Raw genomic sequence first — 54,057 nt, 5'->3', positions numbered from 1 at the left:
GCAGCCGGTCATGTCCTAATTCATGCGCGCAAACAAATCGCTGCCATTCCAAAGACAGCTCATTATGAATGACGATGAACCTTCTACGCAGCTTGCGGTAATATAACCCCTTGGTCCCCCTGCCGAGGTTCATAAATCGGACATGGATACCTAGAGCCCGGCATAGCTCAAACGGACAGTTAGTTTTATATTTTTTAATTAGTTGATGGACCAGTTCATCCATTTTCTTCACCTGCAGCATAGGTATTGGTTAAGGGCATTAATCATCCGATTTGTCTGGTTTGGAGGTTGGCTTTCGTTTGTTCATCTGCTTGGCTTCCCAGAACAAGCCTGTCAGCACGTCTTTTATCCGTTGTCTGTCTTCTTTGTTAAGCGGAATCCCGTCAAACATCAGCTCTCCGTCATCTTCCAGCATCTTTTTGAAATCGCGTTTGTCCTTACTGGTCGCCCATTCGGGTATTCCTTCAGCCATCTGCTCATACTCCTGTAAGTATCCTGCACGCTCCATAAGCTCCTCATAGGAGGCATTCATGGCTTCTGCCAGTCTGCGCAAGGTTGCCGGCTTGGGTACGCCGCGTAGACCGTTCTCGATGCGTGAGATCTGTGAACCACTGATTCCGGCGGCCACAGCCAGTTGGCTAAGGGTGAGACCTTTTCTCTCGCGCAGCCGTTTCATATATAATCCAAAATCTTGTTCCATCTCGAACACTCCTTATTTTGCAAATACCGTTAATATGACTATAAATCAATTTTGACAAAAGGTAAATATATCATCAATAAATTGCCAAAAGGTAAGAGAATGAAGATAACCGGGCGTTATTGGATAATAACAGGTGGAAAATGGCTGAAAATCAGATTTTACGAAAAGGAAGATTAAGGAGTATATTATATAAAAAATACGAACGATATACGAACAGTATCCATTTTATCACATTAATGATCATCACTGAATGAGTTTTTTGAACCACACCAAATAAAGGAGGGATAATAAAGAAATTGATTTTAAATTGAACTGGATTGGCTAAAACCCTATTTGACGGCGATTTCACGTTCTAATGAAAGGGATGAGAAAATGAGACAGGACGACATTGCACAGTTGGAAAAGCTGCTGCCGCTTGCGGACAAATACGGGCTTGCATATATTGTGGCGTTGATATTGATGATTGTAGTTATTGTGCTGCTTCGAGCAATCGCAAAAGGGAATTTGGTGCCGCGCGAGCTGCTGGATAAGGCTGAGGAGGATCGTGACCGCCTGCAGGCGATTCTGGATAAAGAGCGCTCAGAATTCATGCAGCCGACGCTGGAGGTGCTAAAGAAATGGAAAAACGAACAAACTAAAGACGAGGATTAAGGCCGCCAAACTTCACCGGCTGGGTATCTATTTCAGCTCTGACATGGGGATAATAAGAGGGAAATCCAGGCATTGGACAAGCCCTGAGCTGCGAACCAAAAACACTCGATGAGCCGCAACGCAGGCATATTCGCCATCATTGAACGTCCGATAAGTAAAAATTTCGGATATTTAGCAAGGAATTTATTGGTTTTCATACGTATTTTAATTCTTCTCAGGTACAAACATTGCCGAAATGTAAGCCCTATCTTTTGCATTTCATATGTATTTTAGAACGATACCAGCTATTTTCTCGATAATTTAATAAAAATGTGAAAAAATATACCTGAATAAATAATCATTTTGATGTATAATCTTAAAAGACTCTGGTGCTTCACCGTGAAAGAAGTTGAAGATTTTCGATCCGTTTTATTGTATGATATGAGGAAAGCTTGAAACATGACTTGTGATGAGACATTGATACGGAAGAAGGATGGGGGGAACAGCATGACCGAACTTACGACTACCGCAGGCAAAGTCAACTCCAATAACCTGCTGCGGCGAGACGTACGGTTCCTGGGAAACATTTTGGGCGAAGTCTTGGTACATCAAGGCGGCAATGAACTGCTGGAGATCGTGGAGAAGATTCGTGAGACCAGTAAATCGTTGCGCTCTGTGTTTTTGCCTGAACTGCACAGCGAATTTAAGGAATTAATCAATTCCCTGGACCCGGAAAACCGGCATCAGGTAATCCGGGCATTCGCCATCTATTTTCAATTGGTGAATATCGCCGAACAAAATCATCGGATTCGCCGGAAAAGAGACTATGAGCGCTCTGCGGGTGAAACCGTTCAGCCTGGTTCTATAGAAAGCGCAATTCAGGAACTGCGGGAACGGGATTTTTCTCCTAAGGAAGTCTGGGAGATTATTAATGGCCTGTCGCTGGAGCTGGTCATGACCGCCCACCCGACGGAAGCAATGCGCCGTGCCATTCTCGATATCCACAAGCGGATCTCAGACGATGTAACGGGACTGGACAATCCGACCTTGACATTCCGGGAACGCGAGCAGCTGCGCGAGAAGCTCCTAAACGAGGTTATCACCTTGTGGCAGACCGACGAACTGCGTGACCGTAAGCCTACGGTGCTTGATGAAGTGCGTAACGGAATGTATTACTTTCATGAGACGATTTTTCATGTGCTGCCGGATGTCTATCAGGAGCTTGAGCGCTGTCTGAGCAAGTATTATCCTGGACAGAATTGGCATGTACCGACTTACCTGCGGTTCGGTTCATGGATCGGCGGCGACCGGGACGGCAACCCTTCGGTTACGGCTTCGGTTACCATTCAGACGCTGCGTATTCAGCGCATTATGGCTATACGGGAATACCAGCAGATCATGCGCCAGCTGATCCAGTATTTGAGCTTTAGCACCAGCATCGTGAATGTCACGCCGGAGCTGCTGGAATCGATTGAGAAAGACCGGGCGGTTGTTCAACTGGAGCGCAGCGATGCATGGCGCAACGATAACGAGCCTTACCGGATCAAACTGAGCTACATGATTACGAAGACGCAGAACGTGCTGGACGACAAGAAAAAAGGTACGCTTGAGCGCTATTCTTCCCCGGAAGAGCTGATTAACGATTTGAACGTTATCGACCGCAGTCTGCGGCATCACTATGCCGATTACGTGGCCGACACTTATATTAAAAAATTGATCCGCCAGGTAGAGTTGTTTGGCTTCCATACGGCGACACTCGATATCCGTCAGCACAGCCAGGAGCATGAGAAGGCAATGACGGAGATTTTGGCCAAAATGGATATCACGCCGGATTACTCCAAGCTGACGGAGAGTGAAAAGATCGAGCTTCTGGAGAAGCTGCTTAACGATCCGCGGCCGCTGACCTCTCCTTATCAGGAGTACAGCGAATCGACGGAAGAATGTCTGGAAGTGTACCGGACCGTTCACGCGGCTCAGGCCGAGTACGGCAAGCAGTGTATCACAAGCTACCTGATCAGTATGGCGGAAGCGGCGAGCGATATTCTGGAGGTTATGGTCTTCGCCAAGGAAGTGGGCTTGTTCCGCCGGGACAAAGACGGCACTGTTGTCTGTACACTGCAGGCGGTTCCGCTGTTCGAAACGATCGATGATCTTCACGCTGCGCCGGAAATCATGCGCACGATCTTCAATCTGCCGATCTATCGCCAGGCGGTAGAGGCCATGAGCAACCTGCAGGAGATCATGCTTGGTTATTCCGACAGCAATAAGGACGGCGGCGTTGTGACCGCCAACTGGGAACTGCGCGTAGCGCTGAAGGAGCTTACGGCCATGGCCGACTCGTACGATGTGAAGCTGAAGTTCTTCCACGGCCGGGGCGGAGCGCTTGGCCGGGGCGGAATGCCGCTGAACCGCAGTATTCTGGCTCAGCCGGCTTCCACCATCGGTGGCGGGATCAAGATCACCGAGCAGGGCGAGGTCATTTCCTCTCGCTATAAGATGAAAGGAATCGCCTACCGCAGTCTGGAGCAGGCGACGTCGGCCCTTGTCATCGCGGCCATTAACGCGAGAACCCCGCACAGTGATCTGTATGAGAATAAATGGGAAGATATTTGCAGAGAAATTTCCGAGATATCGCTGACGAAGTATCAGGATCTGATCTTCCGCGATCCGGATTTCCTGAGCTTCTTTAAAGAGTCGACTCCGCTACCGGAAATCGGCGAGCTCAATATCGGCTCCCGCCCGTCCAAACGGAAGAACAGCGACCGGTTCGAGGATCTGCGCGCGATACCATGGGTATTTGCCTGGACCCAGAGCCGTTACCTGCTGCCTGCTTGGTATGCGGCAGGAACGGGGCTGCAAAGCTTCTATGATAACAAGGAAGAGAATCTTAAGATTCTTCAACATATGTACGAGCACTTCTCCTTCTTCACGAGCCTGGTTGATACGCTGCAAATGGCGCTTGCCAAAGCGGACCTGGTGATCGCCAAGGAATACTCGGAGATGAGCAAGAACGATGAAGCTCGCAAGCGGATTTACGGACAGATTGAGGAAGAATTCCGTTTGACCTCGGAGCTGATTTTGAAGATAACCGGCCAACAGGACATTTTGGACAATGTGCCGGTGATTCAAGAGTCGATCCGGCTGCGCAACCCGTACGTCGATCCGCTCAGCTACCTGCAAGTTCAGCTCTTAACCGAGCTTAGAGCACTGCGGGAGACCGAGCAGGACGATCCGGACCTGCTGCGCGAAGTGCTCCTTACGATCAACGGAATTGCCGCCGGTCTTCGCAATACGGGCTGATACCGCGGCCATTCCCTGATTCGCCTTCGCTAGACACTGCAAGCCCGCCTTCTATCCAGTGGAAGGCGGGCTTTTTGGCGTTTGCCTAAACTTGGAAAACGCCGGAACAACCCTTGATTTTTACCCGTGGTTGAATTACGATTTAAATACTTGTACCGTGAATATGGGAGACTTCGACATACTAAGGGCGGCAAGTTTGGGGGAGTTAACTGGTGGAGAATTTGGAAGGCAGGTTGACAAAGCTTGCCCTGAAGGGCGATCAAAGAGCGTTTGCCGAGCTTGTCGAATTATATAAGGATAAAATCTTTCATCTGGGCTACCGGATGCTGAATAACCGCCATGAGGCGGAGGATATCGTTCAGGAAACATTTTTGCGAGTGTATCGGAACCTGGATCGCTACGATGATAATCAGAAATTCTCAACATGGATATACCGGATTGCGACCAACCTTTGCATCGACCGTCTGCGTAAACGCAGGCCGACCTACTCACTTGACGCCGAGCTTGGCGATCAGGAGGGGACTGATGGCTATTCCCTTATCCCGAGCGATAATGTGACTCCTGAAAGCGAGCTTATTCTTTCCGAAACGCAGAGAACGATTTATGAAGCGATAGACGAGCTGCCGGTCAAATACCGGTCCGTCATGATTCTGAGATATCTTCAGGACCTGTCGCTTCAGGAGATCAGCGAAGTGCTGAATATGCCGGTTACGACAATTAAGACCCGGGTACACCGAGGCCGGGAATTTTTGCGCAAAAAATTGGGCCCAAGATTATAAAGGAACATGCGATTTTTGTGAAACGTTTTATGAATCTGACGCGTATGAAAGTTAAGCAAGCCTTGCGACCCGATTTAAAGGGATATAAATAGCACTATGAAAGGATTGGCTCCTATGGAATGCAAACTGGCCGTCTCTATGATGCATGATTACCTGGACGACGACTTGCCCGAACAGCAGCAGCGGGACTTGAAGGAGCATCTTCTATCCTGTCCGGAATGCCGAGCACAATTTAAGGAACTGGAACAAACGGATATGCTGCTGTTTTCCCTTATGCACCAGAGCCCTGTAGCTTCGGATGAGCTTGTGGGACGCATTATGGGCGCGCTGCCGCCTTCCAAGAAAGAAAGAAGAGTTATTACCTGGATCAGAAGACATCCCGCTCTTACGGCGGCTTCGGTGTTTCTGCTCGTTATGCTGATGAGTTCCGTCACCTTCTTGAAACAGGACGGACAGCTAGTCGTCAAAGGCTCCGATCTCGATCAGGTGGTAATCCAGGGGAATACCGTCATCGTTCCTTCCGGCAAACGCGTCTCCGGTGATCTCACGGTTGAGAACGGCAAGACACAAGTGTACGGGGAAGTGAACGGGAATGTGACCGTCATCGACGGTTCGTTGTACCAGGCCTCGACCGCCCACATTTCAGGGCAAGTCAAAAGCATAGACCAGGCATTAAGCTGGATCTGGTATAAAGTCACCAATATGTTCTCCGATGTCGCTTATCGCTAATAAGGCGGCCGCTGAACATGATGAATTGCCGCGCCTCTTTTTCTCGAAAAAGACGGCGCTTTTTTGATCAGATGAAATCTTGGTTCCAGGCAATCAGCGTACGAGAAACGGATGCCTCCTTCTTAATGGAGGACGGCGCAGCCGTTTCTTCTTGTGTTTTGGACTGGCACTGATAAATTGCGGTTTTTTTAGGCGCATTAAGCACAAACTTGCAACATGGTCGTGAACGTTATAACCTAGATATGTTACACAATTAACAGATAATTTACATAAACCCAGCTAATATGAACTTACGGGGGTTTTTATGCAATGAGTTATTTTACGGACCTTACCTGGAAAGAGTCTATCAAGGATATCATTGATATTCTGATTGTTAGTTATATTATTTATAAAGTGCTCAACATGGTCCGCGGAACCCGTGCAATTCAGCTTTTGAAGGGGATTCTGGTACTGATAGTCATCTGGGCGTTCAGCACGCTGTTTGATCTATATACACTGAAATGGCTCATGAATCAAATGTTTACCTTCGGGGTGCTGGCCGTGTTTATTATCTTTCAGCCGGAGCTGCGGCGCGGTCTGGAACAGCTCGGAAGGGGAAAGTTCTTTGGCAGGACGGCGGAGAACGATGAGGAGGTCAGTAAGTTAATCGGCGAAATTATTAAAGCCGTAAATTATTTAGCACGCAGAAAAATCGGGGCATTAATCGTATTCGAACGGGCTACCGGCCTTAACGAATATAAGGAATCCGGCATTCCGATGAATTCCATGGTGAGCTCCGAGCTGCTTATTAATATTTTCATACCGAATACCCCTTTGCATGACGGAGCGCTCATTATGCAGGGGAACCAAATCGCGGCGGCGGCCTGCTACCTTCCGTTGTCGGAGAATCCTTTTATTAGCAAGGAATTGGGTACCCGGCACAGGGCGGGGATCGGGATTAGCGAAGTAACGGACGCGGTGTCTGTGATCGTCTCGGAGGAGACAGGCCAGATTTCGCTTGCCATCAACGGCCAGGTAGTCAGGGATATCAATGAAGAGTCGCTGATCTCCAAGCTCTATGAAGAGCTGAGGAACCATTCGCCTTTGACGGAAAAGCGAAACGCCTTCTGGAAATGGAGGGGGGGCGGCTCCAATGGATAAGTGGATGAACAACAATAATTTTAACAAGGTGCTTGCGCTGGCTTTAAGTATTATTTTGTGGGCGATGGTGCATACCGATACCACGTCTACCCCGCAGACAACCTCCCGGCTCGAAACCAAGATCATCGAGAATGTCCCGATTCAGGTCACCGGGCTGGATAAAGACAAGTATGTCCTTTCCAGAGATGTGGACAGCGTGAGAATGGAAGTAATGGGCAAGAGCACTGATCTGACTTATGTATTCTCCGACGCCTATAAGGTAACGCTTGATTTAAGCCAGGCGAAGCCGGGAACGAGTGAAATCGCCTTGAAATATTCGGTTCCCCGCGGAGTACAGCTGATATCAATTACACCCGATAAAGTGCATGTACGCATCGAGCAGCGGAATACCAAATCTTTTCCTGTAACGGTTGCAACCAAAGGAGCGCCTGGGGACGGTTACCAGGTGGGAACGCCGGTTGTGGAACCCTCAACAGCCAAAGTCACGCTGACCGCAAGCGAGCTGGATAAAGTGGCGAAAGTGCAGGGGATTATTGAACTGGATGGGGAAAAAGCGACGGTCACGGAGAAAAGAATGAAGCTCTACGCCTACGATAAGAGCGGCAACGAGCTGAAAGACGCTGTGATCGAGCCGGAGGCGGTGTCCGTCGACCTGCCGATTACGCTTCCCTTCAAGAGCGTGCCGCTGAGCATCGGATATACGGGCCGTCTGCCGGACTCGCTTGTGCTTTCAAAAGTAACTTCGGATGTGGACAGTGTTATACTATATGGGCAGGAAGCGGCGCTGGCTTCGGTCACCTCCTATGAGGCTACGATCGATCTGAGCTCCATAAGCTCTGCAGGAACGTCCACCCTCAAATTGGACCTGAAGCCGCCGGAGGGAACCGAAAGCACAGAACCGAAATCCGTCAATGTTACAGTAACAGCCTCCGAGGCCGGCGAGCGTACAATCTCGGGTATTCCTGTAACACTCGAAGGGATTGGCAGGGGAATGACCGCTTCGGTTACAAGTCCTTCAGGGAGTTCTGTCTCGCTGACGCTATATGGGGCAAGCTCGCTGCTGAATCAGTTGGACAAGGGGAATATCAAAGCCGTTGCCGATTTAAGCGGATTGAGCGCAGGGAACCACGTGGTGCCGTTGCAAATCGCGCTCCCTCGCTTTGTAGAGCTGAGTAGTGGTCAAAGACCGTCAGTAACGGTTCAGCTCCATAATCCAGCTTCCTCCGCCTCTCCATCGGCCACGCCGGTGAACGGGTCCGTGGCAACGCCAGAGCCAAGCTCTGAACCCACATCCGGCAGCGGAACTGTTGAAGAGCCGTCGCCGGGCGCAGTAAATGGCAACCCGAGCCCTACGCCGCAGGCAGCTTCTCCCGAAAGCGGTAATGTCGGGGAAGCGGGAAATATTCCGCCAGTGCAGTAATAGCTGTACTTGCCTATAAATGGATGGGTTAACCCATTGTTTCAAGGGTTTACAGAACACTGAGTATTCTGAAATCATATATTATCAATATTAAGCTGATGCAGCATAACAAAAAGGAGAACAGACATGGGAAAGTATTTTGGAACCGACGGTGTGCGTGGAGTCGCCAACCGTGAATTGACGGCGGAGATGGCGTACAGCATCGGTCGCTGCGGAGGATATGTGCTTACCGCCAACGTGGAGAAGCCTAAGGTGGTTATCGGGATGGATACCCGGATTTCCGGCCCTCTGCTTGAATCGGCGCTCGTAGCCGGTATGTTATCGATTGGCGCGGAAGTTATCCGCCTTGGCGTTGTAACAACGCCTGCGGTCGCATATATTACCCGTTTATTAAAAGCGGATGCGGGCGTTATGATTTCAGCGTCCCACAATCCGGTGCAAGATAACGGCATTAAGTTTTTCGGAGGAGACGGCTTTAAGCTGTCGGATGAAACCGAACTGCGCATTGAGGAATTGATGGATGCCGAGAACGATGAGCTTCCGCGGCCCATCGGTTCGGGTCTCGGTACCGTGAGAGAAGACTTTTCTTCCAAATATCTCTATTTGGATTATTTAAAGACCACCATTTCGAACAGCTTCAAGGGACTGAAGGTTGTACTGGACTGCGCGCACGGCGCGGCTTACGAGTTGGCTCCCCGTCTGTTCAGAGAGCTTGGGGCTGAAGTGACTGAAATTGGGGCAGAGCCGAACGGTCTGAACATTAATGACGGCTACGGCTCCACCCACCCTGAGAAGCTGAAGGACGAAGTGCTGCGGCTTGGCGCGGATTTGGGACTTGCCTTCGATGGCGACGCCGACCGCCTGATTGCCATCGACGACAAGGGTGAAGAAGTGGACGGCGACTATATCCTCTGCATTTGCGGTGATGCCATGAATCGCGCAGGCAAGCTGAAGGATGGAACGGTTGTCTCGACGGTAATGAGCAACATCGGCTTTTACAAGGCTGCCGAGAAATTGTCTCTTAACACGGCGAAGACGGCAGTGGGCGACCGCTATGTTATGGAGGAAATGCGCAGCAACGGTTATAATCTGGGAGGCGAGCAGTCGGGCCATGTTATTTTCCTGGATTACAACACGACCGGCGACGGCATTTTGACCGCCATTCAGCTGGCGGATACGCTGCTCTCTTCCGGCAAGAAGCTCAGCGAACAGAAATCGATCATGACCAAATACCCGCAGGTGCTGGTTAATGTGCGTGTTCAGGATAAGAGCAACTATCCGAACAATTCTGCGATTGAGGCAGCTATTACAGAAGTTGAAGGCAAGCTCGGCAGCAATGGGCGGGTTCTTGTTCGCCCTTCGGGTACCGAGCCGCTGATTCGTGTAATGGCCGAGGGTCCGGTGAAGGAAGATTTGGACCAATTCGTTGGACGGATTGTCGAGGTTGTTCAGCGTGAGCTTGTATAAAAGCGTCCCTGTTTTTTTATGATTTCCAGCATCACCTATCCGGCTTTGCGGCATCAATAGTAGAGCAAGGCCGGATTTTTTAATTCATTTGCAAAAGCGCGGTGACGTGCATATAATAGACTATGTTCATTATTCGAGAAGGAAAGCGGGGATCGTGAGGTTAACCACTTAAGCGCCAGAGCTTGAACCTGCGCGGGGGAGAAGGAGCAGCAATTAAGCCATGTTGGAGGCTGTGCTGATCCGGATCACGGCAAACTCAAGCTGACGAGGTGGAGGTGTTCGAAATGTTCGGCGGGGACCTCCCGGTGAAGCGCCAGAGCCGTAAATGGAAACGGAAAACGAACAGGGCAACCGTTCAGACAACGTTTTTGTGGGCGCAATCAAAAGAGAACTTATTAATGGGTATGCATACAAAGGGAACGGAAGCGAATCTGCTCGCGGCAGAGGAGAAGACTGTGCATTTCCAGATTTAAGTTGAAGTGACAGGTTATTTTGTTGAGTAATTTGACAACAGAATATTTGCTTATTCTCAAGCATGCCGCACGGCACGTTTCTTTCCTCATGCTGCCTACATTATAATCCAATGGACGGAGGAAATTATTTATGTGTGGTATCGTGGGATATATCGGCAATCAGAATTCTCAGGGAATCTTGGTAGAGGGCTTGAAAAAGCTGGAGTACCGCGGTTATGATTCGGCGGGTATTGCTGTGTTCACCAAGGATGGTCTGCAGATCGTGAAGTCGCTCGGCCGCTTAGCGAACCTGGAGTCCAAACTGGAACATTATCCGCTTGTCGGCAGCGCCGGCATCGGTCATACACGCTGGGCTACGCATGGCAAGCCATCGGATGCCAATTCCCATCCGCATACGGATGAAAGCCATAAATTCTCGGTTGTTCATAACGGCATTATCGAGAATTATCTTGAGCTGAAGGAAGAACTGATTGCCGAAGGATGCCATTTTTCTTCCGAAACCGATACTGAGGTGATTTCTCACCTGATCGCGCGCGAGTACGAAGGAGATATCGTCAAAGCTGTGCAAAAAGCGATTAAACTCATGCGCGGCGCGTTTGCGCTGGGTGTTCTGACTGAATACGAACCGGATAAACTGGTTGCCGTACGTCAGGCCAGCCCGCTCATTATCGGTCTTGGCGAAGGGGAAAACTTTATCGGCTCTGATATCCCGGCTCTGCTGGAATACACCCGTAACGTATATATTTTGAACGACGGCGAAATGGCCGTTCTGACAAGAGATTCTGTCGAATTAATGACCATTGAGGGTAATTTTATTTCTCGGGAAATGATTACTGTCGATTGGGATGCCGTAACCGCGGAAAAAGGCGGCTTTGAGCATTTCATGCTGAAAGAAATTCACGAGCAGCCTAAAGCTTACCGCGATACGATGCTCGGCCGCATGAATCCGGAAGGAACCAAAGTAATACTGCCGGAGCTGAAGCTCACCAACGAGCAAATCAAGAATATCAGAAATATTCAGATCGTTGCTTGCGGTACCGCGTATAACGCCGGTCTCGTCGGACGCAATCTGATCGAATCGCTGGTACGCATTCCTGTTGAGAACGACATCGCATCGGAATACCGCTACCGTTCGCCGATCGTAACGCCGGAGACGCTGGTTATTGTAGTCAGCCAATCGGGTGAAACGGCGGATACGCTGGCTGCACTGCGCGAAGGTCATGCCAATGGCGCACATGTACTCGCGATCACCAACGTCGTCGGTAGTTCCATTGCCCGCGAAGCGGATGATGTGCTCGTAACCTTGGCTGGACCGGAAATCGCGGTAGCATCGACTAAGGCTTACACTTCCCAAATTATCGCTTTTGCCTTGTTGGCCCTGTACATGGCTGAGGTTCGCGGTACGCAGACTGACGAAGAAATCGCTCATATTTTGGCGGCTATGCAGTCACTGCCGGAGCAGGTGGAATCCATTCTGGAGCAGAAGGATGCCGTTAAGGTATATGCTGAACAAATCGCCAAGCATGATCATTTGTTCTTCCTTGGCCGCGGAGTCGACTATGCCGTTGTCCAAGAAGGCTCGCTGAAGCTGAAAGAAATCTCCTACATTCATTCAGAAGCCTATGCGGCGGGTGAACTGAAGCACGGAACGCTGGCATTGATCGAGGAAGGCATTCCGGTTATCGCTGTGGCGACCCAGGAGTCCGTTCTGGAGAAAACCGTCAGCAACATCAAGGAAGTGAAAGCCCGCGGCGCAGACGTGCTGGCAATCACGCATGAAGAGCATGTCACCGACCTGCTGAAGTCCGTCGACCAGGCCTTTGCCATTCCGAAGACCCTGCCGATGCTGACCCCGGCCTTGTCCGTTGTGGTCCTCCAGCTGCTTGCTTACTACGCATCCCTGGCCCTCGGCCATGATGTTGATAAGCCAAGAAACCTGGCCAAGAGCGTGACGGTGGAGTAAGGGTATTAAAGGATAATTGAGCTTGATTCATTACAATAAAATGTTGTTCTTAACAATAAGTTTTGTTTAATAAAAAATTACAATAAAGATTTGTTCTATAACTAAAACCACAATTTTGACAGCATGAGCCGTCCTGCATTTTAAGGACGGCTTAATTTTTTAAATGGGGTAAAAATGAATTCAATTATAAGATTGATGACGCTCCAGAAGATGATAACTAATAATTATCAAACTGAAAATAACAAATAATAAAAGCTGCCTGATTGGCAGCTTTTATTATTTGAAATCCAAAGTTCTGGTTTCTCACACATACGAATAACGAGTTGAGTTTCAAAGTTGATAATTAATATACAGATTGAACGCAAGGTGGGTCTGCAAAAATAAAATGAATGACCCGAAAAGTCTGACAACAGATTGTTTGGAATCGGGCGAACCTTCCTAGTTTGGACCTCTTGGCGAAATACTTGGAAGACTGTATGGGGAGGAAAGGGGGTGAAAAGAAGGACAGTGATCACCCCAGCCATACCAAAACCCCCTATCTTATACAAAGAAATAATTGTGATAATCAATCCATTTCTGTTCACACAAATTAATTATAATGAATGAGAGGAACCCAGGAATGACAACATAAGGAAGTAGTATACATCTCAGTTTCCAGAGGAGGATATCTTTTATGGCTCACCAGAAGAGAAGGAACAAAGCTGCCTGGAAGTCACGAAAGCAAGAACAGCATCCCCATGGTAAAATCAAATCGCTCAAGGAATTGTCCAGCGAATATGAAGAGAAGCATACTACTTTATAAGGAAGAGAAAGACTGTCGGAGAAATTTGCCGGCAGTCTTTCTTGTTTAAATCATCTATATAAAATGATTTAATGAACTACTGAAATCCAAGAGAACGTTCGAATCGGGTATATAAAGAGTAAGACTACTGATAAGGACGTGAGTGAGATGACGACTTCAACAGCCGAAAGGAAAGCCGTAGAACAAGCCATGAAACAGACTTCCGACAAACGAATGCACGAGCGCTATTTGGCTGTACTTCTACGGTTGGAAGGCCGAACCATTGCCCAAATCCCGAAAACCTTGCACCTAGAGTTGGTTTCTGGAGGCATATCATACGGTTACTTCTGGATAAAATGAAATCAGAATCACCAAGATTTGCAGCAAAACAATTTATAGCTAATGGCTTAGCCCTTTGTTATCAAGGGGTGAAGCCATTAGTCGTTTTTGGGGATTATAACGGACAGTCCGCTATAGGCTGTTTTATGGAAACCGAAATGGAGGTGTTAATTTGTCTAAACTCGTGTGCCGAGTGATTATTCACAAATTGTGGTGACGACTTCGACTTATTCCATCTTGGTTGCCCTACTTGTGTTGACCTCTTTTTTTACTACGATTGCACGCAATTAACTTCTCTCAACTGGCTTCGTTCCCTTGGCATGAATCAGTTAATGCCTGTTCTCGCATGGGTTGGCTTGCCGGAAGGAAGCAGATCAGCGTCACAATAAGAGCAGACGTTATAAATAACACTGATCCCAATATGGAGCTCGATATAGCATGAGCGAAGTGTATCTTTGAAGGTTGATCCGTATGGATAGCTGCATCAAATACGGATATGAGAATAGCCAGTCCCAAAGAGGAACCGCTTTGATGCGCGACATTAATAAGACCCGAAGCTGCACCGGTATCTTGAGGGTCCACATCTGAGAGCCCCAAGGCGGTAAGCGGTTGGAAAACCATGCCGGCGCCAATGCCCATGATCGCTAAGAGGATGAACATTTGCGGGAAAAACTGGGCTTGTACGCCAACGATCCGGCTTATCCAGAGGGTACCCATGATGGCTAATAGCAAACCGGCCATTAGGACTTTCCTATTTCCAAAACGGTGCACTAACCCGGGCATCAAATACATCATCCCGAACTGGGCGCCTGTAAATGGCAGGAAGGCTAAACCTGCTTCCAGTGAGCTAAAACCGAGCACATTTTGCAAATACTGAGGGATAAAGAAGAAGAGTGAAAAATTCCCGCACACGATGAGGAACCTTCCAAGATAAGCCCCAGACCGTTGGCGGTTCGCAAACAATCGGAGCGGGATGATCGGCTCCGTCGCCCGAGCTTCAATAAGAACGAATGCCGCTAACAAAATAATCCCGGCTGCAAGCGAAATCCATGTTTCGGGTTTCCCCCAACCGCGCTCGGCAGCTTGAACAAAGCCGTATACCACCGCGGTCATGCCGATGACGGAGACAATCGCACCCCAAAAATCAAAACGTCCGGTTCTCGTACCTGTTTTCTGGATATACCTCTGTACCAAATACAGCAAAGCAATCCCAATGGGGACATTGATAAACATCCCGACACGCCAAGAGATAAAATCGGTGAAAAATCCACCAAGTAGGAGACCGATACTGCCGCCTCCAGCCGAAACCGCGCTGTATATCGCAATTGCTCTGGAACGTTCCTTGGCCTCGACAAAGCTTGCTGACAGTAATGCTAGCGCGGCAGGCGTTGCTAATGCGGCCGCAAAGCCTTGGAATGCACGGGAAACCAGCAAAAATTCGGCTGTCGGCGCCAAACCAGCAAGCATGGAGGCAAGCGAAAATAATCCAATGCCTATACCAAGCATTCTTCTACGCCCCAGAAGGTCACCTGCCCGGGCACCGAGCAACAAGAAACCGCCGAACGGCAAGATGTAGCCATTTTGGACCCAGGTCAAGCTGGTCGCCGTCATATGCAGCGAACGGCCGATTTGAGGGATTGCCGTTATCATAATGGAGGCGTCAAGCACAATAATCAGTTGACATGCAATAATAATGGTTAAAATCATCCTTTTTGACTGATACATAAGCATGTTCCTTTCCTTTTCATTTGTTTCGTGCTCCTGAACAATATTATGGATGGAATTGGAGGAGGGAAGTAGACCGTTACTGCATAAAACTTGCCTAAAGCTGCAAAATGATGTAGTTTGAAAAAGAAAGGGGGGGAATGGAATTCATGCCGGAACAAAGAGTGGATAACCAAGTTAACTTTGGAAAGAGTGTTTCTATTCATAAGAAAGCATTGGATCAGATCATTGCTATGGCGGATCGGATTACTCTGGCGGAGGGACGGACGTCAACGATAGTTCCGTTTCTTACGATTGTCAGGAGCAGTCGTGAAACGCCGAAAAGTCTGGGTGTGTTGACGCCTTCTTTTTGCCTGATCCTTCGAGGGACTAAGAAGCTTTACCTTGGTCAAGATATCTTCCATTACTCGGCGGGGGATTATTTGACGTCACTCATCGATATGCCGGCTGCCGCCCAAGTCATCGACGCTACGGAAGAATCGCCCTATATCGGTTTACGTGTCGATTTTACGACTCAAGAAATAGCTTCTGTGGTCATGGAGGCGGAAATCAGTACGGAGCCAAAGGAGAAAAGTCGGAGTGCCGGTGTCTTCATCGGAAAATCAGATGCCGCGCTGCTGGACATATTTTTCCGGTTGCTGAAGCTTGTTGATAAGCCTAAAGAAGTTCGATTTCTTTCCGAGTTGATTAAAAGGGAAATGATTTTTAACTTGCTGTCAGGAGATTTTGGACACTTATTTTTGCAAAAGGCGCTCTTTGATCAAAATGCGGAAGGAGTCGGAAAGGCCATTCATTGGATCAAAGAAAACTATGCACGCTCTTTCACCATTGAGGAACTCGCCAAATCCTGCAACATGAGTATCTCTGGGCTGCATCATAAATTCAAAGCCGTCACGACAATGGGGCCCTTGCAGTACCAGAAACAGCTTCGCCTTCTGGAAGCGAGGCGCCTCATGCTGAGTGGTCCGATGGGGGCAACGACAGCCGCTTTGACAGTAGGCTATGAAAGTCCGTCACAGTTCAATCGGGAGTATCGGAGGATCTTTGGTCTACCTCCTCTCCAGGATATGAAATCGTTGCGAAAAACTTCATATGCCGGGGGATTTGAGGATAGTTAAGTGGTGTCGGTCAGCATTAAGGAAATTCATGAATGAAAGCAGCGATTGGCTGGCCTCCGGGGATTCGAACGCGGTGGAGGGTTAAAAATCCCTGTTTTTTTACGGCGAACCCGGGCTTTGTTGTTACGGCAAAGTCAAATCCGGCACGCTTAACCACCTGTAATACTTTTTGATTGAATTTACCAGATGGATAAGCAAAAGCGATTACTGGGTGCCCCAATCTCTTCTCCATCTTTTGTTTAGCTCCCCAAATTTCATCCACAAGTTGTAATGGGGTGTTTTTTGTCAATTCTGTGTGATGCCGGGTATGCGCACCAATTTCAATGCATCCGGATCGTTCCATTTCTTTTATCTGATCCCAATTCAAATGATTAGGAAAACCGATAAAGTCACTGGTGGCAAATATCGTTGCTTTCATTTGAAGCTTTTTTAAAAATGGATACATGATCTTGTAATTATCCAAATAACCATCGTCAAACGTAATCAAAATCGGCTTATCCGGGATCATCTCTCCCGTTTTCCAACTGATTAAATCTTTGAAAGTCATGGTGTGATATCCGGCATTCTTCAAGTGTTCCATTTGTTTATAAAATACCTTTGGGGGAACAAAAAGCGTACTGGATGGATTGATGCCAATCGAATGATACATCAAGATGGGAATTGAATCTGGGTTGACTGGAGGGATCATTTGAATGGATTTACTTTTTGATGGCGATTGTTTTTCCTCAATTCGCGATTGGGGAAGGGGATCCGCTTTTCGTTCGCATCCGGTAATTATCATAATGAGCATCACAAAAATGAGGGGCATGGTGTGCGGTTTAAACATAATATACTCAACCTCCCATGTAGTATCATGTTCATTTCAGAACAAAATAATCTGGGAATTTTATTGATATTATCGTAGTGAATATAAAGTTGCAGAATTTTCGAATAATGAGAGGTGACGCTTCAAATGGATACTGATCAGGAACTAAGTATTGGTCAAGTTGCTGAGCGCACTGGACTGAGCATCTCCTCGCTGCGATTCTACGAGCGCGAAGGCCTGCTGTTGTCCACTCGGGTCGCACGCGACAACGGCGGCCGCCGTCGCTACAGCCCGGCCGATGTAGAGTGGCTCGGCATCTGTACCAAGCTCCGAGCTTCTGGAATGCCGATTGAGCAGATCAGAAGGTTCGCGGAACTGGTCCGTCAGGGCCCTGGAAACGAACACGAACGACTTAAAATCCTCCGCGAACACCAACAACGAGTCGCCGTCAAAGTTACGCACCTGAACGACTGCCTCGAACTCATCAACTGGAAAGTGGACGTCTACGAACAACACCTTGAGCAAGGAACCGCACAGCACCTCTGGACCGCCGGTAAATGAGAAACCATGGCGCTATGCGCTGCCTGCGGTTATCTTCATCTGTTCAGCGCCCAAAATCGGAAGCTATACAATCAAGGACCCAACATGATGACGAAAACCATTGGTTTTAGGACAGTACTTGACCTTAAGTGCACTACAGGTTGTATGGTGGATATGAGAATATCAGTAAGGAGATGAAACACCATGCAGCATCAAAGTTATTCAAAAACTATGCAGCACAGAATTGGTTCCGGATTTGGCAATCGAAGCACCGCCGATGAGGTACTGCACGAAATCGATCTCTCCGGACGTCTGGCTATTGTGACCGGTGGGTACTCGGGCTTAGGATTGGAGACCACACGAGCCCTCGCCCGTGCCGGAGCCCATGTCGTCGTTCCGGCGCGCCGTCCCGCCTCTGCTGAACGGGCGCTCGCTGGCTTGAAAGGTGTTGAGGTGGTTGAGCTTGACCTTTCGGACCTCTCCAGCGTCCGGGCATTTAGCGATCGGTTTCTAGCCAGTGGTCGCAGTATCGAAATTGCTATCCTCAGCGCCGGGATCATGGCCTGCCCGGAGACTAGGGTGGGGCCTGACTGGGAGGCCCAGTTCGCCATCAACCACCTGGGCCATTTTACGCTGATCAACCTGCTGTGGCCAGCACTCGTTGCCGAGGGAGGAGCGCGCGTGGTATCTGTATCCTCAGCTGGCCACCACCTATCGCCGATCCGTTGGGACGACGTGCAGTTCAAGCGCAGTAGTTACGACAGGTTCCCTGCCTACGGGCAATCCAAGACCGCCAACATCCTGTTTGCCGTCGAGCTCGACAGACGTGGTGCGGAGCACGGTGTACGGGCATTCTCGCTGCACCCTGGCGCAATTCTGACGCCGCTGCAGCGTCATCTGACAAAGGAGGATATGGTCACGCTGGGTTGGATTGACGAAAACGGCAAACCGGCCGATCCAACATTCAAGACACCTCAGCAGGGTGCCGCTACCCAGGTGTGGGCGGCCACCTCCCCAAAACTTGCCGGCTTAGGTGGAATCTACTGCGAGGACTGTGACATCGCAGAACCGGCTCCTGACGACGGCACCCCAATCGGAGTTAAGGACTACGCGGTCGATCCTCAGCAAGCCTTGCGCCTATGGGAACTCTCTGCCGAACTGACAGAGACCAATATACCAACCGTCTAATGCTGCATCCGTACGTATACTCGAAACGCGAAAACGCATCCTGACAGAAGCGTAGCCTCCATAATCGTTTTTACGACCTGTCTTTGATGAGACCCGCGGAAAATTGCGGCGGTTGTTTTTGCATCGAAGACGCATATTTCATTCGTTAGCCATATGTGCTTCCTGCAGTAAGAGATAAAGGGGACGCTAGTTGAATAATGCAGCTGCCATTCTAGGACTATTTTTTCACGTCTATAAGGCAGCTGCTTTTTTAACTTTATTTCATCCTCTGATGGTGCCGCGTCAGCGGCATGAGCGTCTATAATAATAATTTATTTTCATTTAACACAAGCAGCAGGTTCGCCGACGATTGAGGCTGAGCGCTACCCTCGGTGAACCGGACGGAACGCCCTTTGGTCCAGAGGAATCATCATACATAATAAAAGAGCCCTATAAGAGGACTCACAGTTCATCACCCAAAAAATAGCGATCTCCACCTGCGTTTTTATAAGCTCTAATAACATTCAACATTGCCTGCTTTTGTTGCTTACTTAATTTAATATCCGTGCTGTACAAACCGGTTCCAGTTAAACGAATTATTGTCTTCTCTGCATTCGCCATTGCTCTAATCATTTTTAAGTCATCACGGTAAACTGTACTTGAATAAACTTCGTGTACAGTATAAAGTGACATGCTTCCTCTAACATAATCATTGATATTATTTATGCTAAATAACTGGTCATCAGCTCTGATTTCGATCCAATTAGTGCCTATTTGATGGGTCCCTATATACTGCACTACAAATTCCAAATCCGACACTTTTCCATTGTCATTAGAGAAGTAAACATAAAAATCGCTCTTACCCTTGTTTTGCTCGGTTGTTTGAGCATAGTAGAACGAAACATCTTGTACCTCGTCCCTTTCTTCAACCAATCCGGATACCGCTTTTGCAATTTCCTCCGGTGATTTTGTAGGTTGCGGTTGATTGCTTTGCTCATTTGAACTACAAGCAGATAAAGACATGACGACAAGAACACAGAATATTAGTTTTTTAATCATCTTAGTTTCAAAGACCCCCCAATCGCAGTACCACTAGCAAAACTAATTGTCCACTCAGAAGCAGGAATTTTGTAGACTATCCAATCATGCTTTTCTACATATCAAGCCTCCCAAGGGATGTTAGCCTACTAATTATATCCAAAAGATAGTTTTTTGGATAGACTAGGAGTATCTTAGTGCCAAAAAACGATCCAAAAACCTGTAATGTGCATATGAGCTGCAGCCGGCGTTGTTCTCTTTGTACCACAGTTTCGCACCTGGGCATAACACGGAAGTATCAGTGTGATTGGCTCCGGGTGGCGGCAATTTATCTAGCGATTTATCCTTGGCGGATATTGCAAGACTTTGTGATGTGTTCTATATCGGGGGAACTAAGATCGGAGCGTTATTTGGGGAAGCAGCAGTGATCCTAAATGATGAGCTGAAAAAAGATTTTCGGTATATGATCAAGCAAAAGGGAGGATTACTGGCCAAGGGGAGATTACTCGGAATCCAGTTTGAAACCTTGTTTGAAGATGGCTTGTACTATGAAATTTCCAGTCATGCCGTAGAAATGGCGATGATGATTCGAGAGGCTTTTGTTGAAAAAGGCTTTTCATTACGATATGATTCCAAAACCAATCAACAGTTTCCCATTTTGCCGGAAGATGTGTTGATGAAATTGGGCACAAAGTATTCTTTTTCCTTCTGGGAAAAAGCCGATACTAATCACAGTGTTGTGAGATTCTGTACCAGTTGGGCTACAAAAAAAGAAAATGTTGAAATGCTGATTAAGGATATTAAGGAATTGGAATAGTTCAATAAAACAGCGACAGTCTAGGACCTTCTCGTCCATAACTGCCGCTGTTTCTATTACTGTAGTTAAGATCAATAGCAAACTCATTTATTTTAATTTGTTCACGAACTTCTCGATTCGATCGAATCCTTCATTAATATTCTCCACGGAAGTAGCATACGACAGTCTCACATAACCTTCGCCCATAGCTCCAAAACAATCTCCGGGAGACACAACGACATGCTGATCCTTCAGAAGCCCGATTGCAAATTCGTCAGAGGTCAGGCCTGTTTCTTTGATATTCATGAATACGTAAAATGCACCTTTCGGCATTAAGCAGGACAAGGTATCGATGCTGTTGATTCGGTCGACCATGATCTTTCTGCGCAGTTTATATTGCTCATTCATGTATGTAAGAGCGTCCTGGGGTCCCGTCAGGGCTTCGATTGCTGCATATTGTGCCGGAGTGTTCACGCAGGACAGCATAAATTCCTGGATTTTTTGCATTTCAGAGATGACAGGCTCCGGACCTAGACAGAATCCGACTCTCCACCCGGTCATGGCATAGGATTTGGATACGGAATCTACGATAATCGTTCGTTCTTTCATGCCGGGAATACGGGCGATATTGAAGAAATCTTCTTCATCATAGATAAGATACTTGTACACCTCGTCAAAAATCACATATAAATCATGCTCGGCGGCTATTCGCGCGATCATTTCTATCGTTGCCCGGTCCGCCACGGCTCCCGTTGGATTGGATGGCGTATTCAATAGGATGGCTTTGGATTTGGGGGTTATCGCTGCTCTTAAACCTTGCTCCGTAAAGTTGAACCCTTCTTCTTCGTACACCGGAACCGTCACCGGAACGGCATGATTCATTTCGATCATTCCATAATAATTGGTATAGCACGGGTCACTGACGATGACCTCATCTCCGGGATTCGTAAGGACCAGAAGGGAGAGGTAAAGCCCCTGCATCCCCCCAACGGTAATCATAATTTCATCAAGCGGATTGTAACTGACTTTATCAAAATTTTGAAAATGCGCGCTTACCGCTTCACGTAGAGGAAGAATACCGGAATTGGGTGTGTAATGCGTATGGCCGCGATCCATGGCTTTTTTGGCGGCGTCAATAATATGCTCTGGAGTATCAAATTCAGGTTCGCCTATTACAAAACTAATTACATTGTCTAATCCTTGGGCCATATCATACATTTTTCTGATTTTAGCCGGTTCGATGCTTGCGATCTTTGATGATAATTCTTTCATTCCTGATCTCCTTCCTCCACCCATTATCTGGGGATTGAAACCGCTCCTTCCACACCTTTTTGCAGGTGACCGTCTAAATATTCGACCCCAATGGAGTTTAAGCCTTCTTTTAGTGCCGCAATCATTTCATCTTTCTTGTCTGGGAGCATACCGCGAACGGGTATTACATTGGAGGTATGGAGACCGAAGAAAAAGGTATGGTCCAGGTTCAGTCCGCTTAACATTTCGATTTCCTCTTCAATATTTTGGCGCAAGGTATTTTCTATAAAAAGCCCTTCTTCTACTTCTTCATCCAGCGGGCTGCCGGGATCCACATGTAAAGTGGCAATAAAGATCAGCTTTGGCTTAACTTCATTTAGCAGTTTGCTGTTTGCTTTTGCATTTTCCCGTGTTTTTTCGCTGCCGGCTCCTCCGATGATAATATTTACACTAAAGTCCATTCCAGCTTCGGTTAAACGCTTTAACTGTACTTTGGCTTCATCCACCGTAAATCCTTTATTAAAATGTTCCACTACCTCGGGCATACCGGATTCCAGGCCGATATTGAGGTCGTTAATCTTTAAGGCTCTTAATTCTTTAAGCTCTTCATCGGTTTTATTTTTAATGTTATTAACGGAGGCATACATCGCTATAGTCTGAACTTGAGGCAGAATTTCATTGATTTTAACCGCAATGGATTTAAGCCGGTCTGCACTCAGGGCAAAAGGGTCGGCATTGACTAAAAATATACGGTTTACTTCAGGATACATTCGTTTGGCTTCCCATAAATCATGCTCAATTTGTTCCAGCGTTTCGACATGAAAAGGCACATCGCTATACATGGTACAGAAGCTGCACTCATTATGGCTGCATCCGACAGTGACTTGCAGTAATAGCGAATTCGCTTCAAAAGGCGGACGGTAAACGGGGCCGGTATACTTCATTTTCTCTTCTCCTTTGTACATAGCACTGATTTCTATAAGTTTACAATTATACGGCTATCTGAGGTAGTACGTACTTTAAAGTGCGTATCTCAAGTGAGTGACAAACAAAATATTAATTGGTAAATTTTAAATCTGGATTTATACTGAAAAAAGAAGTGCAAAAGAACTATAAGAAATCACGAAACAAGTGATTGACCAAAGGCAAACTCGTTCGAAAGGCGGGGGCGCAAAGCCACGGGTCTTCCGTTATAGTAAGCTATAACCAGACAGCCGGGTTGCTCAGAGGCTTGTTTTTTTGCGTGTTCTTACAGCAGAAGAAAGGAATGGTTCAACGAAAATGAGACGAATCTTTTGGAGTGTGCTTGTGGTCTGGATGCTCGTTGCATTAACCGAAATGGAAACAAGGGGGATGGCTGCGAGCGCAGCAGCAGGGCAGAACTACACATGGAAAGACGAGGTGACGAAGTTCAAAGTCGGACCGGTTGATTTTCAAGATCTCAAGGATGCTGATATCGCTGGCCGCTACTTAACCTGGACTATAATTCAAGATCACTATGATTCGATTTATGTTTTAAATTTGGATAACGGAAAGACGGAAAGATTGACTACCGATAAGACCCACAAATATAACCCGGTTCTAGCGGATACCATTCAAGGCCCAATGGTTCTTTGGATTCAGAGTAATGAACTCCATGGAAGTGATATATGGGGATACAATTTGAAAAGTAAGGAAAAAAAGAAACTGGTTGACGGCGGGTCATCCTCGCTAACGGAGCCCGTTGGAAATGGCAATTATCTGGCATGGGTTGATCATTACAAAGTCCAAGTTCTTAATTTGGCAAGCGGTGAGTCGGAGGAGATCGAGGAAGGGAGTAATCCTCAGCTGGGTAAGGGCCGGCTTATCTATCTGTACCGATCCGATGAAATTAGAGCCTATGATTTGGGTTCAAAGAGTGAAGATCATTTTTACGGAGCCAGCTTTCCGCATGATTATTCGTTCAATGGCAAATACATTGTGCTTAAGACCAAGCTTAGGGAAAATCAGGGTTATGTTGAGCTGAACGCAACCACTCCGTCTGAGAAGGGAATCGTGCTGCAAAAAGATTCTCCTTACAAATTGTCAAAAGTATTCACAGGGTTGTCCTATGGCATTTGGGTTGAAAAAGGAGAGGGAGATCAAGCAAAGGTAACAGGTGTAGACCTTTTGCATAAGGAGTCTTTTTCGATACCGCTGGAAGCGACATACAATCATGTACTCGGACTCTCCGGCGATACGCTGATTTATTTAAATAAAGGCGGTTTTATCGTCAAAAGAACCATCATTCCTCCGAGTACCCGTGCAGACCGGAATGCAGAACCGATTCATGTCGTTATGGATGGGGTAGAGGTTCCCCTGCGTACGGCCCCGATTTCGCTTAACAATAGCACCTATGTCGAGTTTCGTTCCCTGTTCGAGCGGATGGGGTTCGGCATTAAATGGGATAACAAAACGCGCCAGATCACGGGCACCAAGGGAAGCCTGGTAATTAAACTGACTATTGACAAGAAAGAAATGGTTGTTAATGGAAAAGTTATCAAAACCGATTCTGCGCCGGTTACTCGGGGCGGTACAACCTATGTCCCTCTTAGGCTTATTGGTGAAGCGGCTGACCGTAAAATTAGCTGGAATAGAGCAAAGCAGACGGTGTACATCAGCCTGAAAGATACAAAGGATACCCTGTATAACGAAGACGGCAGCATGCGGTATCATGGCGGGCTGGTAGACGGTATCCGTGAGGGGTATGGAACGCAATACAACGAAAACGGACGTGTTTTCTATGAAGGGGAATGGAAGAACGATAAAATGGATGGCGAAGGGAAAATGTACTATCTTTTCGCTGACGAACTGTACTTCGAAGGAACGATGAGAAATGGCAAGCAGGTGGAGGGCATCGAATATTATCCCGGCGGAGGACTTCGGTATAAAGGTTCTTACAACGAATCGGGCTTGCATTGGGAGGGGCTAGAGGTGGTTCTGAATCGAAGTACTGGTGAATATCTCGTCGTAGAAATAAGCCAGGGAGGTCGAGAAGGAAAGGCAATCTGGTATTACGCCAATGATGAGGTTAAAATTGAGGGGGATTTTGCGGACGACCGGTTTATCAACGGCACCCTCTATGATCCCGAGGGGAATATGCTGTATCAAGGCGGATTTGACGAATGGGGTGAACCTTTAAAGAATTAAACAATAATAGCAGTCCCGATGAAGTTGTCTGGATCGGGACAACTGCTAAACTTAAAATTATCTCTCTGAGCCAACCCTTCAATCGGGTTGGCTCTTCTAGTCTTTGAATCAATCTTACTGTCAAAGAAATCGTAATCCGTTCACCATCGCTTGAAGATGAGCTTGGTCCGCCCAGAGGATGAAGTATGGATACGTGCTGCCGTTAATGACAACAGGCTGCGGGTATACGGCGATGAACGCCGATTGTTGCCGCAATTCAGGCGCTTGATCCTGGGATGGGAAGATGTAGCAGGCTTCCTGACCCTGCACGCGTCCCGGGACAATTCGCGGCGAAGAGCCGTACGGCATTAGCGGATGATACGCTTCGGAACGGCACAGCTCGTCGAAGGATAAATCGCTGGCCAGAGCGGAGATCTGGAAGAAACCGTCCGCGCCCTCGTACCGGGTCTCGCTTACCGCTCGCCACGCGGCAGGGTAGGGGAAGCTGACGCGGTACACATCGCTGCGGAACTGAGCGTAGTTATCCGCCGGAACGGCTGCGGAGGACCATTGTACGGAGGTGATGGCACCTGTTCCCGAAACAACACGGATCGGTGCGGGATGGCGGATATCGACGATCCAAATCTCGCTGGAGAGACCCGATCCTTCGCAGCCGGACAAGTAGGCGATGGCTTCGCTGTCCGGGGACCAGGTGACGGGAGTAGCAAAGCAATCGGAGACGGCCGGGATTTGCTGGCCTCTGCCTTGCGGACGTTCGGTTCGGATAGTGGAGAAGTAGCCTTTACGTTCGGCAAAATCAGTTGCGCTGTACGCGATAGCGGCGCTATTTGGAGCCCAGGCCGGATAATAATTTTTCGCTAGCGGCCCGCCCGTCAGTTCGGATAGGTTCCCTGTATTGATTTCTGCCACGTAAATAATGGAAATGCTTGCGCCGGGAGAGGTGAAAAGGGCATGGGAGCCGCTTGGCGAGAGCTCGACCTCGTTCTTGGGGCTGAACGTATCATTCGTAATTTGTCGCTGGCCGGTACCGTTGACGCGAATCTCATAAAGCTGATCTGTTCCGGTGTTATCCGGGGCCGCAAATAACAGCTTATCGCCGGAGGGAAACCACTGCACATGCTTGGCGCCGGTTACGGGCAGCGTTCGGCCGAAGAAGGCAGCCAGCTCATAAAGCACGATCCGGTTCTGCTTCGTGTAGGCGATCTGCGCGCTGTCCGGGGACCAGGAGAGGGTGGTATAGGGCTCGAGCTGATCGATCTGCGTCAAGGTTCCCTGCAGCACGTCGAGGATGAAGAGAACCCCTTGCTTCCCGATAAAAGCAATCCGGCGATTGTCCGGCGACCAATAGGGCACGGAATGGGCATCCGCCTGCTGACCTCCAACCGCTGTCGTTCGGCCGCTCCGCGGATCGTACAGCCAGAGATCGTAGGCGCCGCCAGCGTTCGAAACAAAGGCCAGCCTTCCGGCTCCGCCCGGAGGAGCGTAAGGAATGATTAGGTGCATGCCCGCGATGATCAAGTCGGAAGGCAGCCGGTTCGCTTGGCGGATCAGATCCGGTCTTCGGATGCCGCCAGTCGTGACGTTGTATCTGCCGGCAAGTCCATATAAGGAATCCCCGGGTTGCACCACATAATAGGGGACACCCGGCGGGATGATGAGTATTTGATCGATATAGATTGTGTATGGCGGACTCAGCCGGTTGGCTTCGATAATAGCAGCCATAGGCACGCCGTATGATAGGGAAAGGGAGTAAACGGAGTCTCCGGGTTTCACCTGAACGGTTGTCACACCGGACGGAACCGACAGCTGCTGACCGGGGGTGATGAAATCGGGAGACGGAAGATTGTTTGCTGCGATAAGCGCAGCGACAGGGATTTCCCACCTCTTGGCGATTGCCGACACAGATTCGCCGGGTCTAACGGTATAGAACGTCTGCACGGGGACGACCTCCTCCTTAAACCTCTTGTTACCCAGTGTATTCAGCGGATGAATGATGCAGAAGCCGCCGCCTCCTCGTGTTATTTTGTCAAAGCGGGTGATTTATGCTATTATTTGTTTGATCAATCAAACAGATGATGCAATGACCGCATGAGGAGGTTAAGATGACCGAGCCGGATAAACAGCAGAGAATTATCGACGCAGCCTACCAGGTGTTGGCGGAAAAAGGCTACGATGAAGCCTCCACGAAAGAAATCGCCCGCGTTGCAGGAGTGGCGCAGGGGCTGATCGGTTACTATTTTTCCAGCAAGGATTTGCTGTTCGCCGAAGTATTCCGCCGCGAATCGGAGAGATATTGCGAATCGCTGCCGTTCGTGCGAAGCCACAGCGACAGTCCGCTGGACGAGGAGAAAATCAAATCGGTACTGAGCGTCCCGAAATCTAGAGCCGAGGAGAACCCTTCATGGATCAAGCTTCGTTATGAATTGTTCGCCCTGGGATTGAGGAACGAAGCGGTATCCGGCAGCATCAAAGATACCCTTGCAAGCAAACGCGGGCACCTGGCCGAGCTGATCGAGTCCATTGGCAAGCTCCCGGAAGAGCATTCCCGCGCGCTGGCCCCGATCCTGCTGTCTGTCTTCGATGGCCTTGCTTTGCAGCGGCTGTGCGACGAAGGTTTCGATTACGACGGCGCATATGATACCCTAGCCGCTATGATTGCCGCTTATGTTAGCAGTGTTCAAAAATAGAGATGAACGGGCGGCAATTTTTTTTAAAGGTTATTGTTTGATTGATCAAACAAATTTCTGGAGGAGATGAATGATGGACAGGCCACATGGATACCGCAAGGAAACTTTGGCATTATCCCGAAATACGGTGCTGCGGTCGCTCGGACATTTTATTGTAAAGGCCAGGTGGCCGGTCATTATTTTGGGCGTTATCGTGTTTGTCGCTTCTGCTGTTATCGGCGCCGGAACCGTTGGCAAGCTCTCCCTCAGCAGATGGGAAGTGCCGGGCTCCGAATCGTATCAGGCGGGTAAGGCGCTTGAGCAGCGGTTCGGCTCCGGCAGTCCGAATCTGGCGCTGCTCGTCACGGCAAAGCATGGCACGATCGACAGCCCGGACATTCGGGAAGCGGGACTTGCGCTTACCGACGAATTAGCAGGAGAAGAAGCCGTTCAGCAAGCGGCCTCGTACTGGTCCCGCGGCGGAACGCAGACGCTGCGAAGCAAGGATGGAACACAAGCGCTTATTTTGGCGCATTTGAAAGGCACGGTAACGGAAGCGAGGACGGCATTGGCTAGCTTATCCCCAAAATTCACCCGGGAGACTGAGCTTCTCAAGGTCGAGGTGGGCGGGCAGGACGAAATATTCCGGCAGGCAGCGGGGCTCGCCCGTCAGGATTTTGCCCGGGCGGAGATGATCATACTGCCTGGGGTATTTGTCCTGCTGCTGCTGGTATACCGGCGCTTCAGGGCGACGGCTCTGACCATCGGCGTGGGATTGTTCGCGATGGTCGGCACACTGGCCGGATTGGCCGCCGTTGTTCCGTTCACAGAGGTATCGACTTTTGCGCTCAATCTGACCTTGGTCATGGGGCTTGGTCTTGGCATTGATTATTCGCTGTTTATGATCTTCAGGTTCAGGGAAGAGCTCGCGTCGGGGAAGGATGCCCATGCTTCAGCCGTGATTGCGGTGGAGACGGCCGGACGAACCGTTATTTTCAGCGGGATTACGGTCGCTGCTTCCTGTTCGGTGCTGTTTGTCTTTCCCTTCCCATTCCTCCAGTCTTTCGCTTATACCGGCGTAATGGTGGTGCTGTCGGGCATTATCGGTTCGGTGCTCATCCTGCCCGCGTTCTTCGCCGTACTTGGTCCCCGGCTTGCCCGTCGTTCCCAAACGGGAACATCTACGGCCAGCCCCGGATCTTCCCGATCCCGGGGGGACTGGTGGTATAGATGGGCCAAAGCGGTGATGCGCCGTCCCGTACTGTACGGAGGCGCAGCGATGCTTATTTTGCTGCTGCTCGGTTCTCCCGTCCTGGATTTGCGGTTCGGCCTCCCCGATCACCGTGTGCTACCGGCCAATGCTACAAGCCGAATAGTCGAAGACCAGAAGATGGCCGGTTTTCCTGCCGAGGAGACGGATGCAATCCAGGTTGTCGCCTCCGAAGTCAAGGACCCGTCAGCCGTAATGGCGGACATATCGGCTTATGCGGAGCGGTTATCGAAGGTCTCTGGTATTATTCAGGTGGATTCTCTGGCCGGTTCCTACGCCGAGGGGCGCTTGATTACGCCTGCCAATGCGGCCCACGCCCGGTTTGCCGGAGCGGATGGAGGCACCTTTCTAACGGTCATTCCTTACGGATCAGCCATCAGCGCCGATGCTCCCGGTCTGGTAAGGGAAATCCGGGCAATGGCGGCGCCGTTTGAGGTCATGGTAGGGGGATATCCGGGGGATTTGACCGATTTCCGCGAAAAGCTGCTGGAGAGAATCCCGGTTGCGCTTGTCCTCGTCCTCGCCATTACGTTTGTCATCCTGTTCCTGATGACAGGGAGCATTCTGCTGCCGTTGAAAGCGACGCTGCTTAATTTTCTCAGTCTGACTATAATGTTTGGCGCACTTGTCTGGGTGTTCCAGCAGGGGCATTTCTCCAGGTTGCTCGGCTTTACACCGGCCGGCTCCATCGAGCCGAGCATTCCGATTCTGATGTTCTGCATTGCGTATGGCCTGTCCATGGACTATGAGGTGTTCATCCTGTCCCGGATTAAAGAGGAATACGACCGAACCGGCGATCTGGAGGAATCCGTGGCTCGGGGACTTCAGAAGAGCGGGTCTCTGGTTACGACTGCGGCAGTGATTTTGGCTTTTACGTTCGCTGCTTATGGGACAGGTGAGGTTGTGTTTCTAAAAATGCTGGGGGTCGGTATGACACTGGCTGTGCTGATCGACGCCACCCTGATTCGCTCGGTGCTGGTGCCCGCGTTCATGAAGCTGGCAGGCAGGGCCAATTGGTGGGCGCCGCCCGCGCTCCGCCGCTTCTACGAGCGCTATGGCATTTCGGAGGGGTAGGCGGAGGAACGATCCAATGGTTACCCGCGGAACTGTCGGTTCATACCTTCAGTGAGAACCGACATAACCTGCTCGGTCATCTCTTCGGGGGTATACCGGCTTGTTCCCTTGCTCCAGTCCGCCGCCGCCCCGAATATCGCCCAGCTTGTCATTAACGCCAAGGTTTCGGTGGGGAACGGCCGATTGGCCGGGTCAGCAGGGCTTTGCTTCAGCCAATGAAGCAGCAGCGAATATAATTCCTCCTGAACAGTGCGTTCAAACAACGGATTCACGGTATCAATCGGATAACAACGGTTGTTCATCTCTTTGAAATGCTCCAGAACAGTCTGGATCAGGATGCGCAGATGGGTCTGATCCCAATCGGCGTTTGAGGGAAGACTGGTTTCCAGCAGCCGCTGGAATTTTTCCCTTATCATCGTCTCGAGCAAGGCGTATTTATCGGGAAAATGTGTGTAAAACGTTCCGCGGTTAACATCGGCACGGTCCGTAATATCCTGAATCGTGATAGCGGAGAAGCCCTTCTCTCTCATCAATTCCATAAACGCTTGTTTGAGCTGCCGCCGGGACCGCTGGATACGTCTGTCGGGTTTGTTATTGCGCGCTTCCATGAAAATCTCTCCTTTTGTATTCAACAAACAGGGCCATTTGTCGGTTAAACGAAAGAGGGGCAGGATTGTTTATTGAATCGTGGCCTTTATCTTTTTACTATTATACAAACAAATGTTGAATTTTTCCGGAACGGAAAGAAAGGACGGGATGCTGTATGGCTGAAACAGAAACGATGAACGCAATTCGCTATCATGCCCATGGCGGGCCGGAGGTGCTGCAGTATGAGCGGGTAGAGCGTCCGAAGGCCTCCGCGGGCGAGGTGCTGGTTAAGGTCCACGCGGTTGGCATCAATCCAGGGGACTGGCAAATCCGTTCGGGACTTGCCGGCGATGCTTTCCCCCTTCCTTACATCCCCGGCTGGGATGTATCGGGGATCGTTGCAGCGGTTGGACCGGGGGCGGAACGTTTTCGGGAGGGCGAGGCTGTATACGGCATGACCGCGAACAGCGCCGGCTGCGCGGAATATGTGACCGTGCCCGAGTCGCAGCTTGCCCGCAAGCCGGAACCCCTTAGCCATATACAAGCTGCTGCAGTGCCCATGTCGGCGTTCACGGCCTGGCATGCGCTGACGGAGCAGGGACAACTGAAGCCGGGCCAGACGGTGCTGATCAATGGAGCGTCGGGAGGCATAGGACACTTTGCCGTTCAGATTGCCAAGCTGAATGGAGCGAAGGTTATCGGCGTTGCTTCCGGCAGAAATGAAGGCTTTGTTCGGGAACTAGGTGCGGATGAGTTCATCGATTATACCGTGACACCGATCGAACAGCTGCCGCTAGCCGCCGATTTGGTGCTGGACACGGTTGGGGGAGCGGAGGGGGACCGCTTGCTGAATGCGCTAAAGCCGGGCGGAAGCCTGGTGCCGGTCACCTATGGCCAATATTCCGTGGACAGAGTTGCCGAACGGGCAGTCCGTATTCTGCCGGTGCGCCTGCTGCAAATTACGGCGGCAGATCTGGAACGGCTCAGTCAGTTGTTCGACGAAGGACGCTTGCGGGTTGTAATCGATACGGTGGTGCCGCTTAAGGACACCCGCCAAGCCCATGAACGAAGCGAGAGCCGCCGGACGCGGGGGAAGATTGTAATCGAAGTCTGCCAGCAAGCTCAATAATGTGTACCCGGCTGCATCACATATTACGGGATACCCGGCGGAATAATGAGCAAATGATCAATATAGATCGTGTATGGCGGACTCAGCCGGTTGGCTTTAATTCGTAATCGGAATCGCTAAAGATGGCAGCGCTAGACCAGGTGTGTCGTTAAGCAGTACGGGCAGGCAGGACACTTCCACAAATTAGTCGAATACAATGAATGGATTATATTGTAAAATAATGAATTTGTGGAGGTGCCGGTTTGGCTTACATACGATTGATTGTTTTAGTTTTGGCGTTCGAAGTGTTTATATCGGCTCTGGTTGGGCTTGGCATTTATGTCGGGTTTTCCGTATTTCCATACGCTCAGCTGCCGGTAACGGTATCGGGCGCCGCTGCGCAGACGAGCGGGTTCAACGCGACCATCCCGCTCTATATGCCTTCTCTCTCGGATCTGAAAGTTCCCTACACTCAGCTTCAAGCCGGGAAACCGGTATGGGGCATAGCGGCAATTCTGGTGTCGGCGGCGGTGTTGGTGGTCCAAAGCTTTATCAGAGGCATGTACCTTGGCGGTATAAAAGGATGGGTCCAGAGTCAAAGGATGGTCCCGCTGATCCAATGCGGACGCCGGTATTTCAAGGATATGCTGGGATGGTCGGTGTTTCAGCTTGTCTTGTACGCAGTGACATTTTTTCTGGCTGCGGTCTTTTTCCCGTTTGGGATCATTTTGATCGTTGCTTTGCTGTTCTTTTCGCTCACGCCTTATCTGATCGTCCTACAGGACCTCTCTCTCAGTGAAGCCTTTGCCGAGGCACCGGGCCTGTTCCGGCGTTATTTCAGGACGCTGCTGCCGCTTGCTCTGGCCGCCATGCTGTGTACGCTGATCTTCAGTCTGCTGCGCTCTCTCCCCCAGCCTATGGGATATGCGATACCATTGCTCGCTTATGCAGTGGTCGGAACCTTTCTAATCGCCGAGCTTATGGAAAGGCTGGAAGGAAAGCTGCGGGAGGACGGGGAAAAGACTCCGCATTTGCCCTTCGGGGAGGCCGGGGCTGGACGAATATCAACCTATATTACCATCCTGCTCGTGCCGGTGCTGGTCACAGCGGGTGTTCTATCAGCTTCCGGCCGGCACCTCAGCGCGGTTGATTTTGGCGGTAAAAAGCGGCTCGCTGGCATCTCTTACAATACGAATTTCTCTGATGTCTTCTATGCGTCGGAGATGAGCTATACGGCTTACGAATGGCGGACAGGTGATTTTCGCATTGCTATGCGGCTTCCAGACCTGTCTGGCGGGCGGTCCCCAAGAGAATTACGGGGCATAGCCGACATTACTTGGCTGCTAAATGAGGAAATCAGAACCGTAAACGGAACCACGACTAACATTAGTGTGCAGCCGTTCACGCGCAAGAGCCGGCTGATGTACCGGCTTGTCCGGGAGACAGCGCGGGACGGCAGCTTTTACTACTCCAGCTTGAATGGCTCCGTGTCGATCCTTCCGGGAAGGACGCGGTCTAGTGAGCCGCTGTCCGTCCAAATGATGGTAAGCGGGAACGGCAGCAACATATTTATACTGCAATACCCGACACGTTTCGGATCAACAGAGGTATTCCGTGTTTCGGATGACGGGCGGTATCTGATCCCAGGTACAAGTCAGGTCAATCCGATTGATCTTCACGCTTACTGGTTCACTGCGGAACAACGGAAAGAGGATGTCTTTGAGCTGCTTAGCGCCAAAAACAAAAACAGTTTCTTAGCGACCCTTAACCGGGCATACCTGCCGCTCGCAGCAGCTATGCAGGAAGGGGACGGGAGCATGGTCGTCAAAATTTTGGAGACGATGCGGGCGGCCGGAGTACGCGTGAAAGTTCCCGATTGGGATGAGCGGGGGTGGACTGAGTATCTGCAGAGCCGATACGAGAATGCCAGTGTGCAGAGGACGCTGGAGTTTATGACGAAGGCCGGCGTTCAGGGGAGCTACGAGAGCAGGGAACTACCGGAGAAAAGCGACGAGAAAACTGGCGCCTACCGATTCGAGGTGCCGTTTCCGACCGGGACGGTGCCGATTATCTATGAGGAATCCAAGGGGAACGGCAGACTAGTATCCGTCACTATATTCAAATAATCGCCCCCTAACATACTGTTCCTGTTCCCGCATCACCACATAGAGTTACTCAAAATCACCTAAAGGGAGAATGCCGCAGCAAGGACCCATTGATAAAATGGAGGCAGGCGGCCTGCCGAAAACGGATAGGCTGTAAATCTGCGGAAGCCGAGGTGAGGAGCGGATGGCGACAGGAGCCTCTTTCAAGCCTGTTCAAACGTCCCAACTGGAAGGCATCTCCCAAATCAGGCCCAGGGAGCGATTCATCTATTTGGATTTGATCAAGACAATGGCCATTTATCTGGTTTGCTTTTATCATTTCAACAATCTTCCGATTGATATTCTGAACCATCCTTCCTTTTTTACCTATTTAAATTATGGAATCTTAGGCATGGCCAGCGCCGGGGTGCCGCTGTTCTTCATGGTAAACGGAGCGCTGATGCTGAACCGAAGCTATAGTCTCCGCAAGCATGTATACAAAATCCTCATGATCTGCATTCTGACGGTCGTTTGGGGCATTCTTACCCTGGCGGTGCTGATCCCGATTAAAGGCGACAGCTACACAGCGGTTCAGTTCGTCAAAGCCCTGCTCGAATGGAAGCAGTATAGAATATTCCATCTATGGTTCCTCCAGACGCTGGTCTGTCTGTATATCCTGTTCCCCTTGATTAAAGAAGTCTACGATAAAAAAGATAAAGGGCCGCTGTACTTTTTCTTCGGCACGGCTTTTCTGCTCACTTTCGGGAACGTCTTTCTCAGTAATCTCGCCAATACGGCGGAATGGGTAATGAACGTCAATTATTTGGATAAGAATTATAATTTTTTCAATAAATTTAACGTATTCAACGGCTTCTACGCCTTTTCGATCGTATACTTCATCTTGGGCGGCTGGCTGCAGGCCAGGCTGCAAAAGAACCGTTTCCGCAGGCCCAGCAGTCCGGTGCTGACGGGGATCATTCTGACCGCTCTGATTGTGCTGCTCGGATATGGGCTAATCATGAGTCAGTCGAACGGGGTAGTATTCGATACGGTTTTTGACGGGTACGATACCCTAATGACCCTTATCGTTACCGCAGGTCTTTTTATCCTGTCCTCCCGCTACAAACAGGGCAAATCTCCCCGGTTGTCAAAGGGAATGGAGATCATCGGCTCGAATACGCTGGGGATTTATCTCATTCATGTCATTGTCGGCTGGTTTACGCTGCCTTACTATAAACTGCTGCCCTTTAGTACGAATTTGCTTGCCAACCTGATCTATGGAGCGGCCGTAATGATTCTTTCCCTTGGGATTGTACTGCTGCTCAAGAAATTTCCTGTCGTGAAGCTATTATTCCGGCTATGAAATAGATGACGGAAGCATGGAGAGGGGCAGTCATGAGCCTGTTCGGGCAATTTACTCGGAAAGCGGATGAGGAGATACAGCCGTTTTGCGTACGATCCGTACATATTCACGCGGAAGAAAGGGCATGCTGACAGGAGCAGGTACAGCGTTAGTTGCGGAGCGGGATCTATAGCTTTCATATGCAGTGTTTGGCGGAAGGCCCTGAATCTTTAATGCATTCATGCTTTGTTCAAGCCTCCATCCCAGCGCAAGCAAGAGGATGAAGAGGCCAGAACATATCATAACCTTGCGAATGAACATGGAAATCACTCCTTTGTACAAAGGATTCCCTGTAAGATGATCGGGCATACCGTTATTTTCTGCGAGAATCTCTTTACAATCCCCTCTGCGGCCGATATAATTTATATTAATTGTATAATTCGTTAACTAGGAGGAGCCTGCCAATTGCGGGCTCTTTTTGCGTTTTTTCGGGAAAACTGAAGCAGGAGGCGTAGAAAATGACTGTGGAACCGAACAATGAAAGTATTATGGTGTGTGTCCATTACGGACCGCACGGCCAGCGTTTAATTCAAAGAGGAAGTCGATTGTCCCTTCTGCTCGGAGCTCCTTTAACCGTACTTAATGTGGACTCATCCAGGGATTTTGAGTACAACGCGGATAGGGAGCGGTATCTCTCGGCATGGGAGAAGCTGACCAAAGAGGCTGGCGGAGAATTTCTGATCCGTAAATGCCTTGGAAGAAGGACGGCGGATGTCATTGCGGAAACGGCCCGGGAGAGGGGAATCACACAAATCGTTATTGGACAGTCCGGCCGGACCCTGTGGGAAGAGATTACCCAAGGCAGCTTTATTAACGATTTGATTGAGCAGCTTGGTCCGATTGATCTTCATATTGTAGCCGTCCAGCGCTATCCCGATATGCTGGAGGAAACCCATGAGAAGGGGATTACGGCTTTTCTGGTGAAGCAGGGGGAGAGCTACGTGCTTAGTGAGCAGGAAGAGGGAAGCGAGACGATCAAGGGGATATTTTTCCGGGAACTGCACACGGATTTTAATAACGGGCTGTTCAAAACGGTGGCGAATGGCGAACCGCAGTACTTGAGAATTATACAGGGTGAATGGATAAAGCCGCATTAGTTCAAGATTCATAAAAAATAATGTCTGTATAGGGGGAGTGCTCGTCTGTGCTGCATGCTGCCATTTTGATTCCATTTTTGCTGGCTGCCTTGATTCCGCTTGTCAAGCGTCTATCGCGCATTCATCCGGGTTGGGTGGTTCTGCCGATTCCGGCTGCGCTGTTCCTGTATTTTCTAACGGGAATTCCTGACGTACAGGAAGGAAACTATACGCGGGAGAGCATACACTGGATGCCTTCGCTGGGTATCGATATTTCGTTATATCTGGATGGCCTCAGTCTTTTGTTTGCCTTGCTGATTACCGGTATGGGCGCTCTGGTGATCTTGTATTCCATCTATTATCTGAACAAAACGGAAGCGCTCGCCCGCTTTTATATCAATCTGCTTATGTTTATGGGAGCCATGCTGGGAGTGGTTTTGTCTGATAATTTAATGGTGCTCTACGGATTTTGGGAGTTAACCAGCATTACGTCTTTTCTGCTGATCGCTTTCTGGCACCGCCGGGAAAGATCCCGTTACGGTGCGCTGAAGTCGATGCTTATTACCGTCTTTGGCGGGCTGGCGATGTTCGCCGGGTTCAATCTGCTCTATGTAATGAGCGGAACATACAGTATTCGCGAGATGACCGGCCAGGTACCAATGCTGGCCCAGGAGCCGCTTATTATTCCGGCGATGCTGCTGATTTTGCTGGGCGCCTTCACAAAATCGGCGCAATTCCCGTTTCACATCTGGCTGCCCGATGCCATGGAGGCGCCGACTCCGGTCAGCGCCTATCTTCATTCGGCCACGATGGTGAAGGCGGGGCTGTATCTGGTTGCGCGGCTTAGCCCCATTTTCGCCGGACAGAACCTGTGGTTGTGGCTGGTCTCGCTCACGGGTCTAATCACGCTCTTATACGGATCATTCAAAGCGATTAAACAAACCGATTTGAAGGCCATGCTTGCCTATTCCACCGTCAGCCAGCTCGGACTGATTATGTGCCTGCTTGGACTCGGCTCCGCCGCTTCGCTGGCTTCCGGCGCGGAGGAACCGCTGTTTTATGCTTCGGCGACCGCGGCGGCTATTTTCCATCTGATCAATCATGCCGTGTTTAAAGGATCTCTGTTTATGGTTGTAGGCATTGTCGATCATGAAACGAATACAAGAGATCTGCGCAGGCTTGGCGGATTAATGTCCCTGATGCCAATCACGTTCTCCGTAGCGGTGATCGGGGCGTTCTCCATGGCGGGACTGCCTCCCCTTAGCGGCTTCTTAAGCAAAGAAATGTTCTTTACAGCCGTACTGAATATTCGGGAGTTCGATGTTCTGGATGGACACTCGTGGATGATCCTGTTTCCAGCGGTAGCCTGGATCGCGAGCGTGTTCACCTTTGTTTACAGCATGATCCTGGTCTTTAAGACATTTACCGGAAAGCTTAAGGAAGACCAATTGGATAAAATACCGCATGAAGCGCCGCTTGGCCTGCTGGTTTCCCCAGTGGTTCTGGTTTCATTGGCTGTGGTATTCGCCTTCTTTCCAGGACTGCTGTCTTATTCGTTAATCGAACCGGCCATGGCCGCCGTCCATAACGGATTACTGGCGCCAGAGGAAACGTTTAGCGTCTCTATCCATCTCTGGCACGGCTGGACACCGGAGGTCTTCATGACGCTGGGCGTGATTGCCGCAGGCACGCTGCTGTTCAGAGGTTACAGTCAACTACGGATACTGGACCGTGAATGGAACGCGCGGAATTTGCTGAACCGTATGTATGACGGTTCACTTCGATTGCTGGAGGGCGGGTCCCGCCGCTTCACAGATCTGTATATGACCGGCTCAGTCCGGCATTATCTGCTTTATATCTTCAGCTTTTTCATCGTTGCCTTGGGGAGTGTTATGCTCGGAGCGAAGGGCATAACGCTTGGCATGAACCATTATGCTCCGCTGTCTTTCTATGAAATGGCCGTCATTGCTGTTATGGTTCTGGCGGCAGTGGCCGTACCTTTTGCCAAATCGCGTATAAATGCGATCCTGTTCACCGGCGCGGCCGGCTACATGGTGACGCTGCTGTTCGTCATCTTCCGCGCGCCGGATCTTGCTTTAACGCAGATGATTGTAGAGAGTGTTTCCGTCATTCTGTTCCTGCTTTGCTTCAGGCATCTTCCGAAGCTAAGCAAGGGGAAGAGGCCGATAAGCTTTAAATTGCCGAATCTCGTCATTGCCGCCGGCGTCGGCATTACCATGACCCTTATCGCGCTGGCAGCTATGGGAAGCAGTCCGTTTGCTCCTATCTCGGAGTTTTTTCTTAAAGAAAGCTATTCCTTGGCAGGAGGCAAGAATGTGGTCAACGTTATTCTGGTTGACTTCCGGGGCTTCGATACGTTATTTGAAATCATGGTCCTGGGCACTGCATCCCTCGGGATCTATGGCCTGATCAATCTTCGAATGGAACCCGGAAATTCGGCCGGAGTCAGAGCTGCCCTCGGAAGAGCGGCTTATCCTGCCAGGAGCAATGATGTGATCCTGCAGACGATGTCCAAGGTCATCGTGATCATCATTATCACCTTTTCGATCTATCTGTTCTTTGCCGGACACAATCATCCCGGAGGAGGCTTTATCGCAGCGCTTATGGCTTCAGCCGCGCTTATTCTGCTTGCGGTCGCCTTCGGGATGGAAACGGTACGCAGGGCGCTTCCGGTGAACTACCGGATGTTAACGGCAGCGGGACTGTCTATTGCCGTTCTTACCGCAGCGGGCTCGTTCGCTTTCGGAGCTCCTTTTCTAAGCCACTCCTTTGGCCATTTCCATTTGCCGATTATGGGCGATACCGAGCTGGCTACAGCCGTACTGTTTGATCTTGGCGTTTTTTTGGCTGTGGTTGGAGTAACGATGAGCATTATTTTAACAATAGGGGGGGATGAGTGAAATGGAATGGATGATGGCCGTGGCGATCGGGATTTTATTTATGACCGGAGTATATCTGATTCTGTCAAAGAGTCTTCTGCGGATGATATTGGGTACTTCCTTGCTTACCCATGGCGTCCATCTGCTTCTTATGACGATGGCCGGACTTAAGACAGGCGCAGCGCCAGTGCTGGGCAATAAAGCGGAAGCCTATGTGGATCCCTTGCCGCAGGCGCTGATTCTAACCTCAATCGTAATCAGCTTTGGAGTTACCGCCTTTTTCCTCGTCCTTGCTTACCGGGCGCACCAAACACTGGGAACGGATGATATGGACAGCATGAAGGGGGATGAATCATGAGCAACCTGTTGGTATTTCCGATTTTAATCCCTCTGTGCACCGCTGTTTTATTGGTTATCCTGAAGGAGAAGATTCTGCTCCAGCGTATCATCAGTACAGTAAGCGCCCTGTTCAATATCGCGGTTGCAATCGTCCTGGTTTCCCGCATTCGTGCGGACGGAATTCAAACCCTGCATTTGGGAGGATGGGCGCCGCCATACGGCATTGTTTTTGTGGGAGATATGTTTGCCGCTCTGCTTGTGCTGACTGCGGCGGTGACAAGCTTCGGGATTCTTCTCTATTCCTTCGGCAGCATTGAGGCCGAGAGGGAGAAGGCTTATTACTACGTCCTCTTCCATTTTCTGCTTGTTGGCGTATACGGCTCTTTTCTTACAGGGGATATTTTTAATCTGTTTGTCTTTTTTGAGGTCTTGCTAATATCGTCGTATGCCTTGATTTCCCTTGGCGGAACGAGGCTTCAGCTTCGGGAGTCGCTAAAATATCTGCTGATTAATATCGTTTCGTCCACACTCTTCGTAGCGGCTGTGGCTTACCTGTACGCTGCAACCGGCACACTCAATATGGCTCATTTGTCACAGCGTGTTGCCGAGGCGGGACAAGGCGGTGTACTGGGTGTGATTGCTGTTCTATTCCTGATTGTATTCTCTTTAAAAGCCGGATTGTTCCTGTTCTTCTGGCTGCCGGGATCATACAGTGCGCCGCCGTCGGCCGTAAGATCGCTGTTCGGGGCGCTCTTAACTAAAGTGGGGCTCTATGCGGTTCTTCGGACGTTTACCCTGATATTTATTCAAGATCCGGGAGTAACGCATACGTGGATTGCCTGGATGGCAGCGGCTGCCATGATTCTGGGCGGACTGGGAGCGGTCGCTTATAACGATATTCCGCGTATTCTTAACTACAATGTGATCATCAGTGTGGGATTTGTGGCTTTCGGCCTTGCAGCGGCTAACGGGGATGCGCTGAACGGAGCGGTCTTCTATCTGCTTCACGATATGCTGTCCAAGGGATTATTGTTTATACTCGGAGGGATGATGATCACAATAGGGGGGACGGACCGGTTGAAAGACATGGGGGGCCTGATCAAGCGTTACCCCCTGATCGGCTGGATGTTCTTTGTGCTGGCGCTGGCGATTGTGGGGATTCCGCCTTTCAGCGGCTTTGCTGGTAAAGTTCTGCTTATCCGCGGCGGGCTTGATGCCGGCATGCTCACACTATCTCTGATCGGTCTTGGGTCCAGCTTTCTGGTCTTGTACTCGTTAATCAAAATATTCAGATTGGCTTTTTGGGGAGACGAGCCCAAGGGAGAGCGTTCAAGGGTTAATCTGAAGGGTGCGGCCGCCGTCTCGGCGGCACTGCTTGTTCTGGTCATCGTGATGGGTACTCAGGCGGAATGGGTCTATTCCTATGTGTCGAAGGCCGGCGACGTACTGGTCCATCCCGCGCTTTACATCGAAGCCGTAATGAAGGAGTAGATTGAAGATGGCCTTGCAATTTGTACTCAACCTGATGATTGCCTTCCTGTGGATGCTGCTTAATAATGATTGGTCCGGCTCCCGCTTCACGATTGGATTGCTGCTGGGCGCTGCCGTACTGCTGCTGCTGCGGAGGTTTTGGTTCGAGCCCTTCTACCTCAAGCGAGTGTGGGCCATTCTGAAATTGCTTCTGCTGTTCATGCGGGAGTTAACCGTATCCGGCTTTACGGTCATGAGACATATTCTTCGTCCGAAGCTAACCATTCGTCCGGGAATCTTTGCCTATCAGACCAGCCTTACATCGGATTGGGAGATTACCCTTCTCTCATGCCTGATTTGTCTGACACCGGGAACGTTGACCCTCGAAGTATCCGGGAGCGGGCAGACCCTCTATATCCATGCAATGGATATAGAGGACGCGGACCTGCTCTCCGAGCAAATTAGAGGCACATTTGAACAAGCGATCAGGGAGGTGACGCGGTAATGGTTTCAGCCCTTCTGACGGCTGCGCTGGTCATTCTCTCATTAGCCGTATTAGCCTGCACATACCGCTTGATTAAAGGTCCTACCCGTCCCGACCGGATTGCCGCACTCGACACAATAGGCATTAATCTTCTGGCTATGATTGCGGTAATCGGCATGCTGCTGAGAACACAGGATTTTATCGAGATTATTCTTGTCATAGGCATTCTGACATTTATAGGAACAACGGCTTTGGCCAGATATATCGAAAGAGGTGTTGTGATTGAACGTGGAGATGATGAACATGGCCGGTGAATGGCTTATCGCCGTTCTGGTACTGTTTGGTGCTCTGTTCTGCGGAATCAGCGCGTTTGGATTGGTCCGTCTGCCGGATGTATATTTACGCTCTCACGCGGCAACCAAGAGTGCGACCCTTGGCGTGCTTTGTGTTCTCGCAGGGGCCTTTCTTTACATGATGTTCAATGTGGAGGTTGTCAGCTTCAAGCTGCTAATCGCCATTGTGTTCGTCTTCATCACATCACCGGTAGCAGGACATTTAAACGGGAGAGCCGCCTACCGTTCGGGTGTTAAGCTGTGGGAGAACAGTATCCAGGATGATATGAAGCCGGTATTGGAGCGGGAAATGCACTCTGGTAATCAAAAATAAATGCCATAGGAGCCCTGAAATATGTTTTTAAAAGGTTTGAAGATGGTTACAGGTAAACTCAGTTTGACTTCCTCAAGGATTATACTGCTGGGTTTTGCTATTCCAATATTATTAGGTGCTTTATTACTTGCTTTGCCGATATCATCTTCAACGGGGAATAGTGTGGGCTGGCTCAACGCATGGTTTACCTCGACTTCAGCCGTATGTGTAACTGGACTGGTTGTTCTCGATACGGGTACGGCCTTCTCTCCATTCGGACAAATCGTGATCCTATGTTTAATTCAAATTGGCGGATTGGGATTTATGACATTTGGTGTGCTAATCGCCGTTGTGATGGGAAGAAGAATTGGATTAAAAGAGCGCCTGCTTATCCAGGAATCTGCTAACTCAGTTACTACGCAAGGGGTTGTCCGTCTATCACTTAGCATCTTCCTCATTGCTTTTATTGTTGAGACTCTTGGAGCCGCATTGTTAACCATTCGATGGGCAGATGAACTAGGGCCGACAAGGGCGATCTACTACGGGATATTTCATGCTGTTTCAGCATTTAATAATGCGGGATTCGCGTTGTGGCCCGATAGTTTGAGCCGCTATGTTGGAGATCCATCAATTAACCTGGTAATCTCTTCTCTTTTTATCGTCGGGGGCATCGGGTTTACTGTGATTCTGGATCTTTACCGAAAGAAACGGTGGAGAGACCTTGCCTTTCATTCAAAAGTAGTTGTAATTACATCCGGACTCCTTTGTTTAGTTGGCTTTCTGGTAATATTCGTAATCGAACTCTTTAATACCAGAACGTTCGGCGGGCTATCGTGGACCGAACGACTCTGGGCCGGATATTTTCAGGGTGTAGTTACTCGGACGGCTGGATTCAATTCGATTGACGTTGCCAGTATGATGCCTGCTTCCCAGTTTTTCATGATTTTTTTAATGTTTATCGGGGCATCCTCCGGGTCGACAGGCGGAGGCATCAAAACAAGTACTTTCGCTGTACTGGTACTCAGCATTATGGCAACAGTGAAGGGGAACGAAGATGTGCAGCTTTTGAAAAAACGCATATCTCAAAAAATGATATTCAGAGCACTGGCAGTTATGACTATTTCTGTGGGAGTAGTAATTGCAGCTGCATTTCTCTTAACGATTACAGAATATCGACTGCATAAAGACTTTTTAGTGCTGCTGTTTGAAGCAACATCTGCATTCGGAACGGTAGGGATGTCCATGGGATTAACCCCTGAACTTTCACCCTTAGGTAAATTGGTCATTATTATTACTATGTTTATTGGCAGACTCGGCCCATTGACCTTGGCTTTTGCGCTAGCACAGCGAAATAAGAAGCAAAAATACCGTTATCCGGAAGAGAAACTGCTAATTGGTTAAGGATTTTCATCCCAAGGGGGAGATATCATGATTCAGGTGGAGGACCTTTATTATACCTATCCCGGCCAGCAGGAGCCTACACTTTGCGGACTTGACTTCATGATACCGCAAGGAGAGGTGTTTGGATTTCTGGGGCCGTCAGGAGCGGGAAAAAGCACCACGCAAAAGATATTAATCGGAGTCTTGAAAAAATATCTGGGCAGCGTTAAGGTTATGGGCACAGAAATAAGGAATACCGGGCCGGAATATTTCGAGCAAATTGGAGTAGCCTTCGAATTCCCGAACTTCTACTCGAAGTTTACGGCAATGGAAAACCTGAAGCATTTTCGGTCACTCTATGCGGGACGAACAGAGGAACCGATACATCTTCTGAAGCAGGTTGATCTGGCGGACGCCGCTAACATGAAGGTTTCCCAACTGTCGAAGGGGATGAAGATGAGGTTGAATTTCTGCCGGGCACTCCTGAATGATCCCGGTATCCTCTTTCTGGATGAACCGACTTCAGGGCTTGATCCCGTCAATGCCAAGAGGATGAAGGACCTCATTCTGGAAAAGAAAGCGAATGGGAAGACGGTAATCATAACCACGCATAACATGCAAGCCGCGGAGGAGCTATGCGACCGGGTCGCTTTTATTGTAGATGGTCAGATCAAGTTAATTGATTCTCCTCGTGAGCTGAAGCTTCTAAAAGGAAACAAGCGAGTGCGGTTAGAGTACCGCCATCAGAATGGGATAAGTCTTGCCGAATATTCTCTGGATGGTATTGGAGAGAATGAGCAATTTTTGCGGCTTATTCGGGAGTACCCCATAGAAACGATCCATTCCATGGAAGCTTCGCTGGAACAAATATTTATTGATGTTACCGGGAGGAAGCTGACATGAGATTCAGGGCTGCATTTGCCTTTGATATCCGCTTTCAATGGCGCCATGGCTTCTATTGGGTCTATATTGTTGTCTGCGTGTTCTATTGGGTGCTGCTGCGTTTTATTCCTGATGGATATCGGGAGAAAGTAATTGTATTGTTAACATTTAGCGACCCCAGTGCACTCGGTCTTATTTTAGCAGGAGGGATTGTGCTTCTGGAAAAGGATCAGGGTATCCATGATCCTTTATTTGTCACTCCAATTCGTGTCAGGGAATATTTGCTTTCAAAAGCGGGTTCGTTATCTGTGTTGTCTCTGTTGGCAGCTTGGGGTATACACGTGGCAGCAAGCGGAATTCCGGTATCTCCGTTGGCATTCTCTGTTGGGATCGTCTTGACATCATCCTTGATGACGCTACTGTCCATTGGAGTTGTGGCTCACTGTCAAACCATTAACAGCTTCATTCTGCTTTCTCAGGCTTATGCGCTGCCGTTTGTGCTTCCGCTGCTTGGTTATTTGAAAATATGGAACTCGGGGCTCTTTCTGGCGCTGCCGACCGAAGGGACGTTAAGATTACTGAACGGGGCATTTTCAGCTATATCGATCACGGATTATTTGTATTCCATAGGGATATTGCTAATTTGGAATGTTGCAGTCTTTATATGGGCCAAGCGGTCCTGTGAACACCATGTTCTGATGAGCGTGGGCAGGGGAGGAGCAGGGGGATGAATAAATACCGGTCGCTTCTCATCCATGATATTCGCCATGCTGGTCTGGACCCCGTACTAATGGCAGGATTCTTTGCTCCCCTGGCTCTTCTTGTTGTTTCGCGATATATATTCCCGGTTGTCGCAGATTGGCTAATGAGCAGCTTTTCGTTTGATATCTATAAGTACAGCAGCTTTACCGCAATTTTCTTAGCGTCGACCATTCCAATGCTGACAGGCATGATGACCGGGCTGTTAATGCTTGATGAACGCGATGAAAATATCATTTCCTATTATGCGGTTACGCCGCTTATGCGAAGGGGCTACATTCTATATCGGTTAATTCTTCCATCCCTGCTCTGTGTATTACTTTCATCCATCTATCTGATCTTTTCGGGACGATCTGAAATTCATTTGGGAATGATCTTCATACTCCTGTTACTAGCCATTGAAGCGCCTTGCTTCACCTTGTTCCTTGCAGCTTTTGCTGCCAATAAGGTAGAAGGCTTGGCTTTATCTAAGATAGGCGGATTACTGATTGCAGGGCCTGCGGCAGCTTATTTTGTACCAGATGCATGGCAGCTTCTGGGGGCTTGGATTCCTACGTATTGGCCGGCTGAAGCGTTTTTTGCTATAGAAAAAGGCAACCCTCTTATTGCTATTGCGGATTTTGGCGTGGGGCTTATATTTCATTTGGCGCTTCTGTATGTTATGGTCAAAGTATTTATTAAAAGGGCGGATTGAACAGAATGGAGCGGCCGTAATGATTCTTTCCCTTGGGATTGTGCTCCTGCTGAAAAAGATTCCTGTCGTGAAGCTGTTATTCCGGCTATAATGAGAATGGGTTCTCAATCTTAGGCATCATTTGAAAGGAGAAAAGAATCTTGAACGAACAAACGGCAGAGGCAAATCCAATGCGAAGCGAGAGTGCTCGGCGGAAAGAGGGTTTTGGACTTACGATTCAAGTTCGTTTAGTTTCGGATCTTGCAAAGTCACAGGCATATTACCGTGATGTTCTCGGGTGTAAGGTTGATGACTGGGGGCACGCCGAGCGAGGCGGAATGATCGTTATCCTGCAGCAGGCGGTTTCTCCCGATGATGTCCGGCCAAACGCCGTCTCCCGGAAGCGTCCGGATTATCCCACCGAGTGGGAAGGTCCCGATTACGGATGGGACACCTTTGTCCATGTCAAATGGGATGAGCTGGAGCCTTTGGTCGAAGAGGTGCGCCGAAATGGCGGCAATATTGCCGTCGAGCCTTTTTCGGGTACACACGGTAATTTGGAATTCAAGAACGCCTATATTAAAGACCCTGACGGATATACCCTGGTGCTGGGTGCGATGCGTGAAAGTTTGCGTTAAAAATGTAACCGCTCTATTTGCTCTTTTATAGACGGTTTGGTAAGCAGTCAGGGACCAGAAAATACCAACAGCAAGCTTCCGGTATCCGGAGGCTTGCTGTTTTGTTTGGGGCTTAAGCTCATTGAGTACGGGGAGACCTCCCGTTAGACGGGCGGCGCTGGGGGTCTTCAGCTCGGGCTTCTGCTACAGCCCCAGCTTCTGTCCCTTCTCCAAGCGCTGTATTTGCTGCTCTCCGGTATCCGCCAGCTCTCTGAACTGATTAATGGTGTCACGCATTTTGGGGAGGGCCTCCTGCTTGTAAGTGCTGATGGAATCCAGAGCCGACAGTACGTCAGTGAAAGCCTGTTTTAACGTATCTACCGAAATACTCGTTTCCAGAGACTGCTTATGGATCGCCGCGCCTTGATCTTTCAGCATTTTGGAGGTGCCGCTTATCAGATCGTTGGTAGTTTGATTTAGCAGCTCAATCTTTTTCAAGACGATCCGTTGATTGTAGAGCGCACTGGCCACGGTAACGGAGATTTTGAGGGCGGAGATCGTTACATTTCGGGCTCTGTCCACCCCGCGGATCAGCTCTTTGTTATTTCGGATGACGACTTCAATCGCCATAATTCCCTGTTGATTGACTACCTGCATTTGCTGTAAATCCATCACGCGCTGACGCAGCGGAAACAGCACTTCTTCAGTGATGAACCGGATTTTATCCTCCGACTCATTGCGTGATTTTGCCGCCTCAATCTGAGATTCGATTTCTTCATCCATCAGCATGCCAAGCTGGATTTCCTTTTGCAGCTTTTTGGTGAGCTCCCGCAGCGCCTGCTGTTCAAATTCCAAAGTCGTATTATCGTTTTTTAATACAGATTTGCCTTTATCTAAAGAAGTAATAATATCCGAAATAACGGCATCCGCCTTCTGATACTTGGCAAAGTAGCTGCGCAGCGGGTTAAAGAACTTGCCCAGGAAACCGCTCTTCGCAAAATCCACCACACTCGGGTCCAAATCCTTCAACTGAAGCTGAAGCTCGGTCAGCCCTTTGGCGACTTGGCCGCCTTCATCGCCCGTTCTGGACAGATTCCCCACAGACACCTGCAAAAGTGCATTTTTCTCCGACGAGGACCGCATCGTATTCATACCGAATTGATCGATCGATTGCAGGATCTCTTTCCGCTTCTCCAGTGAATCGACATCCAGCTCCAGGATCGTGGAGACATTGTTTACCGCCAGCTCCTTTAGCTGGGCTACTTCCTCGGGCACAGGCTTAACCTGCTCTTCAATTGCCGACTTAATCTTCTCCGGATTGACGACTTCCATTGTAAATGCCATGGTAACCCCTCCTAAAATAGAAATCACATTTGCACGTTGAGCAAATTACCGATCTTATACACAACATCGTCCGTATCCGCGTTGATGCTGGCCGCCTCGTTGATACTTGAAATGCTTTGCAGCGCCTGGATGTTCGCATTATAGCCAATCGTGTATACCGGGATTTTATAGGTTTCAATTAACCCTCTGATTTCATCGAGCGAATGCCCTTCATTCGTTTCCCCGTCGCTTAAGACAAAGATTACGGGTTTAACATCAGGGTGAGCCGTTAGCTCATCTTGAAGCATTTTCATGGCCACCACAATTCCGTCAAAAGTAGCTGTACCGCCGCCAGCCTGCAGGCTGTTAACGGCTCCCACAAACATAGACTGCTGATTCGCGTCGTATTTCCCAATCGGAAGATTGATGGACACTTCACTGGAGTAAGAAACCAACCCAATGCTGTTGTCCCTGCCGAGGTACTTTTGACCTTTTAATAACGACTCTCTTAACCGGTTGAGAGGCTCACCATCCATACTTCCGGATACATCGGCCACAAATACCGCTGCGATCGGCTTATTCCCGTTCTTCTTTTCCTTCCACAGCTTCTGGGCGGAGGAGAGAAGGGTACCGTCAACCGCGTTAAGCTCGGAGTGGTAATCCGGCAGACCATTGAACCCTTTGTCCGCAGCTGATTTCTGATACTTATCCTGCTCGGCGAACTCCGCAAACTTCTTGATAATGTCCAGCTTATCTTGAGGTAAATTGCCCAAAGCATACAGCGGACTGTCATGCCTTACGCCAAAAGGAGTGAATACGTAGCCGCTCTTCAGATCCGGCGCATTGACATACGTTTGGTACTCCAGGACAAAAGCGTCAAGCATTCCCGACTTGGCCGCGTCACGCATTTGCAAAGTTGTAGACGCGGTGAAAGGGACATTGGCCTGGAATTTCTCAAACCCTTGAACCGCCTTATCCCCTAGTAAATCCGAGCTGTCAAACGTCTGAAGGGCGGTCACCAGAAAGTTGAGGCCGGTGGAACTGGCGAAAGGATCGGTATACCCCATAGCCAGCTCGTTATTGGCAATAGCGTCTGTAACCGTCTTGATATTCAAGGAGCCGTATTTATCCACGAGCTCGTCATACTTTTTCTTGGTTGTTACAATACCGGCTACATTCCCGGTAAGACGCTTCGATACAAGCTGAATGGGGATGCCTTGCGCTTTGACCATTTCGCCCCACAGCTCATTGGAAGGTGTGAAGGCATCCGGCACATACTTGCCCGACTTTATATAATCTGCGGCTGTTCCCGAGGCAATATTGCGGATCTTGACCGAGACCGGTTTCCCATTCACCATAAAATTGGAATTGTTGAAGTCTGTCGCTACTTCGTTCAACCACCCGTCTACGCCGGTTCCTGACTTCTCCGTAGAAGAGAAAATTTCAATGAAACTGTCCGTTGTATTGGCTACGGAAATAGGGAATTTGGAGATATCGGGCAAGGAGTCGCCGACAGATGCAGGATCAAGGTCGATCTGACCCTTTACCGGTTCCGCGGAAGTTACAGAAATGCTTTTGTACAGTTTATCCAGCTGCTTGGTCGCGTCTTCCGCGGTTACCTGTGTCTGGCTTTTACCTAAATTGGAGGTTAAACTGATCCCGAAATATACAAGAGCAAAAACAGCCACTGCGATAACTCCCAACACCACAAACGCTTTACTTTTTCCAGCCATGCTCATCTCCCTCTCATTGCTTATAGAACTTCGTCTGCTTGATCAATGCATCCATTTCCTGCATGCACGGCATATCCTCAATATTTTGATAATCCATGCTGTCCAATTGGGAGATTTCCAGCAGCAGCTTGTCTAGCTTCAGCAGAATTTCTTCATTTGCGCCAAGGTATCCCGCTACGGAGGTCAAGTACTCGTTGTGCAGAGCGGTTTTTTCCTGAACCAGTTTATTGGAAAACTGCGCGAGCTTCTGCTCGCTGGTGAAAGCGGAGAGCTCTGAAGCATCGAATACACTGAGCTTATTCAGGATTCCCTTGATATTCAGGTAAAAAAGCTGCCCGACTTCATCAATGACAGAGTGAAACTTCTTGTAGCTTAGCTCCGCCGGATCAAATCTTTGGCTGAGGACGTCCAATAAGGTGGTTTTCTTCTTCTCCAGCCGGTCAAGCTGATCCAGCGAGAGAGAAATATCCTTCTTTAACACATTTGCATTTCTGTAATGGTTAAGCGCTGTTATATAGTCCTCATGCGTTTTCATGTTTTTCACAGGTGTCAGAACAGGAGGTTTAAACAGTAAAGCATAACTCCCGTACAGCAGCACAAGGAGACTAATAACCAGTAGGGTTACTCCCGAAGCTGTCTCCAGAGCACTTTCACCGCCGATTTCCACCCCTGCTAAACCCGGAGACAGAATTACAATATCCAGGACTGCAACTCCGGCAATAAGCCCCAGCAGCTTCATAAGTCTTGAGCTGTTCAAAAGACGCACCTCCTTTATATAGGATACCTTACTTCCAATATTTAGGGCTATGATTTCAGTTAAAGGTATATCATTGAATACGCCCGTAGCTTCGGATAGATGCATAATTTTCCTGTTGCCTGGTGTGTTGGCTTGTGGGGGGAATAGTTATTATAAAAAAACAGCAAGCTTCCGGTCATTCGGAGGCTTGCTGTTTTGCTTCTATAAGTATATTCGCGATTCAAGAGGCTGTTTATATTGCGTCTGCGGACAGGCTGGCAATCAGGGTCAAGCGGGATTCATCGACGGTGACTCCCAGTCCGGGGCCTTCGGGAACGGATACGGCTCCGTTCGATACTGTAAGCGTACTAGCGGGATCGTCTTCGGGGCGGACCCGCTGGAATCCCCATACTTCAAAATGGCTGGCGCGCGATGCCGCCGCGATTTGCAGCAGAGCGGCGGTAGCCAGCCGCCCCTCGTCCATCTGCCCGAGCATATACGGGATGCCGAAGGATTCGGCGACCGCCATCATCCGCAGCAGATTGGATACCGATCCCGCCTTTACAAGCTTCAAGTGAACAATATCGGCCGCACCCTCGGCGGCAATCCGGGCGACATCTGCGCACGTGCGGCAGCTCTCGTCGGCCACGACAGCGGCCCGTGTCTGCTGCCGGACCTGTTTCAGACCGGAGAAGTCGTCAGCAGGCACGGGCTGCTCCACCCATTCTACACCGAGCGCTTCGAGTTCCCTCAGGCGAAGGGCCGCTTGCTTGGGCGTCCACCCCTGATTGGCATCGACACACAGAAGAACTTCTCCGCCCAGCCCGAACGAGTCAATAACGGCTCTGGCCCGCCGCACCCGTTCAAGATCAGCGGCCCGGTCCGGGCCGACTCTCACCTTGATAGTCCGGAAGCCGGCCTGCAAATACCGGGCCGCTTCCTCTTCGGCTTCATCCGGCGTGCCGAAGGCGATGGTGGCGTCGCTCGGGATGGAATCCCGCATCCTTCCTCCCAAAACCTCGGCGACAGACACTTTCAACTCCTTGCCCATAAGATCAAGCAGGGCAATATCCACGGCGGCGCGGGCCGCGCTGTTTCCGTTAATCAGCCTGTCGAGCTGGGCGTTGATCCTATTTCTGTTCATCACGGGCTTTCCGAGCAGTGCGGGGCCTAGTGTATGCGTAAGAACGGCGGCCACCCTTTCGGGCGTGTCGCCGGTGACATATTCACAGTTGCCGCGAACTTCGCTCCAGCCGCTGACACCGGAATCGGCCGTAATCCGCAGGTAGATTTCTTTCAGGTGAGTGACGGTTCCGGAAGAAGAATGAGTGAACGGCGGAGAGAGCGGAAGGTCGCATCTGAATACATCGATTTGGGAAATAAGCATAGCTGACACCTCGTTTTTCATTCGGTAGCGAAGAAAGTGATGTTACTAAATCTAACGTAATTTGAAGATTTTGATGCGGAATTAGATAGAAAATTGATATTTGATCAAATATCACAGTAATTATAGTCACACAAAAGTGCGATTAGCAACAAAAAAATCGACAAAACTTTTATTTTTTCGACTCTATGGAAGATATTTCGACGACATGACAGATATATTAACAATTTGAGATATTTTTATTGACAGTTTGTCGAAACACCCTTTACAATGTGACCTATGTCACAGGTAATCATTGATCGTTGATATTTGATCAAATATCCGATCTTGGAATTTTAGAAAGGAGATGCTGAATGATTGAGTAGAATTCCAACCTTTGTCACCGCGTCGGAGCATGTATACTCCGTTCTCAAGCAGTGGGTGTTATCCGGCGAATTGGCTCCTGGTGAGAAAATCGACCAAGACGCCGTCGCCGCCCGCCTCGGGGTGAGCAAAATGCCGGTTCGCAGCGCTTTGGACAAGCTGGCGGCCCAGGATCTGGTGCTGCTGCATTCGCACAGGGGCGTAACGGTTACCCCGCTGTCGGCGCAGCATCTCGAAGATATTTATCTGGTGCGCTGCAATTTGGAAGGATTGGCTGTGCAGCTTGCGACTGAGCAGCTTACGCCGGAGGATGTCACTCTTCTTAACGGCATGATTCAGAAACAGGAGGAGCTTGCGTATCAAGAGAGTCTCGATACCGAAGCGATCCTGGCCGCCAACCGTGAGTTTCATATGTTCATTTACGGTCTCGCGCAGCGTCCGGTACTGATGTCGATCATTGAACGGCTATGGGAGCAGAGCGAGCGTTACCGCCGTATTCTTTTAATTCAGCCCGGAATGGTTGACGGTTCTCTTAACGAGCACCGCCATCTGGTGGAGCTGATGACCCGCAAGGAAGCGGAGGAAGCGAGCCGTTTCCTGGTTGAACACAATCGGAAGACCCAGAAAGTCGTACTAAGTGTCATGCAAAATAACGAGAACAGCGAGGAGAGGTAAACGTGATGATGAAGAACACCAAGATGCTGGTTTGTGCAATGTTGGTATTGGTAGCTGCTGTATTGAGCGCATGTGGAACAAACAGCGCAAACGGAGGGCAGGCTTCGTCCCCGGCCGGAAGCAGCAAGCCGCAGGAAACCGCAGCCGCAGCTCCATCTTTTTTGGTTGAAAAAGGGTTCCTGACCTATGGCACGGCCGCTACGTTTCCTCCATTCGAGTACATGGTGAACAATGAATTCACCGGCTTCGACATTGAACTGGGACAAGCGATTGCCAAGGAAATGGGCGTAGAGGTCAAAATCCAGTCGATGAACTTCGACGGACTGATTCCGGCGCTGCAGGGCAAGCGGATCGACATCATCAATTCCGCCATGTATATCAAGCCCGAACGGGAAGAGCAAGTAGACTTCATTCCTTACATGGGACTGGCTGACTCCATCGTTGTGAAGAGCGGCAATCCGAAAGGCGTCAAAAGCATGGATGATCTGTCCAATCTCACGGTCGCCGTTACACGCGGTGCTGTCGAGGAAATCAACGTTCGCGAACATAACGTTAAGCTGAAGCAGGCCGGTAAGCCGGAAATTAAAATTTTGGCGCTCCCGACGGCCAACGACGCCGTTCTTGCAACCGAACAGGGCCGTGCCGACGCATTCCTCCACTCTTCTCCGGGAGCCGCATATCTGCAAGAGGAGAAACCGGGCGTATTTGAAATCGCGGGCTCCTTCGGCGCGGATACGAAGATCGGAATTGCCGTTCGCAAGGGCGATACGGAAACGAAGACGGCGATCGAGACCGCGCTTAAGAAAGTCGTTGAGAACGGTACCTACAAGCAATTGATGGAGAAATACCATCTGCCGGCTGAAATGAGTTATTTCAAGTAATCAATAGCACTCTGCATAAACAGCCGCCGGATTCGCGTCAGATGCATCACTTTCTCGTCCGAATCCGGCGGATGCTGTAATAAGGAGGTTCTAACATGGAATTTGTTGAAGGCGTTTGGGCTTATCTCGGTTCCCGGGCTTTTCTGGACGGAGCCATAAATACAATGAAGCTCACGCTGGTGTCGCAGATTGTCGCCGTCTTGCTTGGATTTATCA

Annotated in this window: 47 protein-coding genes, 2 pseudogenes and 1 riboswitch (2 of these 50 only partly in view); of the genes and pseudogenes, 36 read left to right on the top strand and 13 right to left on the bottom strand. The window is 49.5% G+C overall.

What is annotated here, in order from left to right; genetic code table 11:
* Together PSAB_RS21495 and PSAB_RS21490 are read right to left on the bottom strand one after the other, a co-directional pair.
* On the bottom strand, positions 1 to 223 hold the 5' portion of the coding sequence (locus PSAB_RS21495) for an ImmA/IrrE family metallo-endopeptidase (protein ID WP_025336636.1). It extends 191 nt beyond the left edge of the window; 223 of the gene's 414 nt are visible here — the first part of the coding sequence; its start codon is at positions 221 to 223; the stop codon falls past the left edge of the window.
* A 36-nt stretch (positions 224 to 259) separates the two neighbouring features.
* Positions 260 to 700, bottom strand: coding sequence for a transcriptional regulator (locus PSAB_RS21490; protein WP_025336635.1), 441 nt, complete (start codon positions 698 to 700; stop codon positions 260 to 262).
* 372 nt (positions 701 to 1,072) lie between these two features.
* On the opposite strand from PSAB_RS21490, the gene PSAB_RS21485 reads away from it, so the two are divergent.
* From PSAB_RS21485 to PSAB_RS26605, 11 genes and pseudogenes are all read left to right on the top strand, one after another.
* Positions 1,073 to 1,351, top strand: a complete 279-nt coding sequence (locus PSAB_RS21485) for a hypothetical protein (protein WP_025336634.1) — start codon at positions 1,073 to 1,075, stop codon at positions 1,349 to 1,351.
* Positions 1,352 to 1,837: 486 nt separating this feature from the next.
* Entirely contained in the window at positions 1,838 to 4,630 is a 2,793-nt protein-coding gene (gene ppc, locus PSAB_RS21480) for a phosphoenolpyruvate carboxylase (protein ID WP_025336633.1), read from the top strand.
* 212 nt (positions 4,631 to 4,842) lie between these two features.
* Positions 4,843 to 5,409, top strand: coding sequence for an RNA polymerase sigma factor SigW (gene sigW, locus PSAB_RS21475; RefSeq protein ID WP_025336632.1), 567 nt, complete (start codon positions 4,843 to 4,845; stop codon positions 5,407 to 5,409).
* Positions 5,410 to 5,523: 114 nt separating this feature from the next.
* The gene (locus tag PSAB_RS21470; protein ID WP_025336631.1) at positions 5,524 to 6,138 is read left to right on the top strand and encodes a zf-HC2 domain-containing protein; all 615 of its coding nucleotides are present in this window, start codon (positions 5,524 to 5,526) and stop codon (positions 6,136 to 6,138) included.
* Between the two features lie 309 nt (positions 6,139 to 6,447).
* The gene (gene cdaA / locus PSAB_RS21465) at positions 6,448 to 7,278 is read left to right on the top strand and encodes a diadenylate cyclase CdaA (RefSeq protein ID WP_025336630.1); all 831 of its coding nucleotides are present in this window, start codon (positions 6,448 to 6,450) and stop codon (positions 7,276 to 7,278) included.
* Positions 7,271 to 8,698 (top strand): CdaR family protein, encoded by a 1,428-nt coding sequence (locus PSAB_RS21460; protein ID WP_025336629.1) that lies wholly within the window; start codon positions 7,271 to 7,273, stop codon positions 8,696 to 8,698. Before cdaA ends, PSAB_RS21460 begins: the two co-directional genes overlap by 8 nt.
* Before the next feature lie 126 nt (positions 8,699 to 8,824).
* A complete protein-coding gene (glmM, locus tag PSAB_RS21455) occupies positions 8,825 to 10,165 on the top strand; it encodes a phosphoglucosamine mutase (protein WP_025336628.1) in 1,341 nt (446 codons plus the stop codon).
* 284 nt (positions 10,166 to 10,449) lie between these two features.
* On the top strand, positions 10,450 to 10,638 hold the full coding sequence (locus PSAB_RS21450) for a hypothetical protein (protein WP_025336627.1): 189 nt from the start codon (positions 10,450 to 10,452) through the stop codon (positions 10,636 to 10,638).
* A 130-nt stretch (positions 10,639 to 10,768) separates the two neighbouring features.
* On the top strand, positions 10,769 to 12,601 hold the full coding sequence (glmS, locus tag PSAB_RS21445; protein ID WP_025336626.1) for a glutamine--fructose-6-phosphate transaminase (isomerizing): 1,833 nt from the start codon (positions 10,769 to 10,771) through the stop codon (positions 12,599 to 12,601).
* Between the two features lie 673 nt (positions 12,602 to 13,274).
* Complete coding sequence (locus tag PSAB_RS26260; RefSeq protein ID WP_226991735.1) at positions 13,275 to 13,403, top strand: DUF6254 family protein; 129 nt, start codon at positions 13,275 to 13,277, stop codon at positions 13,401 to 13,403.
* A 501-nt stretch (positions 13,404 to 13,904) separates the two neighbouring features.
* Positions 13,905 to 14,025: pseudogene (locus tag PSAB_RS26605) on the top strand (EamA family transporter); the annotation flags it as partial.
* On the opposite strand, the gene PSAB_RS21440 reads toward PSAB_RS26605, so the two are convergent.
* A complete protein-coding gene (locus PSAB_RS21440) occupies positions 14,019 to 15,446 on the bottom strand; it encodes an MFS transporter (protein WP_025336624.1) in 1,428 nt (475 codons plus the stop codon). The pseudogene PSAB_RS26605 and the gene PSAB_RS21440 sit on opposite strands and share 7 nt — an antisense overlap.
* A 149-nt stretch (positions 15,447 to 15,595) precedes the next feature.
* Here PSAB_RS21440 and PSAB_RS21435 point away from each other — a divergent pair, with 149 nt between their 5' ends.
* A complete protein-coding gene (locus tag PSAB_RS21435; protein WP_025336623.1) occupies positions 15,596 to 16,564 on the top strand; it encodes an AraC family transcriptional regulator in 969 nt (322 codons plus the stop codon).
* 16 nt (positions 16,565 to 16,580) lie between these two features.
* Here PSAB_RS21435 and PSAB_RS21430 read toward each other — a convergent pair whose 3' ends face one another.
* Positions 16,581 to 17,390 carry a polysaccharide deacetylase family protein gene (locus tag PSAB_RS21430; RefSeq protein ID WP_025336622.1) on the bottom strand — a complete coding sequence of 270 codons (810 nt, stop codon included), beginning with the start codon at positions 17,388 to 17,390 and terminating at the stop codon, positions 16,581 to 16,583.
* Between the two features lie 126 nt (positions 17,391 to 17,516).
* On the opposite strand from PSAB_RS21430, the gene PSAB_RS21425 reads away from it, so the two are divergent.
* Entirely contained in the window at positions 17,517 to 17,930 is a 414-nt protein-coding gene (locus PSAB_RS21425; RefSeq protein WP_025336621.1) for a MerR family transcriptional regulator, read from the top strand.
* A gap of 183 nt (positions 17,931 to 18,113) precedes the next feature.
* Complete coding sequence (locus tag PSAB_RS21420) at positions 18,114 to 19,097, top strand: SDR family NAD(P)-dependent oxidoreductase (RefSeq protein ID WP_025336620.1); 984 nt, start codon at positions 18,114 to 18,116, stop codon at positions 19,095 to 19,097.
* Between the two features lie 441 nt (positions 19,098 to 19,538).
* On the opposite strand, the gene PSAB_RS21415 is transcribed toward PSAB_RS21420, so the two are convergent.
* Entirely contained in the window at positions 19,539 to 20,135 is a 597-nt protein-coding gene (locus PSAB_RS21415) for a hypothetical protein (protein WP_025336619.1), read from the bottom strand.
* A gap of 313 nt (positions 20,136 to 20,448) precedes the next feature.
* Here PSAB_RS21415 and PSAB_RS21410 point away from each other — a divergent pair.
* Positions 20,449 to 20,931: pseudogene (locus tag PSAB_RS21410) on the top strand (threonine aldolase family protein); the annotation flags it as partial.
* Positions 20,932 to 21,018: 87 nt separating this feature from the next.
* Here PSAB_RS21410 and PSAB_RS21405 read toward each other — a convergent pair.
* Positions 21,019 to 22,182 carry a pyridoxal phosphate-dependent aminotransferase gene (locus tag PSAB_RS21405; RefSeq protein WP_025336617.1) on the bottom strand — a complete coding sequence of 388 codons (1,164 nt, stop codon included), beginning with the start codon at positions 22,180 to 22,182 and terminating at the stop codon, positions 21,019 to 21,021.
* Between the two features lie 23 nt (positions 22,183 to 22,205).
* The gene (locus PSAB_RS21400; protein ID WP_025336616.1) at positions 22,206 to 23,105 is read right to left on the bottom strand and encodes a radical SAM protein; all 900 of its coding nucleotides are present in this window, start codon (positions 23,103 to 23,105) and stop codon (positions 22,206 to 22,208) included.
* 190 nt (positions 23,106 to 23,295) lie between these two features.
* A riboswitch (cyclic di-GMP riboswitch) is annotated at positions 23,296 to 23,388 on the top strand.
* A 90-nt stretch (positions 23,389 to 23,478) separates the two neighbouring features.
* Here PSAB_RS21400 and PSAB_RS21395 point away from each other — a divergent pair.
* Positions 23,479 to 25,329 (top strand): stalk domain-containing protein, encoded by a 1,851-nt coding sequence (locus PSAB_RS21395; protein WP_226991842.1) that lies wholly within the window; start codon positions 23,479 to 23,481, stop codon positions 25,327 to 25,329.
* A 120-nt stretch (positions 25,330 to 25,449) separates the two neighbouring features.
* Here the strand turns inward: PSAB_RS21395 and PSAB_RS21390 are convergent, their stop codons facing one another.
* The gene (locus PSAB_RS21390; protein WP_025336614.1) at positions 25,450 to 27,267 is read right to left on the bottom strand and encodes a LysM peptidoglycan-binding domain-containing protein; all 1,818 of its coding nucleotides are present in this window, start codon (positions 27,265 to 27,267) and stop codon (positions 25,450 to 25,452) included.
* A 164-nt stretch (positions 27,268 to 27,431) separates the two neighbouring features.
* On the opposite strand from PSAB_RS21390, the gene PSAB_RS21385 reads away from it, so the two are divergent.
* Both PSAB_RS21385 and PSAB_RS21380 read left to right on the top strand, forming a co-directional pair.
* Positions 27,432 to 28,016 carry a TetR/AcrR family transcriptional regulator gene (locus PSAB_RS21385; RefSeq protein WP_025336613.1) on the top strand — a complete coding sequence of 195 codons (585 nt, stop codon included), beginning with the start codon at positions 27,432 to 27,434 and terminating at the stop codon, positions 28,014 to 28,016.
* Positions 28,017 to 28,086: 70 nt separating this feature from the next.
* Positions 28,087 to 30,339 (top strand): MMPL family transporter, encoded by a 2,253-nt coding sequence (locus tag PSAB_RS21380; protein WP_025336612.1) that lies wholly within the window; start codon positions 28,087 to 28,089, stop codon positions 30,337 to 30,339.
* 20 nt (positions 30,340 to 30,359) lie between these two features.
* On the opposite strand, the gene PSAB_RS21375 is transcribed toward PSAB_RS21380, so the two are convergent.
* Positions 30,360 to 30,947: a TetR/AcrR family transcriptional regulator gene (locus PSAB_RS21375; protein ID WP_025336611.1), complete on the bottom strand. Its 588-nt coding sequence runs from the start codon at positions 30,945 to 30,947 to the stop codon at positions 30,360 to 30,362.
* Positions 30,948 to 31,102: 155 nt separating this feature from the next.
* On the opposite strand from PSAB_RS21375, the gene PSAB_RS21370 reads away from it, so the two are divergent.
* The 15 genes from PSAB_RS21370 (at position 31,103) to PSAB_RS21295 (ending at position 46,767) form a co-directional block, all read left to right on the top strand.
* The gene (locus PSAB_RS21370; RefSeq protein WP_025336610.1) at positions 31,103 to 32,056 is read left to right on the top strand and encodes an NADP-dependent oxidoreductase; all 954 of its coding nucleotides are present in this window, start codon (positions 31,103 to 31,105) and stop codon (positions 32,054 to 32,056) included.
* 242 nt (positions 32,057 to 32,298) lie between these two features.
* Positions 32,299 to 34,161, top strand: coding sequence for a hypothetical protein (locus tag PSAB_RS21365; protein ID WP_025336609.1), 1,863 nt, complete (start codon positions 32,299 to 32,301; stop codon positions 34,159 to 34,161).
* A 163-nt stretch (positions 34,162 to 34,324) separates the two neighbouring features.
* Entirely contained in the window at positions 34,325 to 35,482 is a 1,158-nt protein-coding gene (locus tag PSAB_RS21360; protein ID WP_025336608.1) for an acyltransferase, read from the top strand.
* A gap of 497 nt (positions 35,483 to 35,979) precedes the next feature.
* A complete protein-coding gene (locus PSAB_RS21350) occupies positions 35,980 to 36,618 on the top strand; it encodes a universal stress protein (protein ID WP_025336606.1) in 639 nt (212 codons plus the stop codon).
* A gap of 47 nt (positions 36,619 to 36,665) precedes the next feature.
* Positions 36,666 to 39,518 (top strand): Na+/H+ antiporter subunit A, encoded by a 2,853-nt coding sequence (locus tag PSAB_RS21345; protein WP_025336605.1) that lies wholly within the window; start codon positions 36,666 to 36,668, stop codon positions 39,516 to 39,518.
* Between the two features lies 1 nt (position 39,519).
* On the top strand, positions 39,520 to 39,855 hold the full coding sequence (locus PSAB_RS21340; protein WP_025336604.1) for a Na(+)/H(+) antiporter subunit C: 336 nt from the start codon (positions 39,520 to 39,522) through the stop codon (positions 39,853 to 39,855).
* A complete protein-coding gene (locus PSAB_RS21335; RefSeq protein ID WP_025336603.1) occupies positions 39,852 to 41,327 on the top strand; it encodes a Na+/H+ antiporter subunit D in 1,476 nt (491 codons plus the stop codon). The genes PSAB_RS21340 and PSAB_RS21335 overlap by 4 nt, the downstream gene beginning before the upstream one ends.
* 7 nt (positions 41,328 to 41,334) lie before the next feature.
* Positions 41,335 to 41,811, top strand: a complete 477-nt coding sequence (locus PSAB_RS21330) for a Na+/H+ antiporter subunit E (RefSeq protein WP_025336602.1) — start codon at positions 41,335 to 41,337, stop codon at positions 41,809 to 41,811.
* A complete protein-coding gene (locus PSAB_RS21325; RefSeq protein ID WP_025336601.1) occupies positions 41,811 to 42,104 on the top strand; it encodes a Na(+)/H(+) antiporter subunit F1 in 294 nt (97 codons plus the stop codon). The genes PSAB_RS21330 and PSAB_RS21325 overlap by 1 nt, the downstream gene beginning before the upstream one ends.
* The gene (mnhG, locus tag PSAB_RS21320) at positions 42,088 to 42,456 is read left to right on the top strand and encodes a monovalent cation/H(+) antiporter subunit G (RefSeq protein WP_025336600.1); all 369 of its coding nucleotides are present in this window, start codon (positions 42,088 to 42,090) and stop codon (positions 42,454 to 42,456) included. Before PSAB_RS21325 ends, mnhG begins: the two co-directional genes overlap by 17 nt.
* A gap of 21 nt (positions 42,457 to 42,477) precedes the next feature.
* Complete coding sequence (locus PSAB_RS21315; protein ID WP_051529802.1) at positions 42,478 to 43,836, top strand: TrkH family potassium uptake protein; 1,359 nt, start codon at positions 42,478 to 42,480, stop codon at positions 43,834 to 43,836.
* A 27-nt stretch (positions 43,837 to 43,863) separates the two neighbouring features.
* Positions 43,864 to 44,718, top strand: a complete 855-nt coding sequence (locus PSAB_RS21310) for an ABC transporter ATP-binding protein (RefSeq protein ID WP_025336598.1) — start codon at positions 43,864 to 43,866, stop codon at positions 44,716 to 44,718.
* On the top strand, positions 44,715 to 45,428 hold the full coding sequence (locus PSAB_RS21305) for a fluoroquinolone export ABC transporter permease subunit (protein ID WP_025336597.1): 714 nt from the start codon (positions 44,715 to 44,717) through the stop codon (positions 45,426 to 45,428). Before PSAB_RS21310 ends, PSAB_RS21305 begins: the two co-directional genes overlap by 4 nt.
* A complete protein-coding gene (locus PSAB_RS21300) occupies positions 45,425 to 46,150 on the top strand; it encodes an ABC transporter permease (protein ID WP_025336596.1) in 726 nt (241 codons plus the stop codon). Before PSAB_RS21305 ends, PSAB_RS21300 begins: the two co-directional genes overlap by 4 nt.
* A 140-nt stretch (positions 46,151 to 46,290) precedes the next feature.
* On the top strand, positions 46,291 to 46,767 hold the full coding sequence (locus tag PSAB_RS21295; RefSeq protein WP_025336595.1) for a VOC family protein: 477 nt from the start codon (positions 46,291 to 46,293) through the stop codon (positions 46,765 to 46,767).
* Between the two features lie 183 nt (positions 46,768 to 46,950).
* Here PSAB_RS21295 and PSAB_RS21290 read toward each other — a convergent pair whose 3' ends face one another.
* From PSAB_RS21290 to PSAB_RS21275, 4 genes are all read right to left on the bottom strand, one after another.
* Positions 46,951 to 48,090 carry a toxic anion resistance protein gene (locus PSAB_RS21290; protein WP_025336594.1) on the bottom strand — a complete coding sequence of 380 codons (1,140 nt, stop codon included), beginning with the start codon at positions 48,088 to 48,090 and terminating at the stop codon, positions 46,951 to 46,953.
* 23 nt (positions 48,091 to 48,113) lie between these two features.
* Positions 48,114 to 49,802, bottom strand: a complete 1,689-nt coding sequence (locus tag PSAB_RS21285) for a vWA domain-containing protein (RefSeq protein WP_025336593.1) — start codon at positions 49,800 to 49,802, stop codon at positions 48,114 to 48,116.
* Positions 49,803 to 49,815: 13 nt separating this feature from the next.
* The gene (locus PSAB_RS21280) at positions 49,816 to 50,568 is read right to left on the bottom strand and encodes a hypothetical protein (RefSeq protein WP_338045055.1); all 753 of its coding nucleotides are present in this window, start codon (positions 50,566 to 50,568) and stop codon (positions 49,816 to 49,818) included.
* A 223-nt stretch (positions 50,569 to 50,791) separates the two neighbouring features.
* On the bottom strand, positions 50,792 to 51,925 hold the full coding sequence (locus PSAB_RS21275; RefSeq protein ID WP_025336591.1) for a mandelate racemase/muconate lactonizing enzyme family protein: 1,134 nt from the start codon (positions 51,923 to 51,925) through the stop codon (positions 50,792 to 50,794).
* A gap of 354 nt (positions 51,926 to 52,279) precedes the next feature.
* Between PSAB_RS21275 and PSAB_RS21270 the strand changes: the two genes are divergently transcribed.
* The 3 genes from PSAB_RS21270 to PSAB_RS21260 form a co-directional block, all read left to right on the top strand.
* Positions 52,280 to 52,960, top strand: coding sequence for a GntR family transcriptional regulator (locus PSAB_RS21270; protein WP_025336590.1), 681 nt, complete (start codon positions 52,280 to 52,282; stop codon positions 52,958 to 52,960).
* A 5-nt stretch (positions 52,961 to 52,965) separates the two neighbouring features.
* Positions 52,966 to 53,841, top strand: a complete 876-nt coding sequence (locus PSAB_RS21265) for an ABC transporter substrate-binding protein (RefSeq protein ID WP_226991841.1) — start codon at positions 52,966 to 52,968, stop codon at positions 53,839 to 53,841.
* 95 nt (positions 53,842 to 53,936) lie between these two features.
* On the top strand, positions 53,937 to 54,057 hold the beginning of the coding sequence (locus PSAB_RS21260) for an amino acid ABC transporter permease (protein WP_025336588.1). Its footprint extends 596 nt past the window's final position; 121 of the gene's 717 nt are visible here — the first part of the coding sequence; its start codon is at positions 53,937 to 53,939; the stop codon falls past the right edge of the window.

The sequence above is a fragment of the Paenibacillus sabinae T27 genome (genome assembly GCF_000612505.1).
In the GTDB taxonomy this organism is placed as follows: domain Bacteria; phylum Bacillota; class Bacilli; order Paenibacillales; family Paenibacillaceae; genus Paenibacillus_AQ; species Paenibacillus_AQ sabinae.
The sequence above is the reverse complement of the archived record's forward strand: the minus strand, read 5'-3'. Positions and strand labels throughout refer to the sequence as shown.

Bases quoted from the DNA above. Each gene is read 5' to 3' on its own strand.
- PSAB_RS21490 (WP_025336635.1), bottom strand. From the start codon at position 700: ATGGAACAAGATTTTGGATTATATATGAAACGGCTGCGCGAGAGAAAA.
- PSAB_RS21485 (WP_025336634.1), top strand. From the start codon at position 1,073: ATGAGACAGGACGACATTGCACAGTTGGAAAAGCTGCTGCCGCTTGCG.
- ppc (WP_025336633.1), top strand. From the start codon at position 1,838: ATGACCGAACTTACGACTACCGCAGGCAAAGTCAACTCCAATAACCTG.
- PSAB_RS21470 (WP_025336631.1), top strand. From the start codon at position 5,524: ATGGAATGCAAACTGGCCGTCTCTATGATGCATGATTACCTGGACGAC.
- cdaA (WP_025336630.1), top strand. From the start codon at position 6,448: ATGAGTTATTTTACGGACCTTACCTGGAAAGAGTCTATCAAGGATATC.
- PSAB_RS21460 (WP_025336629.1), top strand. From the start codon at position 7,271: ATGGATAAGTGGATGAACAACAATAATTTTAACAAGGTGCTTGCGCTG.
- glmM (WP_025336628.1), top strand. From the start codon at position 8,825: ATGGGAAAGTATTTTGGAACCGACGGTGTGCGTGGAGTCGCCAACCGT.
- PSAB_RS21450 (WP_025336627.1), top strand. From the start codon at position 10,450: ATGTTCGGCGGGGACCTCCCGGTGAAGCGCCAGAGCCGTAAATGGAAA.
- glmS (WP_025336626.1), top strand. From the start codon at position 10,769: ATGTGTGGTATCGTGGGATATATCGGCAATCAGAATTCTCAGGGAATC.
- PSAB_RS26260 (WP_226991735.1), top strand. From the start codon at position 13,275: ATGGCTCACCAGAAGAGAAGGAACAAAGCTGCCTGGAAGTCACGAAAG.
- PSAB_RS21440 (WP_025336624.1), bottom strand. From the start codon at position 15,446: ATGTATCAGTCAAAAAGGATGATTTTAACCATTATTATTGCATGTCAA.
- PSAB_RS21435 (WP_025336623.1), top strand. From the start codon at position 15,596: ATGCCGGAACAAAGAGTGGATAACCAAGTTAACTTTGGAAAGAGTGTT.
- PSAB_RS21430 (WP_025336622.1), bottom strand. From the start codon at position 17,390: ATGTTTAAACCGCACACCATGCCCCTCATTTTTGTGATGCTCATTATG.
- PSAB_RS21425 (WP_025336621.1), top strand. From the start codon at position 17,517: ATGGATACTGATCAGGAACTAAGTATTGGTCAAGTTGCTGAGCGCACT.
- PSAB_RS21420 (WP_025336620.1), top strand. From the start codon at position 18,114: ATGCAGCATCAAAGTTATTCAAAAACTATGCAGCACAGAATTGGTTCC.
- PSAB_RS21415 (WP_025336619.1), bottom strand. From the start codon at position 20,135: ATGATTAAAAAACTAATATTCTGTGTTCTTGTCGTCATGTCTTTATCT.
- PSAB_RS21405 (WP_025336617.1), bottom strand. From the start codon at position 22,182: ATGAAAGAATTATCATCAAAGATCGCAAGCATCGAACCGGCTAAAATC.
- PSAB_RS21400 (WP_025336616.1), bottom strand. From the start codon at position 23,105: ATGAAGTATACCGGCCCCGTTTACCGTCCGCCTTTTGAAGCGAATTCG.
- PSAB_RS21395 (WP_226991842.1), top strand. From the start codon at position 23,479: ATGCTCGTTGCATTAACCGAAATGGAAACAAGGGGGATGGCTGCGAGC.
- PSAB_RS21385 (WP_025336613.1), top strand. From the start codon at position 27,432: ATGACCGAGCCGGATAAACAGCAGAGAATTATCGACGCAGCCTACCAG.
- PSAB_RS21380 (WP_025336612.1), top strand. From the start codon at position 28,087: ATGATGGACAGGCCACATGGATACCGCAAGGAAACTTTGGCATTATCC.
- PSAB_RS21375 (WP_025336611.1), bottom strand. From the start codon at position 30,947: ATGGAAGCGCGCAATAACAAACCCGACAGACGTATCCAGCGGTCCCGG.
- PSAB_RS21370 (WP_025336610.1), top strand. From the start codon at position 31,103: ATGGCTGAAACAGAAACGATGAACGCAATTCGCTATCATGCCCATGGC.
- PSAB_RS21360 (WP_025336608.1), top strand. From the start codon at position 34,325: ATGGCGACAGGAGCCTCTTTCAAGCCTGTTCAAACGTCCCAACTGGAA.
- PSAB_RS21350 (WP_025336606.1), top strand. From the start codon at position 35,980: ATGACTGTGGAACCGAACAATGAAAGTATTATGGTGTGTGTCCATTAC.
- PSAB_RS21340 (WP_025336604.1), top strand. From the start codon at position 39,520: ATGGAATGGATGATGGCCGTGGCGATCGGGATTTTATTTATGACCGGA.
- PSAB_RS21335 (WP_025336603.1), top strand. From the start codon at position 39,852: ATGAGCAACCTGTTGGTATTTCCGATTTTAATCCCTCTGTGCACCGCT.
- PSAB_RS21330 (WP_025336602.1), top strand. From the start codon at position 41,335: ATGGCCTTGCAATTTGTACTCAACCTGATGATTGCCTTCCTGTGGATG.
- PSAB_RS21325 (WP_025336601.1), top strand. From the start codon at position 41,811: ATGGTTTCAGCCCTTCTGACGGCTGCGCTGGTCATTCTCTCATTAGCC.
- mnhG (WP_025336600.1), top strand. From the start codon at position 42,088: ATGAACATGGCCGGTGAATGGCTTATCGCCGTTCTGGTACTGTTTGGT.
- PSAB_RS21315 (WP_051529802.1), top strand. From the start codon at position 42,478: ATGTTTTTAAAAGGTTTGAAGATGGTTACAGGTAAACTCAGTTTGACT.
- PSAB_RS21310 (WP_025336598.1), top strand. From the start codon at position 43,864: ATGATTCAGGTGGAGGACCTTTATTATACCTATCCCGGCCAGCAGGAG.
- PSAB_RS21305 (WP_025336597.1), top strand. From the start codon at position 44,715: ATGAGATTCAGGGCTGCATTTGCCTTTGATATCCGCTTTCAATGGCGC.
- PSAB_RS21300 (WP_025336596.1), top strand. From the start codon at position 45,425: ATGAATAAATACCGGTCGCTTCTCATCCATGATATTCGCCATGCTGGT.
- PSAB_RS21290 (WP_025336594.1), bottom strand. From the start codon at position 48,090: ATGGCATTTACAATGGAAGTCGTCAATCCGGAGAAGATTAAGTCGGCA.
- PSAB_RS21285 (WP_025336593.1), bottom strand. From the start codon at position 49,802: ATGGCTGGAAAAAGTAAAGCGTTTGTGGTGTTGGGAGTTATCGCAGTG.
- PSAB_RS21275 (WP_025336591.1), bottom strand. From the start codon at position 51,925: ATGCTTATTTCCCAAATCGATGTATTCAGATGCGACCTTCCGCTCTCT.
- PSAB_RS21265 (WP_226991841.1), top strand. From the start codon at position 52,966: ATGATGAAGAACACCAAGATGCTGGTTTGTGCAATGTTGGTATTGGTA.